Below are 53,623 nucleotides of genomic sequence, written 5' to 3'. Positions count from 1 at the left end.
TCCGACCTCGATGCGCGCTTCTCTTTCGCTTTTGCAGGCCACCCCGCCGCAAGGACCGCGTGGACGCCGCATCGCTGTTCTTGGTGATATGCTGGAGCTTGGTCGTCAGTCCGGGAAGCTTCATGCTGATCTTGCGCGTCCCATTGTCGATGCAGAAGTGAACGCGGTTTATATCGGCGGACGCGAAATGTCGGTGCTCAAAAATGCTTTGCCGGTTGAAATTCACGTCGAATACAGGCAGAGCACCGATGAATTGTTGCCGCTGGTGACGAAGGCTGTGCGTCCCGGCGATGTTGTCATGGTGAAATCATCCAAGGGGATTGGCTTCTCCAAAATCGTCAAGGCGCTGACCAGCCAGTTTCCGCCAGTGGTGCCTGCCGAGTAGCAGTTTTTGAGGGATTTTTCTCCGCATGTTGATGCTTCTTTCAATCTTCGCCGAGCATGTGACACCGTTTAACGTGTTCCGCTACATCACGTTCCGCACTGGCGGCGCGATGATCACTTCGGCGTTGATCGTGTTCCTTTTTGGCCCCACGATCATCAATGCGCTGCGCGTGCGACAGGGAAAAGGTCAGCCGATCCGCGCTGACGGTCCTCAGACACATTTCAAAAAAGCCGGTACGCCTACCATGGGCGGCCTGATGATCATGACCGGTATTTTGGTCTCCTGCTTTTTGTGGGCCAACCTTTCCAGTATCTATGTCTGGGTTGTGTTGATGGTCACGGTGGGTTTTGGCGCCATCGGCTTTTATGACGATTATCTGAAAGTCACGAAGCAGTCGGACAAAGGTTTTTCCGGCAAATCACGTCTGGCTATCGAGTTCCTGATTGCAGCCGTTGCAGCCTTCATCATCATGCGGGCAGGGCAGGAGCCATTCTCCTCGTCGCTGACATTTCCGTTTGTGAAGCAGTTTGTGCTTAATCTTGGCTGGTTCTTCATTCCATTGGCAGCCTTTGTCATGGTTGGCGCTGGCAATGCGGTGAACCTGACTGACGGTCTTGATGGTCTTGCTATCGTGCCTGTGATGGTCGCGGCTGCATCTTTTGGCTTCATTGCCTATCTTTCGGGTAATGCGATCTTTGCCGATTACCTTCAGATCCATTTTGTTCCGGGTACGGGCGAGCTGGCCGTGGTGCTGGGTGCTGTTATCGGCGCAGGTCTTGGCTTTCTCTGGTTCAATGCGCCTCCGGCTGCAATCTTCATGGGTGATACCGGCTCGCTGGCATTGGGCGGTATGCTTGGTACGGTTGCTGTTGCGACCAAGCACGAAATCGTTCTTGCCATCATTGGCGGCCTCTTTGTCATGGAAGCACTTTCGGTCATTATTCAGGTTGGTTCGTTCAAGCTCACTGGCAAGCGTGTGTTCCTGATGGCCCCCATTCATCATCATTTTGAAAAGAAGGGCTGGACAGAAAGTCAGGTCGTGATCCGTTTCTGGATCGTGGCAATTATCCTTGCCATGATCGGCCTTTCCACATTGAAGCTGAGATAAGGCAAACAGAATGATCCCGATCACCGCCCTTAAAGACAAGACTATCGCCCTCTTCGGACTGGGCGGGTCGGGCATCGCCACCGCCAAGGCAATCGTTGCCGGTGGTGCGAAGATCATTGCCTGGGACGATAATCCCGACAGTGTGGCACGTGCGCAGAGCGCAGGCATTGCGACGGGGGATTTGAGGCAGGCGGACTGGTCACAGTTCGCTGCCTTTGTGCTTTCACCCGGCGTGCCGCTGACCCATCCGAAGCCACATTGGAGCGTTGATCTGGCTCGTGCAAATGCCGTTGAAATTATTGGTGATGTCGAACTCTTTGTTCGCGAGCGCAATCATATTGCACCCGATTGTCCGTTTATCGCCATCACCGGCACAAACGGCAAATCCACCACAACCGCACTGATTGCCCATATCATCAAGGCTTCAGGCCGCGACATGCAACTCGGCGGCAATATCGGTACAGCAATCCTCACATTGGAAGCGCCTGCGCCAGGCCGTTTCTATGTGGTTGAGTGCTCGTCTTATCAGATTGATCTCGCACCATCGCTGAACCCGACTGCCGGTATTCTGCTGAACCTGACGCCGGATCATCTTGATCGCCACGGCTCGATGGAAAACTATGCCGCTATCAAAGAACGGCTGGTTGCGAATAGCGGCGTGGCAATCATCGGCGTGGATGATGCATATTGTGCGGGTATCGCAGATCGTCTTGAAAGCAGCAGCGTAAACGTTGCAAGGATCTCCAAGGATAAGCGGCTTGAAAACGGAAGCTTCGCCGAAGGCGCAAAGCTTTATTGTGCCACAAATGGCAAAGCCGAAGAACTGGCTTCCCTTGAAGGCATTGGCTCTTTGCGCGGTGCGCATAATGCGCAGAACGCGTTGGCTGCAATTGCGGCCTGTTTGTCGGTGGGCCTATCGATTGAAGAAATTCGTGCGGGTTTGAAAACTTTTCCGGGTCTTGCGCATCGCATGGAACAGATTGGCCATCGCGGCAAGGTTCTGTTCGTCAATGATTCAAAGGCGACCAATGCGGAGGCGACAGCTCCGGCGTTGTCGTCTTTTGCTGATCATATTTACTGGATCGCCGGCGGTGTACCCAAGGCTGGCGGCATCAGCGCTTTGTCGGAATTCTTTCCGCGTATAACAAAAGCCTATCTGATTGGTGAAGCGGCAGCACAGTTTGCTGCGACGCTGGGCGACGCCGTGCCATTTGAGATTTCCGACACGCTGGCTGTTGCGGTTGAGCACGCCGCGCGCGATGCAGGCAATGATGCGGCAAGCGAACCCGTGGTTCTGCTTTCACCGGCTTGTGCAAGCTTTGATCAGTTTCAGAATTTTGAAAAACGTGGTGATGCATTCCGCACCACCGTTCTCACGCTCCCCGGTATTGAACCAATTGGAAGGGAAAGCCGATGGTAAGTCGCGTTGACCGTGGTCCTGTCGCCAACTGGTGGTGGACAATCGACCGTTACTTTCTGGCTGCATGTCTGGCTCTGATGGGGCTTGGTGTGCTGTTGTCCTTTGCGGCAAGTCCTGCCGTTGCACAGCGCATTGGCCTTAACAGCTTCCATTTTGTTGAGCGGCAGATCTTCTTCATGATCCCGGCTCTGATTGTGATGATTGGCGTGTCGTTTTTGACACCACGCCAGATCCGGCGCTTTGCGCTGGTGCTGCTTTGTGTGTCGCTGTTTTTGATGGCGGCCGCACTTTTTGTGGGTATCGAGATCAAGGGTGCGCGTCGATGGGTGAGCCTTGCAGGCTTGTCTATTCAGCCGTCTGAATTCATGAAGCCAGCCTTTGTGGTCATCTGCGCCTGGCTTTTCTCCGAGCGTGAACGCGGTGGTGAGATGCCGGGCTATTTTCTGGCGATGATGCTGTTTTGTGTGACGGCCGGATTGTTGATGTTGCAGCCCGACTTTGGTCAGACCATGCTTACCACCGGCACATGGGGTGCAATGTTCTTCCTCGCCGGTCTGCCGATGCTGTGGATTCTGGTCCTTGGCGGTATTGCAGCGGTCGGTGCTTTCGGTGCCTATATGACACTGGATCACGTTGCGGGCCGTGTTAATCGCTTTATGACGGGTGAAGGTGATACGTTTCAGGTGGATATGGGGCGTGAGGCTCTTTTGCGCGGTGGCTGGTTCGGCCAGGGGCCGGGTGAAGGCATCGTCAAGCGCAGTATTCCAGACAGTCACACCGACTTTATCTTTTCAGTTGCCGCAGAAGAATATGGCATCATTCTCTGCATGATCATCATGGCGCTTTTCGCTTTTATCGTGATCCGCGGGCTTTCGATTGCGCTTCGCGAGCGTGACGCATTCACACGTCTGGCTGTGTCGGGCATCGTGATTCTGTTCGGCTTCCAGTCGATTATTAACATGGCCGTTAATCTGCATCTGATGCCTGCCAAGGGCATGACGCTTCCATTCATTTCTTATGGTGGTTCCTCGCTGGTCGCTATTGCAATCACGATGGGCATTTTGCTGGCGCTGACCCGTCGTCGCCCGGAAGCGCGCATGACGCATACGGTTGGTATGGGTGAGCGCATTCCGGCTTTGTGAGGGGATTATGGGAAAAGGCGTAATCGTATTGGCCGCCGGGGGAACGGGCGGTCATCTGTTTCCAGCTGAAGCGCTGGCGCATGAATTGAAGTCTCGCGGATGGGACGTGCATCTGGCGACCGATGCACGGGCGCAGCGTTTTGCCGGTGCCTTTGCAGAGGACCATGTGCACGTGATCCGCTCTGCCACCATCGCCGGACGCAATCCAATTGCGCTGGCACGCACATTGTGGTCGTTGTGGCAGGGTAATCTCGACAGCCGCAAATTGTTTCGTCGCCTCAAGCCGAAGCTTGTCGCAGGCTTTGGTGGCTATCCGACATTGCCGCCGCTTTATGCAGCAGGCAATATGGGCATTCCGACGCTTGTCCATGAGCAGAACGCTGTCATGGGCCGTGCCAATAAGGGATTGGCTTCACGCGTGAAAGCGATTGCTGGTGGGTTTCTGCCAGAAACAAGCGGTGCTTTTTCTGACAAGATCGTTGCGACCGGCAATCCGGTTCGCCCGCCTGTGCTTGCGGCTGCCAACACGTCTTATAAGCCAGCCAAAGAGGGGCAGCGTTTTCGCCTTCTGGTATTCGGTGGTAGTCAGGGTGCGCAGTTTTTCTCAAATGCTATTCCCGAAGCAATTGCGCTTATGCCGGAGAGCGAACGCGCACGGCTGCTGATTACACAACAGGCGCGTAAAGAGGACGAGGCATCCGTCCGTGCTGCCTATCAGAGGCTGAAAATTCCAGCCGATGTGGCACCCTTTTTCAACGACATGCCCGCGCGCATTGCAGATGCGCATTTTGTGATTTCGCGCTCAGGCGCATCCACCGTTTCAGAAATTGCGGCGATTGGCCGTCCGGCCATGCTGGTGCCGTTTCCGCATGCGCTTGATCATGATCAGGCTGCGAATGCGGCGGCCCTTGCTGCGGCAGGAGGTTGCGATGTCGTGCGTCAGGCAGAGCTTACACCGCAGCGGCTCGCCGAAATCATCTGTTCAGCCATGAATGCGCCTGAAAGGCTCGAACAGCAGGCAAAAGCGGCAAAAAGCGTTGGTAAGCCGGATGCCACGCAGTTGCTTGCCGATCTTGCAGAGGCTATTGCAGCAGGTAAATCTGTTCAGGAATTCAAAGAAGGAACTCGGCCATGAAAATGCCGCTGAATATCGGGCTTGTCCATTTTATCGGGATCGGCGGCATTGGCATGAGCGGCATTGCGGAAGTGCTGCACAATCTCGGCTATAAGGTTCAGGGTTCGGATCAGTCGGACAGCGCCAATGTGCAGCGTCTGCGCGAGAAGGGCATTGAAGTCTTTGTCGGTCACAAGGCCGAAAATATTGGCGATGCCGAAGTCATCGTTGTCTCGACGGCGATCCGCAAAAACAATCCTGAACTTGTGAGTGCGCGCGAAAAGCTTTTGCCGATCGTTCGCCGTGCGGAAATGCTGGCCGAGCTGATGCGCTTTCGTCGTGCGGTTGCCATTGGCGGCACGCACGGCAAGACCACGACCACGTCGATGGTGGCAGCGCTGCTTGATGCTGGTCATCTTGATCCGACGGTTATCAATGGCGGCATCATCAATGCTTACGGCACCAATGCACGCATGGGGGACGGCGACTGGATGGTTGTTGAAGCCGATGAAAGCGATGGCACCTTCCTTAAGCTTCCCGCCGATATTGCGGTTGTGACCAATATCGATCCGGAACATCTGGATCACTATGGCAATTTCGACAATGTGCGCGCGGCTTTTGCGCAGTTCGTTGAGAATGTGCCGTTTTATGGGTTTGGCGTGATGTGCCTTGATCATCCTGAAGTGCAGGCTCTGGTCAGCCGCATCGAAGATCGTCGCATTGTGACTTATGGGCAGAACCCGCAGGCTGATGTGCGTTTTGTCAATCATCGCATGGACGGCGCTGTCAGCCTGTTTGACGTCCTGATCCGTTCGCGCAAGGGCGAAACAACCGAGATCAAGGATCTGCGCTTGCCAATGCCGGGTCTGCACAATGTTTCCAATGCGACGGCGGCGATTGCTGTCGCACATGAGTTGGGTATTTCGGCAGACGATATTCGTCGTGGACTTGGGGCATTTGGTGGCGTCAAGCGTCGCTTCACCCATACGGGATCGTGGAATGGCGTTGAGATTTTCGACGACTATGGCCATCATCCGGTTGAAATCCGCGCGGTGTTGAAGGCTGCGCGTGAAGCAACCAAGGGTCGTGTGATCGGCATTGTTCAGCCGCATCGTTACACGCGCCTGCATAGCCTGTTTGATGAGTTTGCAGCGTGCTTTAATGACGCTGACACTGTTATCGTAATGCCGGTTTATACAGCAGGTGAGGACCCGATTGAGGGTGTGAATTCGGAAATGCTGGTTTCTCGTATCAAAACGGCAGGTCATCGCGATGCGCGTTTTGCAAGTGGGCCGGAAACCTTGGCGCCACTGGTCGCATCTATTGCTGAACCTGGGGATTTCGTGGTCTGTCTGGGTGCAGGCAGTATCACGCAATGGGCTTATGCATTGCCGAAAGAGCTGGCTGAACAGGGTAAAAAGTAATGGAAAGCGGCGAGGCGCTTCTCAAGAAGCTTGATGGAAGGCTGTCGGGACTGCGTGGCAAGCTGACGCCGGATGCTGGTATGGATAAGATTACATGGTTCCGTGCCGGCGGTCCTGCACAGGTTCTGTTTCAGCCTGCTGATGAAGAAGATTTGTCTGAATTTTTGAAGGCTGTGCCGGAAGAGATTCCCCTTCTGGTTGTGGGTATCGGTTCCAATCTCTTGGTGCGTGACGGTGGAATCCCGGGCTTTGTGGTGCGTCTGTCTGCCAAGGGGTTTGGTCATGTCGAGCAGGTTTCGCAAACCCAGTTGAGAGCAGGGACCGCGACGCCGGATAAACGTGTGGCAGCGGCAGCACTTGAAGCGGGGCTCAGCGGCTTTCACTTCTACCATGGCATTCCCGGTGGCATTGGTGGTGCTCTGCGCATGAATGCCGGTGCCAATGGGGTTGAAACGCGCGAGCGTGTGGTTGAAGTACGTGCGCTGGATCGCAAGGGTGAACTGCATATCCTGTCCAACGCCGATATGGGCTACGCCTATCGCCATTCCTCGGCATCGCCTGAGCTGATTTTCACTTCGGCTCTGTTTGAAGGTATTCCGGGCGACCGCGACGAAATTCAGAAGGCTATGGATGCGGTGCAGAATCACCGCGAAACGGTGCAGCCTGTGCGCGAAAAAACGGGCGGTTCAACTTTCAAGAATCCTGAAGGCACGTCTGCGTGGAAGGAAATTGATAAAGCTGGTTGCCGTGGCTTGCGCGTGGGTGGCGCGCAGATGTCAGAGATGCATTGCAACTTCATGATCAATGCCGGCGACGCCACCGGATATGACCTTGAAACGCTTGGCGAGACAGTTCGCGCTAAAGTTTATGAGAATTCAGGCATTCGCCTTCATTGGGAGATTAAGCGGCTCGGCTTGTTCCGCGAAGGGCGGGAAGTGAAAGAATTCTTATAAAAAGTCCATTCTTAAGAAGCCCGGATTTCCCACTGAAATTCCGGGCTTTTTTGTGCTTATTGAGTGATTCGAAACGTGCTCCCCTTTTGATAGGGGCTTGCCACGGAATCAACTCTCTGATTCTTTATGGTTAACCGTACAGTGATTTGATTCGTCAGGGTTTTTCCTGACTTGGGTGTCCGCTGCATAATGTGGGTGGGCTATCCTGATTCTATTTTTGATTCGAGCGCAGGGAATGCGCAGAGGGGATGACTGACATGGCTGGACAGAAGGCTGTAAAGCATGTTGCCGTTTTGATGGGCGGTTTCTCATCAGAGCGTCCGGTCAGTCTTTCGTCGGGTACTGCCTGTGCTGCGACCCTCGAAGAATGCGGCTATCGCGTCACGCGCATTGATGTTGATCGTAATGTTGCAAGCGTTCTTGCTGAATTGAAGCCTGATGTGGTGTTTAATGCGCTGCATGGTCCGTTTGGTGAAGACGGTACTATTCAGGGGATTCTTGAATATCTTCAAATTCCTTACACGCATTCTGGCGTGTTGGCTTCAGCGCTTGCCATGGACAAGGATCGCGCCAAAAAGGTTGCTGCTGCGGCCGGCGTCACGGTTGCGCCTTCGCGTCTCATGAACCGTTTTGATATTGGTTCCGAGCACCCTATGCAGCCTCCTTACGTCGTCAAGCCTGTGCGTGAAGGCTCCAGCTTCGGTGTTGTTATCGTCAAGGAAGACCAGACGCATGCGCCGCAGATCATCGGCTCTGCCGAATGGAATTATGGTGCCGAAGTTCTGGTTGAAAAATACATCCCCGGCCGTGAGTTGACCTGCGCGGTGATGGGTGATCGCGTGATGGATGTCTGCGAGATCATTCCGGTGGGGCATCAGTTCTACGATTTTGATTCAAAATACGTGCCTGGCGCATCAACTCACGTATGTCCGGCAAAAATTTTACCAAATATTTACCAAAAAATACAAACAATGGCCCTTACGGCGCATCGGGCAATCGGGTGTCGGGGCGTAAGCAGATCAGACTTCCGTTTCGATGATCGTTTTTCTGAAGAAGGCGAAGTTATCTGGCTGGAAGTGAATACTCAGCCGGGCATGACTCCTACCTCGCTCGTACCTGACATCGCGAAGACGGCAGGTATCTCTTTTGGTGAATTGTTGAGTTGGATGGTGGAGGACGCGTCTTGTTTGCGTTAAACGGCAGATCACATGAATACAGGCGTTCGGGCGCGATGCGGGATGCATCGGGTGCGGCCTTTGTTCTGCCGCGCTTTCTGCGCAAGCCGTTCCGCTTTGCTGTCCGTATGTTTCAGGGCAATATCAATGTTCCGCGTTATGCCGGTACGATTGGTATGCTCAGCTTTCTTGGTGCAACCGGCATCTATGGCATGGTGCTTGGTGGACATTCCGAGAATATGATCAAGGCGACGGCTTCGACTTTCGGTTTTGCTATTGAAAACGTGAAGGTCGTTGGTAACAGCGAAACGTCAGATATTGATATTCTGGGTCAGCTTGAACTGGACGGCGAGACCTCTTTGATCGGCCTGAGTGCGGAAAGTGCGCGTCAGGCGATTGCCAAGCTGCCTTGGGTTGAGAGCGCTGAAGTGCGCAAGGTTTATCCGGGCACGCTGCTGGTTTCGTTGGAAGAGCGCAAGGCCTTCGCCGTCTGGCAGAATGGTCAGGAGCTTTCGCTGATTGATTCGGCGGGCGACACAATCGTTCCATTCCGTCCGGGTCGTTACAATGCTCTCCCGCTTGTGGTGGGTGAAGGCGCTGAAAAGCGCGTTAAGGGTTTTGTGGACGAGGTTGCGGCTTATCCTGCTTTGGCTTCCAAGGTTCGGGCCTATATCCGGGTTGCGGATCGTCGGTGGGATTTGCTGCTGGAAAACGGCGTTCGCATCATGCTGCCGGAAGATGAGCCGATGAAGGCTCTTGCGGAAATTGAACGCCTTGATGGGGAAAAACATCTTCTGTCCCGCGATATCGCATCGGTCGATATGCGTCTTGATGATCGTGTTACGGTTCAGTTGACGGCAAGCGGTATGGAGCAGCGCCAGAAGTTCTTGGCTGATCGTAAGAAAGAATTAGCCCGCACGGGGAAGCGCGTATGAGTATTCTTGGCGGAAAAAGTTCAACACAGGCTGGAGGGGCAGGGCGCAAGGTGCGCCTACTGACCGTTCTGGATGTTGGTTCAAGCAAGGTCTCTTGCGTGATTGCACGCTTGCGTCCGCATGAAAGCGGTGTGCTTCTTCCGGGGCGCACGCATCGCATGGAAGTTCTTGGCATTGGTCATCAGCGTTCGCGCGGTGTGAAGTCCGGTGTCATTATCGATCTTGATGCCGCAGAACAGTCGATACGCCTTGCGGTTGATGCTGCTGAACGTATGGCCGGTTTGACCGTCGACAGTCTGATCGTCAATATTTCCGCAGGACGTCTCAAGAGCGAAACCTTTACCGCAAGCGTTAATCTTGGCGGTCATGAAGTTGAGCAGACTGACATTCGCCGCGTGCTGGCCGCTGGTGCCAAGCAGGCGCTTGCTGCCGAACGCCACCTCGTGCATTCGCTGCCCGTCGGTTACACGCTTGACGGAGAACGCGGCATTCGCGATCCGCTTGGCATGCTGGGTGACAGCCTTGGCGTTGATATGCATGTGTTGACGGCTGATGCAGCACCCTTGCGTAATCTTGAGCTTTGCGTCAATCGTTGCCATCTTTCCGTTGAAGCAATCGTTGCCACGCCTTATGCGAGCGGCCTTGCCGCTCTCGTGGGTGATGAAGCTGAAATGGGTGCGGCCTGCATCGATATGGGCGGCGGCACAACAACGATCTCCGTGTTCTCCGAAGGCAAGTTCATTCACGCTGATGCTGTCGCTATCGGTGGATCGCATGTCACGATGGACGTGGCGCGCGGCTTCTCTACGCGTATGGAAGATGCTGAACGTCTCAAGGTTATGTATGGTTCGGCGCTGCCAAGTGCAGCTGACGACCGAGACCTCATCTCGGTGCCGCCCATTGGCGATGACGAGCGTGATGTACCCAATCAATATCCGCGTTCGGTTTTGACGCGGATCATCCGTGCACGTGTGGAAGAAACGCTGGAACTGGTTCGCGACAGGCTGAACCAGTCGGGCCTCGGCCATATTGTTGGTAAGCGTGTGGTGTTGACCGGTGGCGCAAGCCAGTTGCCGGGAATGCCGGAAGCTGCCAGGCGGATTCTTGCAAGGAATGTACGCATCGGGCGTCCGCTAGGCATAGCAGGATTGCCAGAGGCGGCTAAGGGTGCGGCTTTCTCCGCGACCGTTGGGCTTCTGATTTACCCCCAGGTGGCAGGTATTGAAGAGCGGTCGGTGAAAGCAGCTTCCTCCGGTCTTATGACCGGTACGGGGGGGCGAATTCAACGTGTCAGCCAATGGCTGAAAGAGAGTTTTTGAGTACACATTGAGTGATTTGATTGCGTGATGTGGGCGTAACCATCAGCGTAATAACCAATTAGCACCGCGGCGGCGAAGCGGTGAGAGGCTTAAGAGGAACGAGAACCATGACCATTAATTTGCAAAAGCCGGACATCACCGAGCTCAAGCCTCGCATCACCGTATTTGGTGTTGGCGGCGGCGGCGGCAATGCGGTCAACAACATGATCAATGCCGGTCTGCGCGGTGTGGATTTTGTTGTGGCCAACACTGACGCGCAGGCTTTGACGATGTCGAAGTCCGAACGCATGATCCAGCTTGGTGCAGCTGTCACCGAAGGTCTGGGCGCTGGCTCGCAGCCGGAAGTTGGTCGTGCGGCTGCTGAAGAGTGCATTGACGAAATCGTCGATCACCTCAATGGCACACATATGTGCTTTGTTACTGCTGGTATGGGCGGCGGTACCGGCACGGGTGCTGCTCCTGTTGTGGCACGCGCTGCACGCGAACGCGGTATCCTCACCGTTGGCGTTGTTACCAAGCCTTTCCATTTCGAAGGTGCTCGCCGCATGAAGACGGCTGAGCTGGGCATCGAAGAACTGCAGAAGAATGTTGATACACTGATCGTCATTCCAAACCAGAACCTCTTCCGCATTGCCAATGACAAGACCACTTTCGCCGATGCGTTCGCAATGGCCGACCAGGTGCTTTATTCGGGTGTTGCCTGCATCACCGATCTGATGGTCAAGGAAGGTCTTATCAACCTCGACTTTGCTGACGTTCGCTCGGTCATGCGCGAAATGGGCAAGGCGATGATGGGTACAGGCGAAGCGTCAGGCGAAGGCCGTGCGATGGCTGCTGCTGAAGCTGCAATTGCCAATCCGCTGCTTGATGAAACCTCGATGCGCGGTGCGAAGGGTCTTCTGATCTCGATCACCGGTGGCCGCGACATGACGCTGTTTGAAGTCGATGAAGCTGCAACCCGTATCCGCGAAGAAGTTGATCCAGAAGCCAACATCATTCTCGGCGCCACCTTTGATGAAGGCCTCGAAGGCGTCATCCGTGTATCCGTTGTTGCGACTGGCATCGACAAGCAGATTGGAGATGCGGCGCCTGCGCCGCTGGAATTTCGCCAACCGGTAAAGCCTGCTGCCCAGACCAAGCCGATGGCTCCGCACGGCGCTCTGCGTCCTCCGGTTGTTGAACAGCCACGCCAGGCCGAGCCTGCGGCTCAGTCGATTGAAAACGAAATTCCGGCAACGCCTGCTGCTCCAGCAGCTTCGGCAACTCCTGAATTCCGTCCGCAGAGCCGCATTTTCCAGGCGCCAGCCGCTGACAGCTTCGAGCGCGCACCTGTTGCACGTCCAGCCGCTCCACAGCCGCAGATGATGAACAATCAGGCAACGGCTCAGGCTATGCAGCCACAGGCTTATCAGCAGCCACAGCAAATGCATTCAGAGCCTGTTCGCGAGCCACGTCCTGCTCCACGTATGCCAGCTGTTTCGGATTTCCCGCCTGTAGCACAGGCTGAAATCAATGCACGCCGTGCAGCGCCGCAGCAGCCTGTTCATGAAGAACGCGGCCCAATGGGTCTGCTTTCCCGCCTGACCCGTGGTCTGACGCGCCGTGAAGAAGAGCAGCCAGCTGCACGTTTGGAACCAGCGCATCGTGAACCTGCAATGCGCCAGCCAGAACAGCGCCGCCCAATGCAGCAGGATGCGTCGATCTATGCGCCACGTCGTGGCCAGCTTGACGATCAGGGCCGTCCGCAGCCACGTGCTGCTTCGGAAGAAGACCAGCTCGAAATTCCGGCATTCCTGCGCCGTCAGTCGAACTGATCATCTGACCCCGTGTTAAAAATCAAAGCCGCAGGATATATCCTGCGGCTTTTTTGTTGGGGGTATACGTTAAATTTTGTAAGAAAGCGTGATTTTGAATGCCAGGAGGCACTCATTATTTATAGACAATAAATTCGTATAAAGATGCGGGTTGCTTATGTGTATCTGCCACTAATTTTGCCATATCTCTTTATATTAAAGAGAGCATGACGGAAGCCAGCGGCGTCAAGATGCGAGGCTGGTGGTCTGCTGGATTGTGGTTAAGCAGACTGCACTTATGAAGAATAGATTGGACCTGTTTTGAGCGTTTATCAAAAGACAATCGGTCGTGTGCTGACTTTGTCCGGTGTGGGTGTCCATGGTGGCGCACATGCATCGGTGACATTCGTTCCAGCCGACGCCAACACAGGAATTATATTTCAGCGCTCCGACATCGAGGAAGCGCCCGCAATACGTGCGCATGCATCCGAAATCGGCGCGACGGATCTCTGTACGGCTCTTGGACCGAAAGAGGCGAGAATCAATACCGTCGAGCATTTGATGGCAGCGATAGCAGCCCTTGGCATCGACAACATGATTGTTGAAGTTGAAGGCCCGGAAGTGCCTATTCTTGATGGCACGTCGGCGCGTTTTATCGATGCATTCGATGAGGCGGGTATTGTCACGCAGGAAGCCAAGCGCCGGTTTATCCGCATTCTGAAAACCGTGCGCGTCGAAGCTGGCGGTTCGTGGGGTGAATTTCAGCCCTATTCGGGTACGCGCTACGAAGTCGAGATCGATTTTGAATGTCCGCTGATCGGGCGTCAGAAATATGCCAACGATATCAATGAAGTGATATTTAGAAAAGACATATCCACCGCACGTACGTTTGGCTTTATGAAAGATGTCGAGCGGTTGTGGGCGGCTGGTCTTGCACTTGGATCGTCGCTCGACAATTCACTTGTCATTGGCGACGACAATTCGGTTATCAATCCGGGTGGTTTGCGTTTTACGGATGAGTTCGTGCGCCATAAGACGCTGGACGCGGTGGGTGATCTGGCGCTGGCCGGTCTGCCTTTTATTGGTTGCTTCCGCTCGTATCGTGGCGGGCATCGATTGAATGCGGAGACGGTGAAGGCCCTTCTGGCCGATAAGTCAAATTACGATATTGTTGAGGCCAGTGGCGTGCGTCGCAATGCTGACAGCTCGGATATGGTTGCACTTCAGCCTAATATTGCCGCACCCTGGGCGCTTTGAAACTCATGTGGAGCAGGTCGGCGTTCATGGCCATAATTGGGCCGTGATCGACGGGTTTTCTTCTGTTGAGTCGTTAGACTCATGATGAACTGACAGCCAAGCCTCCGTATTTGGTGAGGATAAAGCCATTGGTTTGCATAGATACAGTTTCAGACCGTAGTTTAAGGCCAATTTCTGACGATTGATCAGCTAGACGATTGCCGATTTCGCCAGCATGTGGTTTATGAACTGCCAAAACAGCCTCGGCTATGTTTACCTATGTGCTGATGCTGATGTATTGGGAAGAATGGAGAAAATCGTGAACGCACATGTTTACGTTGCTCCAGACAGAAAAGACGTTGCCAGATGGCCGGAGACCGCATGACGAGTTCGAATTTCCCGGTGAAGACGAAAACCGCGCTGATTGCCAGCGCTCTTGCCGTTTTTGTTCCGCTTGCGGGATGTGCCAGCAAAAACGACGATATTGATCTGACCAAATATGTGGAAACGATCGATCCGGCGGATAAGCTTTATAATGAAGGCCTCGCAAACCTTGATGCAGGACGACTTGGCGAAGCTGCAAAGAAGTTTGCGGCGGTTGATCGTCAGCACCCTTATACTGAATGGGCGCGTAAATCGCTCGTTATGGCTGCCTTCACCAATTACCGTCAGGGTAATTATGAAGAAGCGATCAGCATGGCCAAGCGTTACAACACGCTTTACCCGACATCGCCTGAATCGGCTTATGCCTATTACATTATTGGTTTGAGCTATTTCCGTCAGATCCCTGACGTGACACGCGATCAGGCTGCAAGCCGCCGTGCCATTGCTGCGATGCAGGAAGTGGTCGATCGTTTTCCGAATTCCGAATATGTTGATGATGCGAAGACCAAGATCCGCGTTGCCCGCGATCAGCTTGCTGGCAAGGAAATGCAGGTCGGTCGTTATTATCTTGAGCGCAAGGAATATCTTGCTGCAATCAAGCGCTTCCGTCTGGTGGTTGAGGAATATTCCAACACTCGTCAGGTCGAAGAAGCACTGGCTCGTCTGGTCGAAGCCTATTATGCGCTTGGTCTGACGTCGGAAGCGCAGATGGCAGCGTCGGTGCTTGGCAAGAACTTCCCGGACAGCCGTTGGTATAAGGATAGCTACAAGCTTCTACAGAGCGGCGGTCTTGAGCCGCGCGAAAACGGTGGTTCGTGGCTGGCCAAGGCTTCGTCGCTGATCACAGGCGGCAATTAAGCCGATACCTGCATGCTGTCGCACCTGTCGATCCGCGATATTGTTCTGATTGAAAGGCTCGACATCGAGTTCAAGACCGGCTTGTCCGTGCTTACGGGCGAGACCGGCGCTGGTAAATCGATTCTGCTTGATTCGTTGTCGCTTGCCCTTGGTGCACGCGGCGACGCTTCTCTGGTGCGTCACGGCGCAGATCAGGGGCAGGTAACTGCCGTATTCGATGTGCCGGTTGGGCATCCCGCCCGCAAGTTCCTTAGCGAAAATGGTTTTGATGATGACGGTGACGTCATCCTGCGCCGTCTTCAGATGGGGGACGGCCGCACACGCGTTTTCATCAATGATCAGGCGGCAAGCGTTGCACTGTTGCGCGAGCTTGGCAAACGGCTGGTGGAAATCCATGGTCAGCATGACGACCGTGCGCTGATCGATACCGATCTTCATCGTACATTGCTGGATGCTTTTGGTGGTCTTGATGCTGAGGCTGCTGCTGTTCGCGAGCGCTACAAAGCGTGGCGCGATGCCGAAAATGCTTTGTCGAAGCATCGCGCGCGTGTTGAGCAGGCCGAGCGCGAAGGCGATTATCTGCGTTCATCGGTTGAAGAACTGACCAAGCTCGATCCGCAGCCGGGCGAGGAAGATGACCTTGCCGAGCGCCGCGCGATCATGATGAAGTCGGAAAAGATTGCAGGCGACGTGAACGAAGCAGGCGAGCTTCTGTCGGGTAACGGTTCGCCAGTCCCGACACTGGCAAGTCTTGTTCGTCGTCTGGAGCGTAAAATTCCGGAAGCGCCGCATCTGCTTGAGCCAGTCTGCAAGGCGATAGACGAAGCACTCAACAGCCTGGCGCTTGCGCAGGACGGCATCGATCACGCTATGCGCGAAATTGATTTTGATCCGCGCGTGCTGGAACAAGTTGAAGAACGTCTTTTCGCGCTCAGAGCTGCCGCCCGCAAATATTCGGTGTCTGTTGAGGGTTTACCCGTACTGCGCGATAAGATGGATGCTGATCTTGCTGATCTTGATGCCGGTGCAGAAAAGCTGACCCAGCTGGAAGCGCAGGCCACAGAAACATGTGCAGCCTATGATGCTGCTGCGAAGGTCTTGTCAGAGCGTCGCAAGGACACTGCTGAACATCTCAAAGCGGCAGTCATGGCCGAACTTCCGGCATTGAAGCTGGAACGTGCCGAGTTTATCGTTGAAATGACAACCGACACCAATGCACGGGCGGCGGAAGGTACTGATACGGTCGAATACTGGGTTCGCACCAATCCGGGCACACGTGCAGGCCCGATGATGAAGGTTGCATCGGGTGGTGAGCTTTCGCGCTTCCTGCTGGCGCTCAAAGTGGCATTGGCTGATCGCGGTTCGGCTCCGACGCTTGTGTTTGACGAAATTGATACGGGTGTGGGCGGTGCGGTTGCCGATGCAATTGGGCAGCGTCTGGCGCGGTTATCATCGCGCGTGCAGGTGCTTTCCGTGACCCATGCACCACAGGTGGCCGCGCGTGCATCGACCCATTTCCTCATTGCGAAATCAGCGACCAATGAAGATCGCATGTCCACATCAATCCGTTCGATTGGTGTTGATGAGCGGCAGGAAGAAATTGCGCGTATGCTGGCCGGTGCCAGCATTACCGATGAAGCGCGTGCCGCAGCCGAGCGTTTGTTGGCTGAAAACAATGCGCTTGTCTCCTGACAGAACGCTGTCAGGGGGAGCACATGTTCGTAACCACGCGTGGCTGTAGGCGCGGCGCAATTTCTTGGTTATGTTGGGCAAAATTGATTCAGCAGGTTTTGCCACGCATATGTCCGATATCTCCGTCGAAAAACTGACCGACCTTGAAGCAGCAGCAGAGCTGGAGCGGCTGGCGCGTGAAATTGCTCATCATGATGAGCTTTATCATGCCAATGACCGACCGGAGATTTCGGACGCGGATTATGATGCACTGAAGCGTCTTAACGATGCTATTGAAGCGCGCTTTCCACATCTGGTACGCCCTGATAGCCCTTCTTTGCGCGTTGGGTCAGCACCTGTTTCCAAATTCGCACAAATCGTTCATGCACGTCCGATGCTGTCACTTGGCAATGCGTTTTCTGATGAAGACGTGCGCGATTTTGTCGGCAGCGTTTATCGTTTTCTCGGGCAATTGCCGGATAATTCCATTGCCTTCACCGCAGAGCCGAAGATTGACGGGCTTTCCATGTCGATTCGCTATGAAAATGGCGTTCTTGTCAGTGCCGCGACTCGTGGTGATGGCACGACTGGCGAAAATGTAACCGCCAATATCCGCACCATCAGCGAGATTCCCAATAAGCTTCCGGCAGGTGTGCCGGCGGTCGTTGAAGTGCGCGGCGAGGTCTATATGGCCAAGAGCGACTTCCTTGCGCTCAATGAGCAGATGGTTGCCGAGGGCAAACAAACATACGTCAATCCGCGCAACACAGCCGCTGGGTCGTTGAGACAGTTGGATGCGAAAGTGACGGCCAGCCGCAAGCTCAGGTTCTTTGCCTATGCCTGGGGCGAAATGTCGGAGATGCCGGCGGATACGCAACACGGCATGGTCGAGGTTTTTCGTGAGTGGGGTTTTCCGGTCAATCCGTTAACGAAACGAATGCACAGTGCCGATGAGCTGATCGCGCATTATCGGGCGATTGGCCTTGAACGCGCCAAGCTTGATTACGACATCGACGGTGTTGTCTACAAGGTGGATCGGCTGGATCTGCAAACGCGGCTTGGCTTTCGCTCGCGCAGTCCGCGCTGGGCGATAGCGCACAAATTCCCGGCAGAACAGGCAACCACCATTCTGCGCGACATTGATGTTCAGGTCGGGCGGACGGGTGCAATGACACCCGTTGCACGCCTTGAGCCGATTACTGTTGGTGGCGTGGTTGTGACCAACGCCACGCTGCATAATGAAGATTATATCAAGGGCATTGGTCTCAAGGGTGAACGTATTCGCGAGGATGGTCACGACATTCGCATCGGCGATACGGTGATCGTACAGCGTGCTGGCGATGTTATTCCGCAGATTGTCGATGTGGTGCTGGAAAAGCGTCCCGCCGATGCTGAGGAGTTCCATTTCCCGCATGTTTGTCCTGTCTGTGGCAGTCATGCCGTGCGCGAGGAGGGTGAGGCGGTTTATCGTTGCACAGGTGGTCTGACCTGTGCTGCGCAAGTGGTGGAGCGCATTCGCCATTTCGTATCGCGCAATGCTTTCGATATTGAGGGCCTTGGCGAGAAGCAGGTCGAGTTCTTCTTCCATGCGGACGATGACAGTCTGAAAATCAAATCCCCTGTTGATATTTTCACGCTACAGGCTCGTCAGTCTAAGGCGCTCAAGAAACTCGAAAATATTGAGGGCTTTGGTGCGGTTTCCGTGAAGAAGCTCTATGACGCAATCAATGGCCGACGTGAGATTGCCTTGCATCGCTTCCTGTTTGGTCTTGGTATCCGGCATGTCGGCGAAGTGAACGCCAAGCGCTTTGCCAAGGCTTATCTCAGCTATGACAAGTTTGCTGAGGCAGCCAAAACCGCAGTCCCGCCAAAAGAGGGGGACCGAAGCGATAAAGGCAATGAAGCCTGGCAGGATCTCATTTCAGTTGAAGGCATTGGTTCGATTGTGGCGGAAGCGGTGGTCGATTTTTATGCCGAGCCGCATAACGTGCAGGTCTTGAAAGCGTTGCTTGATGAAGTCACGCCTCTTGATGAAGTTGCCCGCGTGGCAACCGGATCGCCGGTTGAGGGCAAGACAGTGGTGTTTACGGGTAGCCTTGAGCGCATGTCACGTGATGAAGCAAAAGCCATGGCCGAGCGTCACGGTGCCAAGACGGCAGGGTCTGTTTCCAAGAAGACGGATCTTGTTGTGGCAGGGCCGGGGGCTGGCTCAAAGCTTGCAAAAGCATCGGAACTTGGCATCGAAGTCATTGATGAAGATGCGTGGCTTCAACTGGTTGGAGAAGGCTGATGGCTCCGTTCAAGGGCTTTGGCGACAAGGCTATTCCGTTCTTGAAGGCGCTCGATTTTCATCAAAACCGCGAATGGTTTGTTGAAAACAAGGACCTGTTTGAAGAGCATCTGAAAGGGCCGCTTGGTGATCTGGTTGAAGAACTGACGGCGCGTTTTGAAAAGGCCGGATTGCCGTTCAAGGGTGATCGTGTGAAGTCACAGTTCCGCATCAAGCGGGACACGCGCTTCTCTCATGACAAGGCTCCGTATAACCGGCATCTGTCGGCCCTTCTGTCCAATTCGGGCACAAAATGGGATGAAAGCGGCTGCTTTTATGTCTGTATCGGTTTGCCGGGTGTGCGCGATTGCTATGCAGGTGTTGCATGGTGGGGGCCGAAGAAAGAGCTTTTGCAAGCCATCCGCAAAGCGATTGCCGAAAAGCCGGATGCGTATCGTGCGGTCGTGGCAAAGCTTAAGAAGCATAGCCTGCAAATCAGCGATCATGATCGGTTGAAGCGCACGCCGCGTGGTTTTGAAACTGTAGCGGATGCAGATCTTCTTGAAGCCATTCGCAACCGGCATTTTGCTGTTCGCCTCGAAATCGATCCCGATAGCATTACCCGCGCCGACCTTGCCGATCGGTTGGTCAAATTTGCCGAGCAGGCACGCCCACTGATCGACTGGATCAAGAAGATCGAAGGCACTGTTCCGCAAGCATCCGAATAATGCATCGATTCATCACGCATTCTGATAGGTGATGCTGAAATGTTGCTGCTTTCGCTGCGCGTCAGTATGATGACGCTGTTTTTTTGTGGGCGCAGCGCTGTTAATCACGCTGCGCCATTTCTTTCCGGCTTAAAGCGGCGCAGTCGCTTTTTCCAGCCATTCGACCTGAGCGCCTTCGAGATGGCCGATCAGCTTCTCACGCACGCTTACATGGTAGGCGTTGAGCCAATCAAGCTCTTCCGGCGTGAGCAGTGATTTGTCGATCAGGCGACGGTCGATGGGGCAGAAGGTGAGCGTCTCAAAGCTCATCATTGGCAGTTCGCCGCCTGCGGGCACTTCCGCTTCCTTTACAATGATCAGGTTTTCAATGCGGATGCCATAAGCGCCCGGCTTGTAATAGCCCGGTTCATTGGAAAGGATCATACCGGGCAGAAGCTCGTGTGCGCCTTTTTTTGAAATGCTCTGCGGGCCTTCATGGACAGAGAGATAACTGCCGACGCCATGACCGGTGCCGTGTGCGTAGTCGAAGCCCTGCTTCCAGAGTGCGATACGCGCCAGCACATCAATGTCCTGTCCGCGCGTCCCTTTTGGAAAACGGGCGGTGGTGATCGCAATCATGCCTTTGAGAACGAGTGTGAAAGAGCGGATCGTTTCTGGCGTCACTGTCCCGATTGCAACTGTGCGCGTGATGTCTGTCGTGCCATCGCGATATTGTGCGCCGGAATCGATCAGATACAACTCGCCATCGTTGAGCTTGCGATTGGTGTTCGTGTTAACGCGGTAATGGATGATCGCGCCGTCGGGACCTGCGCCGGAAATCGAATCAAATGAAATATCTTCGAGCGGCATCTGGAAATCGCGACCAGCCTTGTCGCGGCTTTGCTCCAGCTTTTGCGCCGCCGAGATTTCATCAACCGTGCCGGGGTTTTGTTCATCGAGCCAGGACAGAAAGTTGACCATAGCCACGCCGTCACGTTCATGCGCTGCGCGAGAACCGTCAAGCTCGGCCTTGTTCTTGATTGCGCGGGGCAGGCGGGCCGGGTCTTTACCATGAATGACATGACCGCCAGCAGCATCCACCGCGAGGCGGAGCTTTTCAGCGGCAAGTGCCGGATCAAGCAGAATGGTTTCACCCTTTGCTGCACGTGCGCTCAGGTGGCCTTCCAACTTGGCGGGTTCACAGAGTTTGGCGAGCTGTGTGAGATAGGCGCGCGGTTCAATGGCAAGCTTGCGCTCGTCAATGAAGAGTTCAGGCTCACCCTCTGCCGGGATGATTGCAAAGCTTAATGGCAGAGGTGTGTTGGAGACATCCTTGCCGCGAATGTTGAACACCCAGGCAACCGATGAAGGGTCGGTTAGAACGGTTGCGCTTGCTCCCGCCGCTGTTACCGCTTTTTGCATCTCCTTGATCTTGTCTTGCGCTTCACGTCCGGCAAAGCGGGCCGGCTGGATGGTAACGGGCGCAAGAGGGGCTTCTGGCTGATTATCCCAGATGAGATCAACCAGATTATGCGCAACCGGCACAAGTTTGCCGCCTTGATTTTCGAGTGCTTCACGCAAAGCTGTTGCTTCGGAAATCGTGTGCAACCATGGATCAAAGCCAATCGTCAGACCTTTGCCGTGCTCAAGAAGCCAGCTTGCAGGCGGATTGGTGACAAGGCTTTCATAAGAAAACACGTTGCCATCTGTCTGATTGCGAACCTGCAACTCATAACGCCCATCGATGAAAATATAGGCGGCATCTTTCAGGATAAGGGCTGCCCCTGCCGAACCGGTAAAGCCTGTGAGCCAGCCGAGACGCTGCGCACGGGGCGGCACATATTCGCCCTGATGCTCATCGGCACGCGGAACGAGAAAGCCGTCGAGACCTTGTTCGGCAAGTTTTTCACGCAGCATAGCCACGCGTGGCGCGCCATTGGCCGGATCGGTCGTTACATCAAAAGTCTGAAAAGCCATGAGCGTAACTCGTAAAAAATAAGGAAACTGCGTTATTTCAGATGAATTGTGACCCAGCCTGAACGATGCAGCGTTTTGATATGTGTGAGGCCCTGCGCCTGATAGGCGGCGAGCACCATATCGTGCTGGCTGTCGAGAATGCCTGACAGGATGATAGAGCCGCTTGGAGCCAGATGCGATTTCAACGACGGTGCAAGTTCAATCAGCGGATTGGCCAGAATATTGGCGACGATCAGATCAAACGGCGTGTAGGAGCGGAAGATCGGGTGGTCGAAACCTTCAGCAGTCGCGGTGATGACATGTTCGCTTACGTTATTGAGAACTGTATTTTCAGCGGCGACAGTGACGGCAATGGGATCAATATCGGTGGCAAGAACCGGGATCGGTGCAAGCTTGGCGATCGCAATTGCCAGCACAGCGCTGCCAGTGCCCAGATCAAGCGCGTTGGTTGGATGCTCCCGCTCAACCACTTCTTCGATCATTTCAAGGCAACCGGATGTGGTGCCGTGGTGGCCCGTACCAAAAGCCAAGCCCGCGTCAATCAAAATCGGGATGTCAGCGGATTGCAGTTTGTCGCGATCATGCGAGCCATGAACGAAAAAACGACCTGCGCGAACAGGCTTGAGGCCTTCGAGTGAATGGGTGACCCAATCAATGTCCGGGAGTTCTTCTGTTTCGAACTTGTCGTTTCCTACGAGTGAACCGATGCGGGCTGCAAGCTCATCCGCTTCATCTTCGGTATAGACGGAAACTTCGAATATCTGGCGGTCCTCATCAATCTCGGTGATTGCGACCGGAAAGCCGTCATCCTCGAATGCGACTTCGAGGATGTTGTAGATTCGTTCGGCTTCCGTCTTGTCGGCCGAGAAGAAGAGTCGTGACTGGGGCATGGATAATAAGCTCTGAAATCGAATTGGAAGCCCTGTTTACTCGTTTGTGCGGCCTTTGGCCAGATTCTTCAATTTTTCCAGAGCCGTATCCGGGTTTTCCTGATAAGCGATGGTTCCGCGGAAGCGTCCACCCTTGTCGAGAAGGAACACCGATGCCGTGTGATCGACAGTATATTCGCCGTCTTCGGTCGGAACTTTCTTGGCATAGATGTGGAAGGACTTGACCACATCAGCAACATTTTCAGGTGTGCCGGTGATGCCGATAATACGGTCAGACACGTTGCTCACATAGGTTTTCATGATTTCTTGTGTGTCGCGCTCCGGGTCAACTGAAATGAAATAGGCTTTTATGTCTGCGGCTTCCGGGCCAAGCTGTTTCAAATAGCCATCCAGCTCGTAAAGCGTTGTCGGACAGACATCCGGGCAATGGGTGAAGCCAAAGAAAATGGCGGACGGCGTCGCGCGCAGGTCTTTTTCGGTAAAAGGCTTCCCGTCCATGGTGACGAGGTTGAACGGGCCACCAAATGGCTCGTTTGCTGCATTTCTGTCACGGATCATGTTGAAGCCAGCAGCGCCGACGATCACGACGATGAAGGCAACAATGAAGATGGGCAGGAATTTTTGCATATTCAGTCAGCCTTGAATTTTGTTTTGCATTTATCGCACATAGGCGCGCTATTTGTAGATCTTCGCCGATCTCCAACAAGACAGCGCTTCTTTAACGGATGCACCTTATGTTGGAATGATCGTGTCAGTCTAGCAGAGTACAAAGATTTCAGAAAGTTTTGAAATGACGCAGGGTGAAGACCTTCGCTTCCAGAATAGCGAACCACGTATTCATTCGACCGCCCAGTTGAAATCGTCAAAACTCGGTCGTTATGCCGATATTGGTGAGCGGGTGATTTTGCGTGAAGTGACGGTTGGCGACTTCACCTATTTCGAGCGAAACGGTGAGGGCATTTACGCCGAGATCGGCAAGTTCTGCTCTATTGCTGCCAATGTGCGGATTAACGCGCTTGAGCATCCTATGGAACGATTGACCACGCATAAGGTGAGCTATCGGCCCAATGAATATTTTCGCTATCTGGGCGTCGATGGTGAATTCCGCGCCAGACGGCAGGCAAAGCGCGTCACCATTGGCAATGATGTGTGGATTGGCCATGGTGCCGTCATTACGCCGGGCGTGCGCATCGGCCATGGCGCGGTGATTGGCGCGAATGCCGTGGTGACAAAAGATGTGGCACCATATCACGTTGTGGGTGGTGTTCCAGCCCGCGTCATTCGCAAGCGTTTTGATGATAAGATTATTGAAAGATTGCTCGCGCTTTGCTGGTGGGACTGGCCGGTGGAAAAGCTTTATGAGGCAGTCCCTGATATTCAGACGCTTGACATCGAAGCTTTTCTTGAAAAATGGAGCGTTTAGGCATTGCTCTCTTGCAATGACTCGTCCGCTTCTCCACTTTCCAGGTTGAAGTTGCTGGAGATTTCTCATGTCTAAATTGAATAAGCTTGCCGGGTTGTTTGTTGCTCCAATGCTGCTGCTTGGCGCTTCTGCTGCCGTATCGGCGGAGGAAGTTGGTCAGGTCGGCGTTGACTGGCTGGGCAATGATGTTGTGATTGATGCGGTTCAGGACCCGAAAGTAAAGGGCGTAACCTGTTATCTGGCGTCGTTTTCACGCGGCGTTATCGACCGTTTGCAGAAGGGCAACTGGTTTGAAAACCCATCCAATGCCTCGATTTCCTGCGAGCAGTCTGGCCCGATTACGATTGGTGACATCAAGCTTGGTAAAGGCGGAGAGCGCGTCTTTTCGGAGCGCACCAGCCTGATCTGGAAAAAGCTGGTCATCACCCGCATTTATGACCAGAAAAACAACACACTGCTCTATCTCGCGCATGCGACACAGGTTCAGGATGGTTCGGCCAAGACTGCACTCTCAACCGTTCCGCTGTTCAAGGGGGATGTGACCTGGGAAAAAGGAAAGCCGGAGTAATCTCCGGCTCCCTGTCTATTCAAACTTAAGCGCGCTGAACAAAGCTGTCGAGAACGCGCTTTTGTCCGGCTTTGTCAAAGTCGATGGTCAGCTTATTGCCATCGATTGTCGCGACTGTTCCGTTGCCAAATTTGATATGAAACACGCGGTCGCCGACGAAGAAGGCTGACGGCTTGTCAGCCACCGACTTTGCAACCAGTTCACCGTCAATCATACGGCCTTTGACAGAACCACGCCCCGCACCGAAACCTGAATCCGTTTCGCCATAGCCAATGCGTTCAACATTGGCACCGGAGCGCGAGCCCCAGTTGTTGCGTGTCGCTTCCGAGCGGTTCTGCTGCGCGCGCTGCCAGCCGGGTGTCGAATAGGAGTTCTGGAACGGATCGGCCTTGTCGAAGCGCGATTGCCCGTAACCGCTATTGCCATAACCGCCGTAATTGCCTTCCATTTCAGCCACTTCGACATGTGCTTCAGGAAGCTCTTCCAGAAAGCGTGACGGGATGGTCGATTGCCACATGCCATGAATACGGCGGTTGGAAACAAACCAGATATGCAGGTTTTTCTTGGCACGCGTGACGCCAACATAAGCGAGGCGGCGCTCTTCTTCGAGACCTGAGCGCCCCCCTTCGTCCAGTGCGCGCTGATGTGGAAACAGCCCTTCTTCCCAGCCGGGCAGGAAGACGGTTTCAAATTCCAGACCCTTAGCCGAATGCAGCGTCATGATGTTGACGGCATCCATGTCCTCATTTTTCTCGGCATCCATGACGAGCGCAACGTGTTCAAGAAAGCCGCGCAGGCTCTCGTAGTCTTCCATGGAACGGATCAGTTCCTTGAGGTTTTCGAGGCGTCCCGGCGCTTCTGCTGACTTATCGTTCTGCCACATGGCGGTGTAGCCGGACTCGTCGAGAATGGTTTCGGCAAGTTCTGTATGGGGTGTATTGTCGAGAAGCGACTGCCAGCGGCGGAAATTATCGACCACTTCGCGCAGCGCTGAACGTGGCTTTGGCTTTAACTCTTCGGTTTCAACCAGATCACAAGCAGCGGCAAACATCGAGATGTCGCGCGCACGGGCATAATCGTGAATCTGGCGGATTGCCGCTTCACCAAGGCCACGCTTTGGTGTGTTGATGATGCGCTCAAGTGCCAGATCGTCGGCAGGCTGCGCAACCACGCGCATATAGGCCATGGCGTCACGGATTTCGAGGCGCTCATAGAAGCGCGGACCGCCGATAACCCGGTAATTGAGGCCAAGCGTGACGAAGCGATCTTCGAACTCGCGCATCTGGAAAGATGCACGCACGAGGATTGCCATATTGTTGAGCAGATGGCCCTGACGCTGCGCCTGTTCGATGGCCTCGCCAACGGCGCGGGCTTCTTCTTCGGAATCCCATGCCGCGTGCACTTTTACCCGAGGATCGTCTGGATTGGGCGCTTCCGTGAAAAGCGTCTTGCCGAGGCGGCCTTCATTGTGTGCAATCAGATGTGCTGCGGCGCCCAGAATATGGGCCGTCGAGCGATAGTTACGTTCAAGCTTGATAACGACCGCACCCGGAAAATCCTTGTCAAAGCGGAGGATGTTGTCCACTTCCGCACCGCGCCAGCCATAGATCGACTGATCGTCATCGCCCACGCAACACAGATTCACTTTGTTTTCGCTCGCGCCTGATGGCGCTTGTGGGCCGTCTGCCGCAAATGGCACAGGTGCTGCGTTTCGCGATTGCGGTCGCTGGGCGAGAAGCCGCAGCCACATATATTGCGCGGTGTTGGTATCCTGATATTCGTCGACCAGAATATAACGGAATTTCGCGTGGTATTCGCGCAGGATATCCGGGTGATTGCGGAAGATGCGGATCGGATGCAGCAGCAGATCACCAAAGTCACAGGCGTTCAGCGTGCGTAGCCGTTCCTGATAGGCTTGATAAAGTTCACGGCCTTTTCCGTTGCCAAACGAACGCGCATCGCCTTCCGGAATATCGGCAGGACCAAAGCCCTTGTTTTTCCAGCCATCGATCATATTGGCGAAGGTGCGGGCAGGCCAGCGCTTGTCATCCAGACCTTCAGCCTGAATGAGCTGTTTGATCAGGCGGATCACATCATCCGTATCAAGAATGGTAAAATCAGATGTGAGATTGACCAGTTCAGCGTGGCGGCGCAGCAGTTTTACGCCGATGGAGTGGAACGTGCCAAGCCACGGCATACCTTCCACAGCGCCGCCAACCAGATGGCCGATACGCTCTTTCATCTCGCGTGCAGCCTTGTTGGTGAAGGTCACGGCGAGAATCTGGCTCGGATAGGCGAGGCCGGTTGTCAGAATATGCGCAATGCGGGTGGTGAGAACGCGGGTTTTGCCAGTGCCTGCACCCGCGAGAACCAGAACCGGACCCTCTGTGGTCAAGACGGCCTGACGCTGTTCAGGGTTGAGACCCTTTAAATAATCAGGTTCGCCACGTTGCTGGTTGCGCGCTGCCATGGCGCGTGCGGCAATGCTGCCTGTCGCGGGGGCGCGGTCAGTTGGTGTTTCATCGCCGAAGAACGGCATATCATCAGGGAAATCGGACATTGCTACCGAATGTAGTTCTATAAAACTACAGCCTTGTTTTTGTTGACTTTTACGCCACTCAACCCCGCACCTAAATCACTGGTGCGGGAATAGCTTGTTCGCGGCGCGTTCCGCTAGGCGCTGTTTATCTGCCTTCCTCGTATAGACCTCAGCCATCTTTGTCGATGCCCATCCATACATTGCAGCAAGCTCATGTGGCGTTGCCCCGTTCTCTGCTGCCAATGTCGCGCCAGCTTTTCTAAGCCCGTGCGCAGTACCCTTTATATTGGCATCCACACACTGCTTTACAAACCATGCGCTGGCGTTTTGCCTATCCCAAGCTTTCCCCTTACGGTTCGTTAAAAACAGCAGGCTCGATATATTCGCCGCTGCAATGCTTCTGGCTAACGGCGGCAGCACCGGGATTGAAACATCAATCTTTGTCTTTTGAGCTTTGATGTTTATCCGGCCATCTTTGATATGCTGTGGACCTAGGCGGATTGCGTCTGAAATCCTCAACCCCGTATACAGCATTATATCAAACGCAAGCCGTGCCTGAGTGCCTAACGGGTGATGGGCGGCGAACTGATCCACTTCTTCCATCGTCCACGTGTGATGACCTTCGCTTTTCGGAAGTATGACGGTGAGGCCATCCGTGGGATCGATTTCTATCAAGCCGCGTTCCAGAGCATACCGAAACAATATTTTCATGCAGTTGAGATAAGCCTTCGCTGCATAGAGATTGCCTTCACGACGAACTATCCCGGCGCTTACCGCCTGTTTATCGATAGCGCGATAATTCAGATCGCCGCCTGTCTCACATACTTTTTCATATAATTGCTTCTGATTGCGCTGCGTGCCGTCAGCAAGCCTCATAAATCGCCCACTGGCGTAATATTCATCGACAAGCCAGCGAAGACTATTTTGCTTCGCCATTGCCTTCTGTGGGGCAGATTTACCAGAAACAGCCGCATCGTACGCCGCATTGAACTCTGGAGATCCAAACACTCCCGGCAAACGGATGCGCTTTTCTTTCCCACGACGAAAATACCAGACCGTTTTACCGTGTCTGGTTATTTCTTTCTGAATATATGGTTTGCGCGGTCTTGGCATGGCGCGCATTAAAGATAGCCTTTTCCTTTATCGTCAACTTGTTTATTGTCGGCATAGTCCTTTGGCACCAAACGGATGAATGCGTTGCCAATTTGGATTTCAGGGATATGTGCAGCTTTCTCAGCGCCTTTGCAGATCGCCGTTACTTGTCTTTCGGTCACATCAAGACGCTTTGTCATCTCTCCCCCTTTCTTGCAGTGCGGTGTGGCGTCTTTGGTGCTGGATGAGCGCTGAGTGCCCGCCTTTTACCCAGACAGACATTGACCATTCACAACCAGAAGCCAGTCCGACACCATTGCACATGCCGATGTGCGTCTCTCGTCCATTGCATCCACAATGACATTTGCGGCGGGATTTACGCGGCTCCATATATCGGGTCTGCGTTTCCGAATTTCCGTACTGGCCCCATGATTGGGTGCCTTCCGTCATCGCGACCTTCAATGCCTGTGGTGAGAGTTTTGACAGATCAGCCATGATCACTCACCGCCTTTCAGGGCTTGGCGACCGGCAATGTCGCAGCGACGAATTTCTGCTGCTTTCAGGTGATGCTTGAGATGCCGCACATCAGTATCGTGCCAATCGCTGACTATTACCTCACCATCTGCAACGTACAGGTATCCCGCATAGACTGGATAATCGTCTGGCAAAACGGGTTCATTAAGCTTCATTCGCTCTGCTCCCCTAGTGCGGATGCGGCGAGCATGGCGCGCCAAGATGACCGAGCAACTAATCTATCAACCTGATAAGCAGACCGTTGCATGGGTGAAGCCTTGTCGTAGTCACCCCAATGATCAGGCCATGGAGCTTTAGCATCCAGCATCCCCTCTGTCGGCTCCTGTAGAGCGGCGAAGAATGATTTACGTGCCGCCTCTGCATCATCCAGATAAGGAGCCTGATGCGATTGAGGCAATTGCGACCACGGCTTGCATCGTGCTCCGTTACGGCTTTCATAAATGGCTTTCGCGGCGTTCGTCAGTTCCTTACTCGCCATGGCTGGCCTCCTTTGCGCGCAAGACATCGGCGTGAGCCGCATAAACCTTCTGTATTGTCGCTAACGGTATCTCGCCCTCAAACTTTTCGTCATGCTTTTGCATTAGTGTGACAGCATCAAAAAGGGCTTCCAGCTTTGATAGTCTGTCAATGAGGGTCATGGCTTCCTCCCGGCTTACCAAGGCAAATCTCTACCCATCGAAGGACGGGAAGAAAATTGTGGTGTTCATCTGAGACCCGATTTGGTTCGCGCGCTAGAAGCCCGTTAAGGCTCGCACGAACCTCTCCATGCTCGCACCAAATAGATCCGCCAGCTTTGAGGAATGCACTGACAATTTCCTTGCGAAATGGAATAGCACGATCTGACCATTCCATTATTCGTTCATCGTCACGCTTCCTGTAGACACTGACCATTTCAGTCAGAGATGAAACAATGTTCATGCATTTTGAAAAGTCGAAAGACATCTGACAGGTCATGGCTTGCCCTCCAAGGCGGCGCGGGCAATTGCTCCGCGATCTTTATGCGCGGAGGAAGGGTGGTGCCGAAGGACTGCTCCACCTTCCACCTGTTCAAAGCGACCATTTTTCCAGTTGTCTAAGTTGCTATAGAATTCCAACGCCTTCTTTGCCGCCGCGAGTTGGGTTTCTAGGGCCTTAACCCGCTCAGTCAGCGCCGCGTTGTCGTTGACCAGTTCCGTCTCATGATCTTTAATCCGGTTTAGGTCATGAATAAGCGCCGCATTGTCGGCATCCTTCGCCGCAATGATGGCCTCGGCCTGTGAGCGGGTGACGAGAGCTTCCTGCTCATATTTGTCAGGGTCAAAACTCACATCAGCAGAAGGGTAGTGATCCCATGCTCCATTACCGTCTGCGATATATTTTCCGCGATAGGTGACCGTCTTCAACCCATCGACCGGCGCGGCGGGGCGGGTGTTCCAAGCTGTGGCGGCGCCTGCCTCTGTTTCGCCCCATCCGCCAGATGATCCGCAGCCTCGTTCTGTGCCTTCATACCCAGCTGCGCTACAGACGACAGTAAACCCATGATATTCTTCAAATGAAGGATCAAGGTACATCTCAATCTTGAGGTAAGATGTCTTGTGACAAAACGGGCAAGGCTTCAATTCATTCGCCATGGTTGCTGCCTCCTGTCGGGCGGGTGAGTACCTTTGCACACTTCGGACAAGTCGCTGTGCCATCGCGATGAAAAATCCAACCATACGAACGAAGTTGATTACGAGCGTCACCGCCCGTTTCGCACGGCCCATTCATGTGCGGAAACTCATCCCATTCGTGATCGGGGTTGTCGTATTTGCAGTATGCGTGGAGGTCGTAAGAACCTTTCCACGTCTCCGGGTTTTCTTTCAGCGTTGGCTTACTCATTCCGACACTCCCGGTGAGGCTGGGAGGGGACGGCGATACGTGCGAGCCTCTATGATTTCAACTGGCCCGTCCTGCGCATATACAGCGGCGTAATGCTTGGCGTCAGCAAGGTCTGATGATCCTGCCACAAAGTCACCATTGCAGATAACTTCATAATCAGCCTCACACTCCCAATCCTCTACAGGCTGAGACGAGAGGGCGCGGATTTCAGCACCAAGTTTGATGTCGTTATCTGCGATGATCTCAGCAACTTCCCAAGCCTTCCGGTTGGAAAGGCTCTCAATGAATTCGCTGTTAACCGCCGTGCTTCGTCCTTCAATTATCAGAGCTGCGCGTTTCAAGAGGTCGCCTTCCTCCAACGCCTGCGCACGCGGGGATGGTTCATGATCCGGTCCGTTTTCGTTCTTCGAATGAGCCGCTAAATTAGCGCCTTGTGGATAACTATTAGCAAAGGGCTCAAGCGCGGAGAGGATGCGAGCCTCATAATCGGCCTGTGCTGCGGCTTTGGCGGCTTCTTCGGACGAGAAGACGTCGCGAGTTTCGGGCGCATTATCGAGCCACCATGCCCACGATCCCTTCGGAGTTGTGCTGCAAGCGACATATTTCATGCCGGGGTGCGGATGTGCTATGTCAACCACTCCTTTCGTCCACTTCAACGCCTTCACCTTCACCCCTTGCAGGAAAGGCAGGGAGGCTGTGAGAGCGTTTCTCATTCTCGTCCAATTAAGTGTTCCATCAAATTCATGGTCCAGCCACGTATCAAGCGCCGCCTGTACTGCTGCTTCTGGTATGGTCGGGGTCATGGGCGAATCCTCGCAATCCCAGCCTGCATAAGCCGGGACAATGGCAATTTCGGAAGGGCGGATTTGTCGATGCGTGGAGACTTTTCAGTCTTTTGGAAGCCTTGACTTCTCAAATTACCTTTTGCGCGAACTATGCCGTTCGCCTTGTCACTCATGCGCTTTGTTTTTGCCGCTCTTGGCGTATCGACAGTACGGGTTTTGTATCCGTGGCAAGGTATGCAGACAGCCGCGCAGTTTTCCAGCGTGGGTTCTCCACCAATGCTATCAGCTATGATGTGATCATATTGAACGCCTGCGCTCAGACTGACGCAACAACGCTGTCCGGCTTCAAAGCCGTACATTTCGCCAACAGCCTCGCATTTCATGCCAGATCGCTTTAGAGCAGTTCGTTTAACTTCCTTCGAGAATTCACGCCGCGCCATGGTTCACCTCCGAGAAATCGGTGAGAGACAGGACGATATCCAGTTCAAGAACACATTCACGGTCGAACTTGCCGCGCACTTCGCGCTCAAGCTGCTCGTGTGTGGCGATGTAAAGCTTCGCCTTCTCACGGCTGCGGCGAACATCGGACGGGGCTTGGAGGGACATGGTTTTCATGCTGCATCCTCTAAGAAGGCGAGCGGGTCATAGCCGATGGCTTCGGAAAGCTTCGCCATTGCCAGTTCCATGTACGTGCAAAACTCTTCATGGTTCATGGCGTCAAAGGACGTACTGTCCGTTGCGATGTAGGACGATCCGTCGAGGTTGTAACGAATTTCGACATATCCACAGGCACGCTTGAGAGCGTCGTGAAGCTTCTCGGCGGTCGGCCATTTGCCAGTTGCCTTGACGACTTCGCTTAGCGCTTTCCAATAGGTGCGCTGCTGAGGAAGGGAACGCTTGGTGAGCGATGCCAGGTTAAACTCTGTTCCAAGAGGCGCTGCGAGCAACAATTCAGCATCGAAGCCAGATACCGGCTGCAAACCGCGCGGAGTCTTGCGAACGACAATGAGCGCCTTTTCTTTTTTCGCCATTATCGCCACTCCGGTGCGAATGGGATCTCGTCGTCCAGATCATTCGAGAAATTGGCTGGCTGGCCAGCTTGGCGCGACCTTGACGGCTCGCTGCGCTCTTCACGCTTAGGAGTATCGAAGTCGACTTCATTCACGCGGATTGTCGGATATGACTTGCCTTCATGCTCGCGCAGACCAAATTCACCATTGGCAGTGACGCGAGTTCCTTTGCGCAAATACTGCTCAAGACTTTCGCCGCGCTTTCCCCAGATAGAGGCGTCAAACCACATCGTTGATTTGTTCTGTCCGTAACCGTCATCAACAGCCACAGTGAAGCCAAGAACGGAATCCCCGTTTTGAGTGCGACGAAGAACAGCGTCTTTGCCAATGCGTCCGGAAATTGTGATGTTCTTCATGGTCAGGCCGCTTTCTGTTCTTCGGGAAGGGTATTGCCGTAATCGGTCAGGGCTTGTTTCAATGTGCCTTGCCAATCAGCCGGAAGTTTCTTGCGGAGGGTTTCGCACTCCTGATCGCGCCACCAACGGCCAAGGTCAGAGCGGCTTGTGTTGAGGCGCATGTCTTTTTCGAGTGCTGTATAGAGCGCACGCGCTTCATCATTCTTTGGTGCGGACTTATTTGCCTGCTCATCCTGCCGATACTCTTTATCGACCTCGGCCACATATTTCTGATCGTCCCACCGGCCAAGAAAGATGTTGGCGGCGATGCCAAGTTGCGAAGCGGCCTTAATAATGGCGTCGGTGAGGCTCTTTTTTGGAGCATCTTCATCAGACATTAGGCCCTTATCGCGGGTCTTCATGAGCGCTTTGGTCTGTCCGTAAGCCTCGTAATAATGCTCTCGCTTCGTGTGCCAGAAGCGAATGCGGCACCAATGCAGAACTTCATCACCGAGAGGCGTAAAATCCTCTGCCAGCACTTCCCAGCCAAATCCCTGACCGACAGGGCCAAACATTTCCGTTAGACACTTGATGACATATTGCGGGTTTGGAGACGTGCCCTTGTACGCCTTGCCAGTGATGGCTTTTGTGTACTGAGGATCGATATCGGCGTGGGCTTCCCACAGATCGAGTTTGGCTGACATTACGCAACCTTCCGTTCTTCTTTGACGGTAACGCCGTCGATGTTGTGATTGCCGCGAGCAACGATCTGGCGAGCCAGATCATCAAGGAAGTCGCAAAGATCGACCTTGTGATGAGCCCAGACAAAACGAGCGAACGCCGTGTAATTGGTCACTTCCGAGACGTAAGACGTGCGGAGAGACGCGGCGCGGCCAAAGCCCTTTGCAGATGCTTTCTCATTACCGATGCGGCGCGCTTGCGAATCCGCTGCCTTGGCTTCCTTCACAAGCTGTTCAGCCTGCTCGTTCTGCTCAAGATTGTCACCGGTGCGCTGGCGCATGGCCTCCATAGCAAGGCGGTTCTTTTCTTCGGCTTCTTTTAGAGCTGCAGCCTCTCTCTCAAGGCGTGCTGTTTCCAGCTTTTGAAGCCATGGCGCGAGAGCCTTCTTGCATGCTTCGACTGCCTTCACGGTCTTTCCTGTGACAGACTTTGTCTTGCCAATCAGGAGGTTGAAACGCTCCTGAATTTCGGCCTTCGCATCGTCGTGAGGTTTGGCCTCCTCTTTGCGGGCTTCGTCGGCTTCTTTCTCTGATGCCTGAATAAGGCGCATGAGTTTCTGGATCTCGTCTGCCTGATCCTGGCTGGTTATTTCTGCGCCATCTAGCCAAAGCTTGGCTTCATCATAAAGATCATCGATCTTCGCTTTGACAGTTTCGAATGGGGTGGGCTCAGGTGCGCCGTTATGGCCTATGCCAATTTCCTTGACTGAATTTTCCATTTAAAAAATCCTATCAATGATTTCGGCCAAGTATGCCGAGTTTACTTTTTCAGGATCTTTGTCCCGAAGTTTGCTCATTAATTCGATGAAATAAGCGCTATCAACGCCGGTAAGCTGGTCTTCAAGGACGGCGGGATTCGTGAGGTCTAACTCACTAATTTGCATGATCATTTTGAGAATTTGACCTGCGTTTATGGTCCAGCCGCGCTTGATAAACTTTCGCAGTCGAATAACTGAGCAAACCGGATATTTGCTGCCGACATACCTTAGTTCACGGCTTAAAAGAGCTTCCAGCGCCGCTTGACGCAGAACCGTCTTTTCATCCCAGCTAGTCCAATAGTTGGTGCAATGAACAAAATCATAATTCTCATGTATTTGATCTGGATCGCCAGCGAAGCGGACAATTATCTGGATTTTGTTCGACAGCGTAATTGCATTGCTGGATAAGAATACTGGCCGGTAGGGCGCACCATCATCATTGCGCTCAACGGACTCGGCTCCGGATGCCTCTCCAAAACCTTCATCGCTCTCGTCGTCAGACAACGAAGGAACCACACCCGCCGTTTCTCCCCGGCGACCTGACTCAGTCGTGAGTTTAATTCGTCCGTCGCTCTCGGTTGTAACGGCCATCGTGAAGCCGGTATTTTTTGCGAAGGCGCTGACGTAGTAGTTAGCTACTTTTAACGCCGCGTCTGTCGTTCTAAAATAGAGGTCGAAATCGTTGACCGGCTCATTGAGCAGCATAGAAGCAATGGCCCCACCGGTGACGATTGTGTTTTTGCGAGCAATATCGCGGACCTCCTCATCCTCAATGCTTTCGAGCCATTGGTTTATTTTGGCTGACAGTACTTTATTTATTGTCTTCGTTTTCATGCCATCACCTTGCTAAACTGAGATTGCGGAATGCGGAGTTCCAGAGGCGTTCTGACTTCTGCCAGTATTCGGCAGCGCGGAGGCCCTTGCCTTTGATCTCGGCGTACTTGGCCCAATCGCGATATTCCTTCGCCAAACGGCGCTGTGTCTGCGAAAGGGAGAAGAACTGCTTCTTGGCTTCTTCGCTCATGCGGCTAACACTCCTTCCTCAGTCAAAAGCTCATGGTCTGTGAGGGTGAGATAGATTGACCGGATTTCCTTGCGTGCATCGTAAGGGAGAGGGCGGGCGAGAAGGTCGCCAGCTGCTTCAATGCGGTCTTCGATAGATTTGTCTGTGCTGATTGCGGTCAGATACAATTCGACCTGTTCAGCGCTGAGGTGATCGGCATGATTGGTCATGATGCACCTCTGGCTTTCGCTCTCAGATCATCGACACGGTGCAAAACACGAGGGTCAATGTCGAGGGCAGAAACGATATCCAACACCTCAAGCATTTCAGGAGCTACGGCGAATGTGTGCGGCGAGAACTTCCCAAAGAAGCCAGAGAAGTCGACATAGATGTCGTCCCACTCTCCTGCGGCATCGCGGTAGTTGCTTCTGATCGCGAACTGTCGAGTTGAAGTCGACGGCATCACGGAAATTTTCAGCGGGACTTTTTCTTTAGAGCGCATCTGTTTCACTCCGAGCGATTTCCGCCATTGTTTCTGCGTGGCAGAGCATGAGAAACGTTGCTGCTGTTCCAGCAATGGCGAGGATAAAAAGGATTGTTACGAGGAGAGCCATCACAGAAACTCCTCAAGCATTCCTGCGAAGCGCTTCATGCTTGGAGCACGGCTTGCGGTGTAATGAGCGCCTTCAACGGTCGAGTTCAGACGGTTGGCGTAGTAGCGAGCGTTAAGCTCGAAATAGGCGCAATCCTCGTCGCCACGCTCTTTCTTGATGGCGAGAACGTCACGCAAAAAGCGCGGCTTGTTTACCGTCTGCGCAATGCCTGCAAAGGCTCTCGCAAGGTCGTTTCCGGTAATCTGGTATGTGGAGTGCATTTCGTTGCTCCCAACTCGTTTGCTGAGATCAATGTACGATAATCATACATTACGCGCAATAGGAAATGTACGAAAATCATAATTATTTTTGACGCCGCCGCGAACCGTGCTAGAATCAGTGTGCACAAGTCGCAGCCCGACTGCTGCGCATTACGATGATCGTAATTCTGTTCTGGATAGGGGAGGTTATTATGTGAACCGCAGCGTGTGGCGCGCTTAGAAGGCAATCAGTTAGATAAAATGTACTAATTCGACAAAAACTTGCTGAATTTCTGGAATTCTGAATTTCTAGATGTTATATGTATTGCAAATGGAATGGGGATTCTCGTTCGGCGTCTGGCTCTCGGTATGAACCGAGGGCCTTTCGCTTTTTAAGGAAATACTTTTATTCCAGCGTGGGCAAATGGGTAATTGTGGCCACCCATGTACTTAGTCCTGATTATATCGTGGGCTCTGTTTTCTTGCTCGGGTCGCATACATCTAAGACCGATAGGTCTTGCTACTAGATCGGCCAATTGTAGCCCAATGGAATTAGTCGCTTTTGATACAATCTGTATCTCCATATCCGAAAATCCATTGCGAGCTAAGTAATGCTGACCGTCCATTATACGGCGAAACTCTAGCTCAAGTGTCTTATCCTCCTCTCCTCCACCCTTCTTGCCGCCACGTTGTTCGAATATAATATGTGTTGTTCCTTCAACTCGGCGATTGTGGCCAAGAAAACTGTGCAACCTCTCAAGACAAAATAAAAGCGCCAAGTGGTAAGGGTTATCTGGATCGTTGTATCGCTGCCGCAGCCTATCCTTATGAATAACGGTTGGAATTATTGTCATAGGTGTATCCAAAATTATCTGGGATAGATCACTCTGGAACTGACCCTTTAATTCTCTGGATCTCAGAAAATCAAAGGGAGACATGTCTTTCCGTATCTCTCGTTCATGCAGTATTACGTTGTCATGCCCAAACCATTGCAGCTTAAAATTCTGTACGCGTGGGCATACGATATTGACGTAATCTTCTTTTTTGAAGACGCAGAAAGCTAGGACAAATACGGGATACTCTGGATTTATTATCTCCAGATTGTGATCGCCGCTTTCGTCCACAAAAACAATGTAGTCGCTGAAGCTCAATAGATATCTCCGAATCTTTGAGTTTCATCATTTCGTGGAGAGGTTGCCAATTGCAAGCCACCGCGCATCTATAAGTGGAGTTGATGCTGGGTTTACCGCAGAAAAGATAATTTTGGTGGGTCTGCGGAGGCTCGGTACCACATCTAGCGGCGACAAAACGCCGTTAACCTTTCATCAAGAATGTTCTTGTTCTGTTCTCATTTATGAGTCATCCTGTCGCACATACAGCGGAACATGGAGTAACAGTATGAGCATGGAAACGAACTATATTGTGCAGAGCTACAGCAAGGGTTATCGGGGCAAGCTGAACCCTGACACGCCTTTCATCGCAAAGGATGCGGCACACGCAAAGCGCACAGCTGAACGAATGGCTAAGAGTAGCCCGATGGTGATTGCGTTCACAAATACCGGCGATGCTGAGACAGGTGATTTCGAGCCGCCAAAATTGATTTACGCGCACGGCGACCCGCTACCGCCAGAAGTCGATGAGATGGAAAAAATCTAACACCGGGGGGTGTGAATGATTAGATTCGCCCCGAAAGCTCCGGTGGCAGAAAAAAGCGCCGCTGATAAGATGATGGACGACGCTTTAGAAAGCGATGAAATGCGATTGATGAACAAGATCGAACGCGAGAGCGTTTCAATCGCAAATCTTATGACTTCAATTCACGGTGGGGCTTGGAAATCTCGGGTTGATCATCAGAGGAAGATGGTCCTGATTTGGCAGGCTGACGCTGAATAACGGTGTCGATAACCGAGAATACGACTTCCACGCCACGTTGGTCTAAACCTTCTATGCGTTGAAGTGCTTCAATTATAGCCTGGTCGCCCCGAATTACGTCCGAAGCCGTATTGGGCCAGTTCGGGGGCGGGGCGTTCAGGTATTCAGCAATGACCGGCACTTCCCGGACCTTTAAGTCACGCTTGCCTTTCAACAGCTGAGTTACCTGCGGGTGCGCGACATGCATATGCTCGGCAAGGCCAGACTGAGTTTTCCCAGCCTTCTTGTCGAGGTTGTTGGCGATCCAATCAATGAACAGTTGAGACACATTATCCGTCATTGTTCGATTTTCGCACAACGGGATAAATCCAGCACGTAGGATTATCGTACATTATTGCTTGCGTTGATTGTACGAATATCATACATTCGTGGTTATGAGACACGAGCCAGCAAACACAATCATCACTGAATTTGGCGGTTTGACCGCCGTTGCAACCATTGTCGGCGTTTCTCCACATTCGGTGATGCGCTGGCGCATGCCCAAAGACGCGGGCGGGACTGGAGGGGCAATTCCTCATTGGCATGTCCCGGTACTTATTGAAGCTGCGCAAGACCGAAAGATTAAGCTCAAGCCAGAGGACTTCATAGCGAAGTCAGCACCAAAGCGCTCCCGCACGAGGGCAAGCGCATGAACAGTCCAAACCCCAACCTTAATCAGGATAACCCAATGAGCGACGATATTACATCGCAAGCCCAGACAATTGCTGTCGGCCAATTGCGGGCCTTCATCGAGCGTATTGAACGCCTCGAAGAAGAAAAGAAGACCATCGGCGACGACATCAAGGAAGTCTATGCGGAACTGAAGGGCTCTGGATTCCAAGCGCCCGTCGTTCGCGAAATCATCCGTCTCCGTAAGAAAGAAGATCATGAGCGCCAAGAGGCCGAAGCAATGCTTCAGCTTTATATGGACGCATTGGGCATGAGCTGAGCCATGAGCGCGACCGTATATCCCACACAAGACGGTAATTTCATTGCGACTTGCCAGATTACTGGCCGAGGCGCGAGCGGTCGCACTCGTCAACATGCTTTACGCAATCTCCTTTCGTCTGCGTCTCCCGCCTCCCAAGCAGCAGACGAGAAAAGCCTCACCGCCTTCAATAAGCGCGGTGAGGCTCTCCTTTCTGGACAGGAATAGGCGGCGATGATGAGGAACATCCTGTCCAATTCAAATTCAAAAATCAGCCGAGCGTTAAGTGCGCGATCTTTCGGGCGCGAATGCCTGTCCGCCAAGTTCTTCGGCTGTAGCGGGTGCATCTTGGCGGCGCGTGACCGGGGCTTTCCCCTCAACCTTGAACAAAGCAGGCTCACGCATTTCTGCATCCGCGTCATTTCTTCGGGCCATCGCTGCCTTTCGTGCGTTCTGCAAAACGCGCCACGCCGCGTGCCCGATGTGTTCCAAACAATCTCTCCAGCGAATGTTTCGTTTCAGTTCCTTGCTGTCCTGAAACGTAACTGGAGAGCTTTGCAATGTCCGACAAAGGTTTTGAAGGATCTGACAAAATGAGTGTCGAGTTTGTCAGCAGCGCTAAGGGAATGAGCGATTTCATTCTCCAGAGTTCCTACCGGGGTCCGGGTGACACGGTAGATGCTGCCATGCACCGAGCAGAGCGCATGTATGGCGCGCCTGCCTCTTGGATGCACCGTCTTCGCTATCGATCCATCAAAGACATGCCTGTGTCCGCTTATGCGGCCATTGCTCGTGCGTACAAGGCCGCGCTCGAAGCATCAGAAAAAGCCTACCAGTCTGAGAGGGAACTGGCCAATGCACGTAATTCGAAAATACTTGGCTTGGCTGATGCTCTTGCTGGCACGCCTTTCCGTGGAGCTGTGGCAGAAATTGCGCCGGTATTGGTTGCGCAAGGTTCGCCGGCAAAAGGATCAGGAAACCTATCCGACGAGAATAGAGAAGGGCGATAAATGATTGAGTTCCGCTCCATTCTCATTGCTGCCGCCTGCGCGCTTATCCCGCTCATTGTCGTGCTGTTTTACATGAAGTGGAACTTCTAATGACAGCAAGCGCACGCGGTCTTTTCAGAGCTACAGGTAATAAGCCAAAGCCGGTTCACATCATGCTCGATGGCGAGATTGTGAAGACCGATTCCCTTGAGCGTGAACCGAACGAGTTTTACCCAACCCCGCCAGAGCCTACACGGGCCTTTCTCCATGCTGAAATAGAGCGTCTGCGCGACTTCCCTTGCATTTGGGAGCCTGCAGCAGGTGACGGCGCAATGGTTCGCGAAATGGAATCGCTTGGCCTTATCGTTCGTTCGTCTGATCTGATTGATCGAGGCTGTGATGCGGATATCCGGTCTTTCTATGATTTCCCCGTATCGCCAGCCCCTGCTATCGTCACCAATCCTCCTTTCGATCAGTGCAGTTGGGGCGACGGCAAAGCACGCTGGCTTTATCACGCTCTAGATACGCTCAGCGTAGATTACATGGCGCTGCTGCTCAACTGGTCCTGGCCTGGTGCCGTTGGACTTGCATCATTCTGGGGCCGATTCCCACCTGCACGCGTGTATCTCATGCGCTGGAAGATCGACTTTACCGGTCAGGGTTCTCCTCCTGCGCTTCATGCCTGGTTTGTCTGGGATAAAGAGCATCACGGCGAAACCGTTCTGCGCATGCTCGACCGCAAAGACGCCAGACAAGGCGAACTCTTTGGAGGCGAAGCATGAACAAGCTCCGCGTTCTCGATCTTTTCAGCGGCATTGGCGGTTTCTCTCTCGGCTTGGAACGCACGGGCGGATTTGAAACCGTGGCGTTCTGCGAGATTGAAGAATTTCCGCGCCGCGTCCTCGCGAAACATTGGCCAGAGGTGCCGTGCTATCATGACGTTAGAGAACTCACAGCAGATAAGCTTGCTGCCGATGGAATTGAAGTCGACGTCATCTGTGGCGGATTTCCATGCCAAGATATTAGTTACGCCGGTGATGGAGCGGGTCTCGAAGGTGAGCGCTCCGGCCTATGGAGCGAGATCGCTAGACTTGTTGGCGAATTACGACCGTCATACGTCATCGTGGAGAACGTCGCAGCGTTGCTTGGTAGAGGGCTGGACCGTGTTCTCGGAGACTTGGCCTCGGTCGGGTATGATGCGGAATGGCATTGCATTCCGGCTTCAGCCATTGGCGCCCGTCACATCAGGGACAGAATTTGGATTGTGGCCTACCCCTGCTGCCTCGGATACAGCGGAAAGGAAGCCACCTGCGCGGCCGCACATCACGAAAAATGGAACACTGCGGCATTTGAACCCAAAGGGCGTTCAAAGCCAGGTGAGATTATCGCAAGCGGTCAAATTCTGGCCAACGCCATCCTCACACGATTTCAAGGGCCAGAATTCTCTGACCTCCATCGAACGCAGTCTAAAGAGTGGCAAGAACGGTCATCTTGGACAGCTTCCCAACGCGGTTCTCTACCGATCTGGGGAGGCTGGCGCGTTGAACCCGGAATGGGTCGAGTGGCTGATGGGGTTCCCGATCGGTCACACAGACTTAAAGGATTAGGCAACGCTGTTGTCCCTCAAATCCCCGAATTGATAGGTCACGCTATCCTTGCAGCCATCGCCCGCAAGGCAGAAGGCGAGGCGGCAGCATGATTAAGCTTGCGCTCCCGTTCCCCCCGTCTGTTTGGGACATCTATGTCGGCTGGGGAAAGTCTCGCCGCCTGTCGCCTGAATATGCGAAGTGGCGCAATGACTGCGGCTTCTTTCTAAACCGCAAGAATGAATTCATCGACGGGCCTTTCAGCATCTCAGTTTCTTTGAAGCGTCCGCATAAGCGCATGGACCTCGACAACCGGATGAAAGCGCTTCTCGACGTTCTCCAGCATTACAAGGTCATCAAGAACGACAGCCTTTGTGAACGCCTCACAATGACGTGGGATGCCGGTTTGAAAGAGGAGTGTGTCGTCATCTTGCAGCGCGCCGAGGAGGCGTTAGCGACATGAGCAAAGACCGCATCCCGTATTTTGATTTCTACCCGTCTGACTTCATGCACGGCGTTCGTGGCCTGTCGGCTCAGGAAGTCGGCGTCTACACAATGATGCTTTGCCGCATCTATGAAGAAAACGGCCCTGTAGAATATCACGTCATGCGCCTCGCAACATACTGCGGCATGCGTGAATCGACATTCGTTAAGACAGTCGAAAAGCTCATCGAACTTGGGAAGCTGGAGCTTCTCGACGGCATGATTTCCAACCACCGAGCCGAAGCTGAAATTTCAAGTCGTGCGCACAAGTTGAAAATTAATTCCAAGGCAGGAAAAGCAAGTGCCGAAAAAAGACAACAAAAACAACGCATGACTTCAACGGACGTTCAACAGACGTTCAACCATACAGATACAGATACAGATAATACATCTTCACTTCGTTCAGATGTTAGCGAGCGCGCAAAAAAACAGGACCATGTTTCGGAAGCGCTCGAAGCATATTCGGCTTTGGCTTCTCGGTGCGGTCTGCCTGCCGTCCGTGTCCTGAACGAAGCGCGAAAGCGGAAACTTGCCTCCTTGCTCAAAGCTCACGGCATGCCGGTATGGCTTGAGGCTTTGGCAAAGGTCGAGGTCAGTGATTTCTGTCTGGGCCGCAAAGGCGATTTCCGAGCAGATTTAGATTTCCTCCTTCAGCAACAGTCGTTCACCCGCTTGCTCGAAGGCCGTTATGACAATCGCGCTGCGCCAGCAGCACGAGACAATTCCCCGAAATCCAACAACACCGATCTTGATGACCCGCGCGTCATGTGGCTGCGCCTTGGTCAAAAGCTGGAGCATCAAAATGCAGAAGACCCAGATAGCGACGAACGATCAGTACATGAAGCTGGCGGGAATGTCCGACATTCAGAAGGCGATGAGGCGCCTTTACGCCTTGCCTTCGCGCGGTCTTCCTGAGGGGCTAACCGAACCGGAAAAGGCTGATATTCGCCGCGCCGAAGTCGAAAATATCATGTCTGCGCTTCGCGGTGTTACAGCTTATGCGCTCTCAGAGGCAGTCGAGCGGATCATGCAGAATGCCCTTGGTCACAAGTGGATGCCTCTGCCGCCAGAGCTTCGCGGCTTGTGTGATCAGATCATGAAGCCGATCCTGAATGCGCAGCGAGCGGACTTTGATATCCATCGCCATGCAGAACGCCAGCGGCAGGAACGGGAGGCCAGCAAGAAAATTCATGACTCATGGACACCAGAAAGCCGCGCCCGCGCAACAGCAAAGTGGGAAGCCACCAAGGCGCAGCAGCGCCTCGATAACGCGGCAGAAGAAACCCGCCGCGACCAGTACGACACAAGCACAGACGCCTGCATGGCTCGCCTTAAGGCAGCAGCCGAAGCCAACAGCGCAGATTTCAATCTTGACAAGATCAAGAACGCGCCAAGCGACACATTCAAGCAAGCAGGGAGGGCAGCATGATGCAAGAAGCTGCAGAACACCCAATGGGTAAATACCACGGCTATGCCCCGTCGCTTATCAGGAGGCTGGAGGCTCAAAGGAAGTTCCTCGCTGGCAATTCATGCGCAGCCAAGGCCCATCGATTATTCCGCCAGCAATTAGACACCATGCAGATTGCTGAACGGATGAACAAGTCTGAGGCGGAAGTGGTCAAGCTTTTGGACGAAGCAAGAAACAAAATGCTCGGCATCGAGCAAGCGGCATAGGAGAGGGCGATGAGGGCAATCAAGAGGTTTGCAAACTGGCTGCGAGAGTTAGTGAGGGATTATTACCCGTTCTTTGTTTGCGTTACGGGTGGGGGCTTATTTCATGCAGGTATTCTGATGAGCGATCTGTACATGAAGATCTTTTTTTGGGCTGTGGCTTTTGCTGCATGGTTGTTCGCCCTTGATCTGATTGCCGTGCGTGCAACGGCTAAGGCAACAAATGACTGCGCTGTGAAATATTTGAATTTTCTGACTAGCGGCGAGAGTTCAGAAATCAACGTCTACATTCATAACAAGCGCGACTAACCCCAGGCGATGAGGAAACACTATGGCGGCGACAACGATCAGTAAGGACAAAGATTGGTATGTGATCCGCACGAACATCAAGTGCGAGGAAAAGGCGTGTAACAATCTCACACGTGCTGGATATGAGGCTTATTTGCCAAGGCAGCGCAAGGAATTCATCCATAAGCGCACAAAGACGCGAGTGGTAAAAGAAAGCGCCCTGATGCTGCGTTATCTATTTGTTGCGCAACCGAAGACAAATGCGGATTGGTTCAGATTGCGGCGTTGCGAGGGCGTCGAGTGTGTTTTGGAGTGTGGTGGGACGTATGTCCGTGTTTCTGCAAATGCCGTTGAGGCTATGTTTCTGGCCGAGCGCGACATGCAGTTTGATGATACACGCGAAGCCCGGATTTATCGCGAGGAAGAAGCCCGCACAAAAAAGGCAACGGCAAAGCTTAAATTCAGTAAGGGTCAGTCTGTCTCACTGGTACGCGGGCCATTCGTTGACATTACCGGCATCGTGGAGGAAGTGACCAGCTCAGGCAAGATCAAGGTTCTTCTCAATGCTCTGAATAGCTTTGTTCCGGTAGAGGTCGGGCTAGACGATCTATCCCCAGCTGCGTGAAAAAGCGCTTTGCGCTTATCACCAAATCAGATATATATGCAACTGGATGATTTGATGTTCTGATGCGGACCACATAGTGGGAATACTCGCCGGTCAAACCCAGCCATGCCACACGCGCATGGTGCAGCATGGTTTTTAATGTTTAGAGTTCAGCGGCTTTCGAGCCGCTTTTTGATTCGAGGCAACGCCTCAACGGAATGCGAGGCGGCGGATTGCAGCCGATCCCGGCGAATAGCTGCAAGTGAGCGCTGGGATAGTTGGATAACTGGCAGGAAAAGCCCCGTGTATACTGCCGCCCAAATGGGCCGACTACGGTGCGCCTCGCATATCATTCGGTGCCAGTTCATAGCAGGCTGGTTAAATGGGGGAATGCTCCAAGCCGAAAGACTTTATCCGTATGGTGGTAGGCCACCGTGTATGCAGGTGGTGCTTAAAACGTGCTGAAAACCGTGAAAGTGTAGAAAATTCAATAGCTTGAGGTGGTGTCGCGAGTCCACTGCGCGGTAATGGCATCAAATCGGGTATCAAGCTATTGTTTTAGCTTATGTTTTTCAGTGCGAGTCCACTTTAATTCCGTTTATTAAATCGTACCTGTTCACCCCCGCCTAGTGCGGGGTTTTCTGTTTGGAGGAGAGCGTTCACTTTCGTCTGATGCTTCGTCGCCGATCAGCAAGTGGATCATAATCCGCTCGTAATGATGCGCCTCTTGTCTGAGCCAGTTTTCTGCATTCTTGATGGCTTTGTGTAACGGCGATCTTAGTGGAGTAAGATATTCATCCTTATTTCTAACGCGCGCAGTGCCGTCGCTGAAAATTGTTACGATGATGTCTCGATCAGTCCAGTCTTCTCTATCTGAAGTGATGCCGTATTTCATTTAAGCCCCCCCCAAGTTTACCCATCAGTAATAAACAGTGGCTCTCACAGTAAAGCAAGAGGTACGCATGACCGCCAAGCTTCTCGCTCTCTCTGCGTTTATCCTCCTAGCCTCATGCGCATTACCTTACGAGCGTCACTGCTCATTCAACGATTACCTGACAAAGACGTGGTGTAAGTGATGGCTCTCTCACCAGAGCGTGTAAAAGAAATAGCTGACAGGGAAGAGGCAAGAGCAGGCCAGCCTGTAAAAACCGGTCGACCATCAAAGCGCACGCCTGAGATGGAAGAAGCAATCATCAACGGTTTGATGGATGGGTATAGTCTCGTGCAGATTTGCGCGTCAGACACTATGCCAAATCGTCGGACTATTCTCCGTTGGATGGAAGACGATGAGGCTTTTGCCACAAGGTGCGCGCGTGCGAGAGAAATCCAAGCCGATCTGATGGATGACAAAATCATTCAGTTGATTGATGACGTCAATGTCGAGAACGCATCTGCTATGCGGGTGAAGCTTTCAGCGCTTCAATGGCGCGCGGCTAAACTAGCTCCTAAGAAGTACGGCGACAAACAGGAAGTCGAACATACAGGGCAGGTTATCATGATTGCTCCAGAGGCTTCCGATCTATGACGATTCAGTTGACGAAGAAACAGCAAGCGTTGCTTCCTCTACTTGGTCGACAGGGTACAAAGCACACACTGATTTATGGCGGGTCGCGTTCGGGTAAGACATTCCTGACCTGCTACGCGATTGCTACACGGGCTTTGCGTGCCGAAGGTTCACGGCATGGAATATTCCGTAAGCACGCTGTCGCGGTAAAGCAATCAGTCGGGCGCGATACTTTCCCGAAGGTTATGCGGCTGGCTTATCCTGACGCTGCATATAAATGGTACGAACAGGACGGTGTTTTCGTTTACGGCAACGGGGCCGAGGTCTGGTGTGCTGGTCTGGATGACAAAGAGCGCGTCGACAAGGTTCTGGGTAAAGAATACGCCACGATTTACGAGAACGAGGCTTCAGAGCTTAGTTACGATGCGCACACTACGCTGATGACACGCCTTGCACAGAACGTGCAGGCAAATGTCGGGCATCCGGGTCCGCTGCCATTGCGCAACTATGTGGACTTAAACCCGACAACTCAAAGCCATTGGACTTACAAGCTATTCGTCCAGGGTGTTGACCCGGAAAGCAAGAGGCCAATCAATCGCGGTGACTACAGCCACTATGTGGCAAACCCGATGGATAACCATCTTAATCTGCCGCCTGACTATCTCGAAAGCCTGAAATATCTGCCAGAAGCCAAGCGCAAGCGCTTTTTTCTTGGCGAGTTCTCAGGTGATGCGGAAGATGCTCTCTGGTCGCGCGGCGTTATTGAACGCCTGTATGTTCTTGGTGACGATGAGTTGCCGGACTTCGTTAAGATCGTTGTGTCTGTCGATCCGGCTACAAGCTCTAATCCCGGCAGCGATGAAACAGGCATTGTTGTCTGTGCCATCGACAAAGAGGGTTACGGCTACGTTCTTGAGGACGCCAGCGGCGTTATGAAGCCCGAAGAATGGGCCAAGCGCGCGGTTACGCTCTACAATTACTACAAGGCTGATTGCATCGTCGCTGAAAAGAACCAAGGCGGCGAAATGGTCGAAAGCACCATTCAGGCGCAGGCTAAAGGCCGGTGGATTCCGGTTAAGCTGGTTCACGCATCGCGCGGCAAGGTTGTTCGAGCAGAGCCGATCAGTGCACTCTATGCACGTCGACGCGTTCGCCATGTGAGAGAGTTTACAGAGCTTGAAGATCAGATGTGCAGCTTCACAACTGGCTTTGACCGATCAAGCGCCGGTTATTCGCCTGACCGAGTTGACGCTCTTGTCTGGGGCTTCACAGAGCTATTCCCCGGCTTGATAGAGGAACGGCCTGAAAACATTCCGCTCGGTCAAATGCAGACTGTAGCCCCCGACGAACCGATATTGGATAGCTGGTGAAAGTCGAAATCAGAGACGGCAACCTCAGAGACATATGTTTCATTGCGGCTAACCTACGTGAACAGGACAGGCGCGAGATATTTGCCACGGCATTACTCGATAGCGGATCACAGGCAGGCGCAATGTCTTTTCTCACTTCGCCGGGGTTCTGCTGGACGGCTTGGATTGATGGCCAGCCAGTCGCCGCGTTCGGCGTATCAGAAGGCAGCCCGTATCAGCCGCATATGCGTTATGCGTGGGCTTATGGGACAGACAAGTTCAAACGTACCGCTCCTGCAATAACAAGGTTCTGCATTAAAGAATGGCCCCGGCGCTTGATTGCAGAGGGTGTGACGCGGGTCGAGATTAGATCAATCGCAGATCATGACCTCGCGCATAAGTGGTTGAAATCCATTCGAGCGAAACACGAGGCCGACATGCCAAATTACGGTGTGAACGGCGAGACATTCCAGCTTTGGAGCTGGAGACGAGAGGATTGGGAAGATGTGCTTTAAGCCGAAAACACCGGACATTCCCGAGGCGCCAGCCGTGCCAAGCGAAGATGCAGAGGCAGCAAAGACGCGCCGTGCAGCAGAACAAGATGCAAGCCGTCAGGCACAAGGCCGTGCTTCAACCATTATTACTACGCCGCTTGGTGCGCAGGATTATGGAAGTGAAGTAAATCGCCGCCGCACCACAATTAGCGGGTTTTAATCCATGGGCATTGCAGATGATATCATGCAGCAGCAGTCACAGATGGCGGCTGAACGCTATCCGTGGGAAGCGGTTTGGCGTGATGTAGTCAATCTGTGTATGCCTTATGCTTCGCACAAGTATGAAATCAACGGGCTTACGCTATCGTCGTCTCTTACTGGTACAGCGCAGCAGCCACAGGCCGCACAGCGCAGCAAAGAGATATTCGATAACACAGCTTCATGGGCGCTCACTCGCCTGTCTGCTGGCATGGAAAGCTTGATTACGCCGCGTGTTCAGAAGTGGCATTCATTCTCGCTTGATGATCCGTTTTCACCAGAGCCGACCGATCTTGAAGAAGAATGGCTTGACCATCTGCGTGATTATCATTTCGCGGCGCGGTACAATACAAAATCAAACTTCGCCCTCGCCAATCAGAAAGCCATTCGCGCCACCTGTGGGCTTGGCACTGGCATAACATACCTTGAGGAAAATCTTGGCCGCCGCGGTGTCGATCCGGTCAAGGTGCCCTTCTTCTATCGCTCGGTGCCGGTTGTTGAATGCTATCTTGGCATCAATGCTTATGATGATGTTGATAAGTGCATCCGCGTCCATGAAATGACAGCGCGTGCAGCTCGTGACTATTTCAGTCAGGAAGGCGACAAGCTTCCGGAGGTTGTGAAGCAATCGCTTGAGAAAAAGCCAGACCAGCCATTTACCTTCATTCATGCTGTCATGCCTCGTGAGGAAGCGGGGGAATACAAAGACAAACGGCGACATTCCGCCTACGCTTCATTCTGGATTGAAGTTTCCAGCCGCTCCCTGATCAGGTCGAGCGGCTTTTTTACGTTCCCATATAACGTGATGTGGTGGGATCAGACGGACGGTTCTCCTTATGGCCAGTCGCCAATCATGGAAGCGCTATCTGAAATCAAGATGCTGCAAGTGATGGGGAAAACCGTTGCTCAAGTCTCGCAGCAGATGATTAAGCCGCCAATGGCAACAGCGCGAGGTATTTACAATCGCCTGAACCTGAATAGTGGCGCAGTAAACCCCGGCTATCTGGATGAGCAGGGCCGCTTGTTGGCACAGCCGATTATTCAGGCACAGAATCCAACATTTGCAGAACGCCTGATTGAAACAAAGCGCATGGGCGTGCGTCAAAGCATGTTCGTTGACCTGTTCCAGATCCTTGCCGAAGACCCTCAGAAGACGGCAACAGAAGCCTTGCTTCGTGCGAATGAGAAGGGTGAGCAGCTTGGACCGGCAGGCGCAAAGATCGAAAGCGGCATTGCGCTTGGTGTCGAGCGTGAAGTTGACATCATCCAGCGCAAGGGAGCCTTTGAAGCCGGTTCCCCGTTGGAACCGCCAGCATCGATCGGTGGCAAGAATGTCAGCCCCGCATTCACTGGCCCGTTGGCTCGTATGCGCCGTATGGCTGAATTGCAGGGTGTAGAGCGTGTGCTTCAAATGGCAACAGCCGTCGGGCAGTATGACCAGTCAGTGCTTGCCCGGATTGATGGCGATGAAGTGCTTGAACTCAGCCGCGAAATCAGCGGCGCACCTCGCAAGATGTTCCGTACCGATGATGAAGTCGGTCAGATCAGAGAAGCCGCAGCACAGCAGCAAGAACAGGCCGCAGCACTTCAAATGGCTCAAGGTATGGCGACAGCCGCCAAGGACGCCACGCCAGCAATGCAGGCCATGGCACAGGCTAACGGGATGGCGCCGGCATGAGTTGGCGTAACACCGCATATCTTCGCCAGACCAAGCCAAAGGCCGCAGAGCTTAAGGTTGCGAACGCTTATCAGTCGTTATTCGGCAAGAGCAGTGAAGAAGCTGAAATAGTTCTTTCCGATCTGGCCGCTCATACGGGTTTCTATCAAGTGCAGGAACCCGGAGCCGACTTATCAAACTATCAGGCTGGTCATGCAGCCGGTATGCGCACGGCATTCGCGCGCATTTTCCAATTCCTATCCCTCCCTGATGATCAGTTGAGGGCGTTGGAAGAAGCCGCTCGGCAAGAGTTCGAGCACATCTAACCAAGGAAAATCTTATGACAGAGCAGGCGAATGGGCTTGCGACTGAGGCCGCAAATGCGACCGCAGCGCAAACAACCGCGACCGACTCGACCGTTATCACTGATCATGGGTCGAACGGCGATAACGCGAACTGGGTGGCTGGCCTTCGTGAAGAAGATAACCGCACTCTAGTCGAAGCGAAGCAGTGGAAATCTCCAGAGGATGCGATCAAGTCGTATCGAGAACTGGAAGCCCACGCGAGCAAGGCCTTGAAAGTGCCGGGTGCAGATGCAACGGCAGAAGAATGGAATGCGTTCTACGGAAAGTTGGGCCGACCAGAAAGCCCGGATAAGTATGAGCTTAAGCTCAATACCGAAGCCGTGCCTCAGGATTTCCCCTACGACGAAAAGAGCGCGATTGAGTTCCGTACATGGGCGCACGAAGCGGGGCTAACTCCGCAGCAGGCGCAAACCCTTCATGACAAGTTCGTCGGGCAACAGGCCGGTGTCTTTACCTCTGTGCGTGAGCAGATGGCAAAGGCGGAAGGCGATGCTCACCGTGCTATCACGTCACAATGGGGCGATCCTGACACCGATGGCTATAAGCACAATCTCGAATATACGAGCCGTGCAATCAGCCAGCTTGGTTTGAAGGATAGTCTTGTGAAGGGCGGCATTCTTTCCCCTCAGGGGGCGGTGCTTGATCCAAATGTCGCGTTCGCTTTGGCGAAGGTCGGCAAGGAAATGTACGGCGAGGATTCCACGGCAACCAATGCCTCTGGATCGCTCAACAATCCATTCTCTGACGAGCATGAAAACCTGACACTACAGGGCAGGATCGTTCGCGACGACCCGGGAAAAGCTGCATCACTTATCAGAGCCGCAGGCAAGAAGCCTGTCGATTACGGCCTGTAAGTAGCAGAGCCATTCAGGAAAGGTTTTAGCAATGGCTACTACTCGCATTACGGACGTTATAGTCCCGGAAGTATTCTATCCATATATGATCAAGCGCACCAAGGAGCGCGGGGCCATCTTCCAGTCTGGCATTCTTCGCACTGATGCGAATATGTCCAGCTTCCTCTCAGGCGGCGGCAAGACTGCAAACGTCCCTTTCTGGCGTGATCTGACCGATGTTGACAGTGATATCGGTTCTGACGATCCGGCACAGTTGAGCGTCCCAGGCAAAATCGAATCCGGCAAAGACGTTGCTGCCCGTCAGGTTCGCACGAAGTCTTGGTCTTCGATGCGTCTGTCTGGCGTTCTCGCTGGCGACGATCCAATGAAGGCTATTGGCAATCTCGTTTCTGATTGGTGGATTCGAAATTTCAATACGTTGCTTGTTGCATCACTGCATGGCGTGTATCTGGACAATGTTGCTAATAACGGCGGTGACATGGTCAAGAACATCGCTGTTACCACTGGCACGCCAGCGGCAGGCAATCTTATCTCTGCTGAATCGATCCTCGATACAAAGCAGACGATGGGCGATGCAGCCGAAGACCTGTCAACGCTGATCATGCACTCAGTTGTTTACACCCGCCTGCAGAAGCAGAACCTCATTGACTTTATCCCAGATGCACGTGGCGAAGTTCGCTTCCCAACATATCTTGGTTATCGCGTGGTGGTGTCTGACACTGCAAAGGTAATCAGCAATGGTGCTGGCAACCCATCGAGCTATGTCACTTACCTGCTCGGCAATGAAGCCATCTGCTTCAATGAACAGCCAATGTCGACAAGCCCGAACGTCGAAGTTGAGCGCAAACCTGATCAGGGTAACGGTGTGGGTGGCGACATTCTCTATACCCGCCGGCAGTTCGTGCTCCATCCTTACGGCATTAAGTGGACCGATGCGAGTGTTGCGGGAGAGTTTCCTACAACTGCTGAACTCGGAACGGCTGCCAATTGGGACCGCGTTTACGCTGAGCGTAAGCAGATTCCAATCAGCTACCTTGTCACCAACGGCTAAGGGGAGGGCTTCGGCCCTCTTTTCCTTTTCAGGAGAGAACAATGAGCACCGAAAAAGAAACACCTGAAGTTGAACAGGAAGCCGTTGAGGCTCCGAAGTCACTCCATGAACTCAACATGGAGCAGCAGGCGATTGAACAGCGGATGCGTGAAGTAAACGAAAAGGCAGCTGATGCTGCCAACAAAGCTGTTCTTGGCGTGTTGAACAAATATCGTCCAGACGGCAAGCGCACGCAAAAGCCGCTTCGCGGTCAGACAGGCGAGTAAGAACGATGGCGGCGTATAGTCCTCCGAAGGCTTGGTATTACCTGAAAAAGCAGCGTCAGCGCCGCGAGCAGCAGGAAGAAACGCCGCCGCCAGCGCCTGAACCGGAAGAAGGTGAGGGCGAATGACGCCGACTGACATCGCTAATATCAGCCTCGATATCATGAAAGAGGCCGAGATTACCAATTTCGAGCAGGATAATCGGCCTATCGTGCGATGGATGAAGCGTAACTTCGGTCTGTCGCGGGATAGCTTGCTTGCTCGTTATGATTGGAATTTCGCGCTCAAGCGTGCGTTGCTGGCAAAGGATAGCATTGCGCCAGACTTTGGCTGGAACAACCGTTTCACGATACCAGCTGACAGTTTGCGCGTACTGCCTTTGACGGCGTGTGGCAACTTCGAAGGCACTCCAATACAGCATGAGGTTGAAGGGCCTTATATCCTCACCAATGCGCAGGGACCGATCCGCTGCCGGTATATTTTCCGCAATGAAGATTACGACCGCTACCCTCCGTATTTCTGTGAGGCTCTTGCGGGCTATCTCGCAATGAAATGCGGACATTGGGTCACTGGCAAGGTTTCATACGTGCAGATTGCTAAGGGTCTTTACGACGAAGCAATGGCGACAGCTTGGCGTGTCGATGCCATTGAAGGTACTGCGCCACGCGCAGCTGATAGCGAATGGATTGAACAACGGTGACCTATTACCCGCTTCAGGCAACATTCGACAAAGGCGAGATAAGCCCACTTCTTGGCGCTCGCTCTGATGTTGATTTTTGGCGTTCTTCGCTGGCGTATTGCCGGAATTTCAATGTTTTGACGCATGGCGGATTGCGCCGTCGCTCTGGGACTGTGTTCCTTTCTGAGGTTGCAGACAGCAGCCAGTTTACGAGATTGTTGCCATTCAAATTCTCCGAAGAACAAGCTTACGTGCTGGCGCTTAATGGCAACGGTGTTGGTTTTCACGCGGAACTGAGCCGGTTTTTTCACCGAGAATTGAGCCACCTTCGAGTATGTTTTTCAGATCATGGTTTGGTCAAGGGATTGGGTT

General features: G+C 53.3%; 67 protein-coding genes and 1 pseudogene (1 of these 68 cut by a window edge). 40 read left to right on the top strand and 28 right to left on the bottom strand.

The features are described 5' to 3' along the window. The 16 genes from VBH83_RS10365 to VBH83_RS10290 form a co-directional block, all read left to right on the top strand. Positions 1-385, top strand: partial view of a UDP-N-acetylmuramoylalanyl-D-glutamyl-2,6-diaminopimelate--D-alanyl-D-alanine ligase gene (locus tag VBH83_RS10365; protein ID WP_396997570.1) — the 3' end only. It extends 1,049 nt beyond the left edge of the window; only the last 385 of its 1,434 coding nucleotides appear in the window; the start codon falls outside the window, past its left edge; the stop codon is at positions 383-385. Between the two features lie 25 nt (positions 386-410). After that, positions 411-1,493 carry a phospho-N-acetylmuramoyl-pentapeptide-transferase gene (gene mraY, locus VBH83_RS10360; RefSeq protein WP_265985426.1) on the top strand — a complete coding sequence of 361 codons (1,083 nt, stop codon included), beginning with the start codon at positions 411-413 and terminating at the stop codon, positions 1,491-1,493. Between the two features lie 10 nt (positions 1,494-1,503). Further along, positions 1,504-2,913: a UDP-N-acetylmuramoyl-L-alanine--D-glutamate ligase gene (gene murD / locus VBH83_RS10355; protein ID WP_396997567.1), complete on the top strand. Its 1,410-nt coding sequence runs from the start codon at positions 1,504-1,506 to the stop codon at positions 2,911-2,913. Further along, positions 2,907-4,055, top strand: a complete 1,149-nt coding sequence (gene ftsW / locus VBH83_RS10350; protein WP_265985424.1) for a putative lipid II flippase FtsW — start codon at positions 2,907-2,909, stop codon at positions 4,053-4,055. The genes murD and ftsW overlap by 7 nt, the downstream gene beginning before the upstream one ends. Before the next feature lie 7 nt (positions 4,056-4,062). Continuing rightward, on the top strand, positions 4,063-5,190 hold the full coding sequence (gene murG / locus VBH83_RS10345) for an undecaprenyldiphospho-muramoylpentapeptide beta-N-acetylglucosaminyltransferase (protein ID WP_396997565.1): 1,128 nt from the start codon (positions 4,063-4,065) through the stop codon (positions 5,188-5,190). Then, a complete protein-coding gene (gene murC / locus VBH83_RS10340) occupies positions 5,187-6,593 on the top strand; it encodes a UDP-N-acetylmuramate--L-alanine ligase (protein ID WP_396997563.1) in 1,407 nt (468 codons plus the stop codon). The genes murG and murC overlap by 4 nt, the downstream gene beginning before the upstream one ends. Next, a complete protein-coding gene (gene murB / locus VBH83_RS10335) occupies positions 6,593-7,546 on the top strand; it encodes a UDP-N-acetylmuramate dehydrogenase (RefSeq protein ID WP_396997561.1) in 954 nt (317 codons plus the stop codon). Before murC ends, murB begins: the two co-directional genes overlap by 1 nt. 257 nt (positions 7,547-7,803) lie before the next feature. Then, positions 7,804-8,742 (top strand): D-alanine--D-alanine ligase, encoded by a 939-nt coding sequence (locus tag VBH83_RS10330; RefSeq protein ID WP_396997559.1) that lies wholly within the window; start codon positions 7,804-7,806, stop codon positions 8,740-8,742. Beyond that, on the top strand, positions 8,730-9,656 hold the full coding sequence (locus VBH83_RS10325; RefSeq protein WP_396997557.1) for a cell division protein FtsQ/DivIB: 927 nt from the start codon (positions 8,730-8,732) through the stop codon (positions 9,654-9,656). The genes VBH83_RS10330 and VBH83_RS10325 overlap by 13 nt, the downstream gene beginning before the upstream one ends. Continuing rightward, on the top strand, positions 9,653-10,975 hold the full coding sequence (ftsA, locus tag VBH83_RS10320; protein ID WP_265985417.1) for a cell division protein FtsA: 1,323 nt from the start codon (positions 9,653-9,655) through the stop codon (positions 10,973-10,975). Before VBH83_RS10325 ends, ftsA begins: the two co-directional genes overlap by 4 nt. Before the next feature lie 107 nt (positions 10,976-11,082). Beyond that, on the top strand, positions 11,083-12,789 hold the full coding sequence (gene ftsZ, locus VBH83_RS10315; RefSeq protein WP_396997555.1) for a cell division protein FtsZ: 1,707 nt from the start codon (positions 11,083-11,085) through the stop codon (positions 12,787-12,789). 300 nt (positions 12,790-13,089) lie between these two features. Then, positions 13,090-14,025, top strand: a complete 936-nt coding sequence (gene lpxC, locus VBH83_RS10310; protein WP_265985415.1) for a UDP-3-O-acyl-N-acetylglucosamine deacetylase — start codon at positions 13,090-13,092, stop codon at positions 14,023-14,025. Between the two features lie 360 nt (positions 14,026-14,385). Continuing rightward, positions 14,386-15,246, top strand: coding sequence for an outer membrane protein assembly factor BamD (locus tag VBH83_RS10305; protein ID WP_265985413.1), 861 nt, complete (start codon positions 14,386-14,388; stop codon positions 15,244-15,246). 12 nt (positions 15,247-15,258) lie between these two features. Beyond that, complete coding sequence (gene recN, locus VBH83_RS10300; RefSeq protein WP_396997552.1) at positions 15,259-16,938, top strand: DNA repair protein RecN; 1,680 nt, start codon at positions 15,259-15,261, stop codon at positions 16,936-16,938. Positions 16,939-17,047: 109 nt separating this feature from the next. After that, positions 17,048-19,207, top strand: coding sequence for an NAD-dependent DNA ligase LigA (ligA, locus tag VBH83_RS10295; RefSeq protein WP_396997550.1), 2,160 nt, complete (start codon positions 17,048-17,050; stop codon positions 19,205-19,207). Further along, complete coding sequence (locus tag VBH83_RS10290) at positions 19,207-19,914, top strand: DUF2461 domain-containing protein (protein ID WP_396997548.1); 708 nt, start codon at positions 19,207-19,209, stop codon at positions 19,912-19,914. Before ligA ends, VBH83_RS10290 begins: the two co-directional genes overlap by 1 nt. 129 nt (positions 19,915-20,043) lie before the next feature. Here VBH83_RS10290 and VBH83_RS10285 read toward each other — a convergent pair whose 3' ends face one another. From VBH83_RS10285 to VBH83_RS10275, 3 genes are read right to left on the bottom strand one after another with little or no spacing between them, the layout of a single operon-like run. Further along, on the bottom strand, positions 20,044-21,870 hold the full coding sequence (locus VBH83_RS10285; RefSeq protein ID WP_396997546.1) for an aminopeptidase P family protein: 1,827 nt from the start codon (positions 21,868-21,870) through the stop codon (positions 20,044-20,046). A 32-nt stretch (positions 21,871-21,902) separates the two neighbouring features. After that, positions 21,903-22,760, bottom strand: coding sequence for a 50S ribosomal protein L11 methyltransferase (locus VBH83_RS10280; RefSeq protein ID WP_265985408.1), 858 nt, complete (start codon positions 22,758-22,760; stop codon positions 21,903-21,905). 36 nt (positions 22,761-22,796) lie between these two features. Beyond that, positions 22,797-23,387 (bottom strand): SCO family protein, encoded by a 591-nt coding sequence (locus VBH83_RS10275; protein WP_265985407.1) that lies wholly within the window; start codon positions 23,385-23,387, stop codon positions 22,797-22,799. Positions 23,388-23,550: 163 nt separating this feature from the next. On the opposite strand from VBH83_RS10275, the gene VBH83_RS10270 reads away from it, so the two are divergent. Both VBH83_RS10270 and VBH83_RS10265 read left to right on the top strand, forming a co-directional pair. Continuing rightward, a complete protein-coding gene (locus VBH83_RS10270; protein ID WP_396997543.1) occupies positions 23,551-24,183 on the top strand; it encodes a DapH/DapD/GlmU-related protein in 633 nt (210 codons plus the stop codon). Positions 24,184-24,250: 67 nt separating this feature from the next. Further along, entirely contained in the window at positions 24,251-24,751 is a 501-nt protein-coding gene (locus VBH83_RS10265) for a CreA family protein (protein WP_396997541.1), read from the top strand. Between the two features lie 25 nt (positions 24,752-24,776). Here VBH83_RS10265 and VBH83_RS10260 read toward each other — a convergent pair whose 3' ends face one another. The 22 genes from VBH83_RS10260 to VBH83_RS10155 all read right to left on the bottom strand — a co-directional run bounded on the left by VBH83_RS10260 (position 24,777) and on the right by VBH83_RS10155 (position 37,468). Then, positions 24,777-27,311, bottom strand: a complete 2,535-nt coding sequence (locus VBH83_RS10260; RefSeq protein ID WP_265985404.1) for an ATP-dependent helicase — start codon at positions 27,309-27,311, stop codon at positions 24,777-24,779. Between the two features lie 75 nt (positions 27,312-27,386). Further along, the gene (locus VBH83_RS10255) at positions 27,387-28,412 is read right to left on the bottom strand and encodes a tyrosine-type recombinase/integrase (protein ID WP_396997539.1); all 1,026 of its coding nucleotides are present in this window, start codon (positions 28,410-28,412) and stop codon (positions 27,387-27,389) included. Next, positions 28,412-28,582 carry a hypothetical protein gene (locus tag VBH83_RS10250; protein ID WP_396997537.1) on the bottom strand — a complete coding sequence of 57 codons (171 nt, stop codon included), beginning with the start codon at positions 28,580-28,582 and terminating at the stop codon, positions 28,412-28,414. Before VBH83_RS10250 ends, VBH83_RS10255 begins: the two co-directional genes overlap by 1 nt. 297 nt (positions 28,583-28,879) lie before the next feature. Continuing rightward, a complete protein-coding gene (locus VBH83_RS10245; RefSeq protein ID WP_396997535.1) occupies positions 28,880-29,071 on the bottom strand; it encodes a hypothetical protein in 192 nt (63 codons plus the stop codon). Beyond that, positions 29,068-29,394, bottom strand: a complete 327-nt coding sequence (locus VBH83_RS10240; protein ID WP_396997533.1) for a hypothetical protein — start codon at positions 29,392-29,394, stop codon at positions 29,068-29,070. The genes VBH83_RS10245 and VBH83_RS10240 overlap by 4 nt, the downstream gene beginning before the upstream one ends. Next, positions 29,384-29,554, bottom strand: coding sequence for a hypothetical protein (locus tag VBH83_RS10235; RefSeq protein ID WP_396997531.1), 171 nt, complete (start codon positions 29,552-29,554; stop codon positions 29,384-29,386). Before VBH83_RS10235 ends, VBH83_RS10240 begins: the two co-directional genes overlap by 11 nt. Before the next feature lie 312 nt (positions 29,555-29,866). Next, the gene (locus VBH83_RS10230) at positions 29,867-30,526 is read right to left on the bottom strand and encodes a Lar family restriction alleviation protein (protein WP_396997529.1); all 660 of its coding nucleotides are present in this window, start codon (positions 30,524-30,526) and stop codon (positions 29,867-29,869) included. Beyond that, on the bottom strand, positions 30,516-30,773 hold the full coding sequence (locus VBH83_RS10225; protein ID WP_396997527.1) for a hypothetical protein: 258 nt from the start codon (positions 30,771-30,773) through the stop codon (positions 30,516-30,518). Before VBH83_RS10225 ends, VBH83_RS10230 begins: the two co-directional genes overlap by 11 nt. Beyond that, positions 30,770-31,576 (bottom strand): hypothetical protein, encoded by an 807-nt coding sequence (locus VBH83_RS10220; RefSeq protein ID WP_396997525.1) that lies wholly within the window; start codon positions 31,574-31,576, stop codon positions 30,770-30,772. Before VBH83_RS10220 ends, VBH83_RS10225 begins: the two co-directional genes overlap by 4 nt. Then, positions 31,573-31,998, bottom strand: coding sequence for an HNH endonuclease (locus VBH83_RS10215; RefSeq protein ID WP_396997523.1), 426 nt, complete (start codon positions 31,996-31,998; stop codon positions 31,573-31,575). The genes VBH83_RS10220 and VBH83_RS10215 overlap by 4 nt, the downstream gene beginning before the upstream one ends. Continuing rightward, positions 31,985-32,173: a hypothetical protein gene (locus VBH83_RS10210; protein WP_396997521.1), complete on the bottom strand. Its 189-nt coding sequence runs from the start codon at positions 32,171-32,173 to the stop codon at positions 31,985-31,987. The genes VBH83_RS10215 and VBH83_RS10210 overlap by 14 nt, the downstream gene beginning before the upstream one ends. Continuing rightward, entirely contained in the window at positions 32,170-32,589 is a 420-nt protein-coding gene (locus tag VBH83_RS10205; RefSeq protein WP_396997519.1) for a hypothetical protein, read from the bottom strand. The genes VBH83_RS10210 and VBH83_RS10205 overlap by 4 nt, the downstream gene beginning before the upstream one ends. Next, a complete protein-coding gene (locus VBH83_RS10200; RefSeq protein WP_396997517.1) occupies positions 32,589-32,984 on the bottom strand; it encodes a single-stranded DNA-binding protein in 396 nt (131 codons plus the stop codon). Before VBH83_RS10200 ends, VBH83_RS10205 begins: the two co-directional genes overlap by 1 nt. 2 nt (positions 32,985-32,986) lie before the next feature. After that, positions 32,987-33,667, bottom strand: coding sequence for an exodeoxyribonuclease VIII (locus VBH83_RS10195; protein ID WP_396997515.1), 681 nt, complete (start codon positions 33,665-33,667; stop codon positions 32,987-32,989). Beyond that, the gene (locus VBH83_RS10190; RefSeq protein WP_396997513.1) at positions 33,667-34,422 is read right to left on the bottom strand and encodes a hypothetical protein; all 756 of its coding nucleotides are present in this window, start codon (positions 34,420-34,422) and stop codon (positions 33,667-33,669) included. Before VBH83_RS10190 ends, VBH83_RS10195 begins: the two co-directional genes overlap by 1 nt. Then, entirely contained in the window at positions 34,423-35,295 is an 873-nt protein-coding gene (locus tag VBH83_RS10185; protein ID WP_396997511.1) for a hypothetical protein, read from the bottom strand. It abuts the gene before it with no gap. Between the two features lie 4 nt (positions 35,296-35,299). Then, positions 35,300-35,485, bottom strand: coding sequence for a hypothetical protein (locus VBH83_RS10180; RefSeq protein WP_396997509.1), 186 nt, complete (start codon positions 35,483-35,485; stop codon positions 35,300-35,302). After that, positions 35,482-35,694 carry a hypothetical protein gene (locus VBH83_RS10175; protein WP_396997507.1) on the bottom strand — a complete coding sequence of 71 codons (213 nt, stop codon included), beginning with the start codon at positions 35,692-35,694 and terminating at the stop codon, positions 35,482-35,484. The genes VBH83_RS10180 and VBH83_RS10175 overlap by 4 nt, the downstream gene beginning before the upstream one ends. Next, positions 35,691-35,966, bottom strand: coding sequence for a hypothetical protein (locus VBH83_RS10170; RefSeq protein ID WP_396997505.1), 276 nt, complete (start codon positions 35,964-35,966; stop codon positions 35,691-35,693). The genes VBH83_RS10175 and VBH83_RS10170 overlap by 4 nt, the downstream gene beginning before the upstream one ends. Continuing rightward, on the bottom strand, positions 35,956-36,078 hold the full coding sequence (locus VBH83_RS10165) for a hypothetical protein (protein WP_396997503.1): 123 nt from the start codon (positions 36,076-36,078) through the stop codon (positions 35,956-35,958). Before VBH83_RS10165 ends, VBH83_RS10170 begins: the two co-directional genes overlap by 11 nt. Then, entirely contained in the window at positions 36,078-36,338 is a 261-nt protein-coding gene (locus VBH83_RS10160) for a hypothetical protein (RefSeq protein ID WP_113486832.1), read from the bottom strand. The genes VBH83_RS10165 and VBH83_RS10160 overlap by 1 nt, the downstream gene beginning before the upstream one ends. A gap of 371 nt (positions 36,339-36,709) precedes the next feature. Next, positions 36,710-37,468 carry a DUF3800 domain-containing protein gene (locus VBH83_RS10155; RefSeq protein WP_396997500.1) on the bottom strand — a complete coding sequence of 253 codons (759 nt, stop codon included), beginning with the start codon at positions 37,466-37,468 and terminating at the stop codon, positions 36,710-36,712. A 247-nt stretch (positions 37,469-37,715) separates the two neighbouring features. Here VBH83_RS10155 and VBH83_RS10150 point away from each other — a divergent pair, with 247 nt between their 5' ends. Continuing rightward, on the top strand, positions 37,716-37,973 hold the full coding sequence (locus tag VBH83_RS10150; RefSeq protein ID WP_396997498.1) for a hypothetical protein: 258 nt from the start codon (positions 37,716-37,718) through the stop codon (positions 37,971-37,973). A 148-nt stretch (positions 37,974-38,121) separates the two neighbouring features. Here VBH83_RS10150 and VBH83_RS10145 read toward each other — a convergent pair whose 3' ends face one another. Beyond that, positions 38,122-38,529 (bottom strand): helix-turn-helix domain-containing protein, encoded by a 408-nt coding sequence (locus VBH83_RS10145; protein ID WP_396997496.1) that lies wholly within the window; start codon positions 38,527-38,529, stop codon positions 38,122-38,124. Between the two features lie 387 nt (positions 38,530-38,916). On the opposite strand from VBH83_RS10145, the gene VBH83_RS10140 reads away from it, so the two are divergent. Further along, positions 38,917-39,177, top strand: a complete 261-nt coding sequence (locus VBH83_RS10140) for a DUF2312 domain-containing protein (RefSeq protein ID WP_396997494.1) — start codon at positions 38,917-38,919, stop codon at positions 39,175-39,177. A 261-nt stretch (positions 39,178-39,438) separates the two neighbouring features. Here the strand turns inward: VBH83_RS10140 and VBH83_RS10135 are convergent, their stop codons facing one another. Further along, on the bottom strand, positions 39,439-39,561 hold the full coding sequence (locus VBH83_RS10135; RefSeq protein WP_396997492.1) for a hypothetical protein: 123 nt from the start codon (positions 39,559-39,561) through the stop codon (positions 39,439-39,441). Positions 39,562-39,716: 155 nt separating this feature from the next. Here VBH83_RS10135 and VBH83_RS10130 point away from each other — a divergent pair, with 155 nt between their 5' ends. The 9 genes from VBH83_RS10130 (at position 39,717) to VBH83_RS10090 (ending at position 44,798) form a co-directional block, all read left to right on the top strand. Beyond that, on the top strand, positions 39,717-40,166 hold the full coding sequence (locus VBH83_RS10130) for a hypothetical protein (protein WP_396997490.1): 450 nt from the start codon (positions 39,717-39,719) through the stop codon (positions 40,164-40,166). Between the two features lie 89 nt (positions 40,167-40,255). Further along, positions 40,256-40,927, top strand: a complete 672-nt coding sequence (locus VBH83_RS10125; RefSeq protein ID WP_396997489.1) for a hypothetical protein — start codon at positions 40,256-40,258, stop codon at positions 40,925-40,927. Further along, a complete protein-coding gene (locus VBH83_RS10120) occupies positions 40,924-41,844 on the top strand; it encodes a DNA cytosine methyltransferase (RefSeq protein WP_396997487.1) in 921 nt (306 codons plus the stop codon). Before VBH83_RS10125 ends, VBH83_RS10120 begins: the two co-directional genes overlap by 4 nt. Further along, complete coding sequence (locus VBH83_RS10115; RefSeq protein WP_396997485.1) at positions 41,841-42,194, top strand: RusA family crossover junction endodeoxyribonuclease; 354 nt, start codon at positions 41,841-41,843, stop codon at positions 42,192-42,194. Before VBH83_RS10120 ends, VBH83_RS10115 begins: the two co-directional genes overlap by 4 nt. Continuing rightward, the gene (locus VBH83_RS10110; protein ID WP_396997483.1) at positions 42,191-43,129 is read left to right on the top strand and encodes a DUF1376 domain-containing protein; all 939 of its coding nucleotides are present in this window, start codon (positions 42,191-42,193) and stop codon (positions 43,127-43,129) included. The genes VBH83_RS10115 and VBH83_RS10110 overlap by 4 nt, the downstream gene beginning before the upstream one ends. Further along, a complete protein-coding gene (locus tag VBH83_RS10105) occupies positions 43,068-43,643 on the top strand; it encodes a hypothetical protein (RefSeq protein WP_396997481.1) in 576 nt (191 codons plus the stop codon). The genes VBH83_RS10110 and VBH83_RS10105 overlap by 62 nt, the downstream gene beginning before the upstream one ends. Next, positions 43,640-43,888, top strand: a complete 249-nt coding sequence (locus VBH83_RS10100; RefSeq protein ID WP_396997479.1) for a hypothetical protein — start codon at positions 43,640-43,642, stop codon at positions 43,886-43,888. Before VBH83_RS10105 ends, VBH83_RS10100 begins: the two co-directional genes overlap by 4 nt. A 9-nt stretch (positions 43,889-43,897) precedes the next feature. Then, complete coding sequence (locus VBH83_RS10095) at positions 43,898-44,194, top strand: hypothetical protein (RefSeq protein ID WP_396997477.1); 297 nt, start codon at positions 43,898-43,900, stop codon at positions 44,192-44,194. A 22-nt stretch (positions 44,195-44,216) separates the two neighbouring features. After that, positions 44,217-44,798: a transcription termination/antitermination protein NusG gene (locus VBH83_RS10090; RefSeq protein WP_396997475.1), complete on the top strand. Its 582-nt coding sequence runs from the start codon at positions 44,217-44,219 to the stop codon at positions 44,796-44,798. A gap of 595 nt (positions 44,799-45,393) precedes the next feature. On the opposite strand, the gene VBH83_RS10085 is transcribed toward VBH83_RS10090, so the two are convergent. Continuing rightward, on the bottom strand, positions 45,394-45,672 hold the full coding sequence (locus tag VBH83_RS10085) for a hypothetical protein (RefSeq protein WP_396997473.1): 279 nt from the start codon (positions 45,670-45,672) through the stop codon (positions 45,394-45,396). 180 nt (positions 45,673-45,852) lie between these two features. Here VBH83_RS10085 and VBH83_RS10080 point away from each other — a divergent pair, with 180 nt between their 5' ends. The 11 genes and pseudogenes from VBH83_RS10080 to VBH83_RS10030 all read left to right on the top strand — a co-directional run. Next, positions 45,853-46,302 (top strand): terminase small subunit protein, encoded by a 450-nt coding sequence (locus tag VBH83_RS10080; RefSeq protein WP_396997471.1) that lies wholly within the window; start codon positions 45,853-45,855, stop codon positions 46,300-46,302. Next, complete coding sequence (locus tag VBH83_RS10075; RefSeq protein WP_396997469.1) at positions 46,299-47,651, top strand: phage terminase large subunit; 1,353 nt, start codon at positions 46,299-46,301, stop codon at positions 47,649-47,651. Before VBH83_RS10080 ends, VBH83_RS10075 begins: the two co-directional genes overlap by 4 nt. Then, on the top strand, positions 47,648-48,145 hold the full coding sequence (locus VBH83_RS10070; protein ID WP_396997467.1) for a hypothetical protein: 498 nt from the start codon (positions 47,648-47,650) through the stop codon (positions 48,143-48,145). The genes VBH83_RS10075 and VBH83_RS10070 overlap by 4 nt, the downstream gene beginning before the upstream one ends. Beyond that, entirely contained in the window at positions 48,135-48,344 is a 210-nt protein-coding gene (locus VBH83_RS10065; protein WP_396997465.1) for a hypothetical protein, read from the top strand. The genes VBH83_RS10070 and VBH83_RS10065 overlap by 11 nt, the downstream gene beginning before the upstream one ends. 3 nt (positions 48,345-48,347) lie before the next feature. Further along, on the top strand, positions 48,348-50,060 hold the full coding sequence (locus VBH83_RS10060; RefSeq protein WP_396997464.1) for a portal protein: 1,713 nt from the start codon (positions 48,348-48,350) through the stop codon (positions 50,058-50,060). After that, positions 50,057-50,365 (top strand): hypothetical protein, encoded by a 309-nt coding sequence (locus tag VBH83_RS10055; RefSeq protein WP_396997462.1) that lies wholly within the window; start codon positions 50,057-50,059, stop codon positions 50,363-50,365. Before VBH83_RS10060 ends, VBH83_RS10055 begins: the two co-directional genes overlap by 4 nt. A 14-nt stretch (positions 50,366-50,379) precedes the next feature. Further along, positions 50,380-51,258, top strand: a complete 879-nt coding sequence (locus VBH83_RS10050) for a hypothetical protein (RefSeq protein ID WP_396997460.1) — start codon at positions 50,380-50,382, stop codon at positions 51,256-51,258. 31 nt (positions 51,259-51,289) lie between these two features. Beyond that, on the top strand, positions 51,290-52,309 hold the full coding sequence (locus VBH83_RS10045) for a major capsid protein (RefSeq protein WP_396997458.1): 1,020 nt from the start codon (positions 51,290-51,292) through the stop codon (positions 52,307-52,309). Positions 52,310-52,350: 41 nt separating this feature from the next. Continuing rightward, positions 52,351-52,575 (top strand): hypothetical protein, encoded by a 225-nt coding sequence (locus VBH83_RS10040; protein ID WP_396997456.1) that lies wholly within the window; start codon positions 52,351-52,353, stop codon positions 52,573-52,575. Positions 52,576-52,696: 121 nt separating this feature from the next. Then, positions 52,697-53,272, top strand: coding sequence for a hypothetical protein (locus tag VBH83_RS10035; protein ID WP_396997454.1), 576 nt, complete (start codon positions 52,697-52,699; stop codon positions 53,270-53,272). Next, positions 53,269-53,623, top strand: a pseudogene (locus VBH83_RS10030) (hypothetical protein); the annotation flags it as partial. The gene VBH83_RS10035 and the pseudogene VBH83_RS10030, both read left to right, overlap by 4 nt.

It is taken from the genome of Ochrobactrum sp. S1502_03 (assembly GCF_044435015.1).
GTDB lineage: Bacteria > Pseudomonadota > Alphaproteobacteria > Rhizobiales > Rhizobiaceae > Brucella > Brucella chromiisoli.
The sequence above is the reverse complement of the archived record's forward strand: the minus strand, read 5'-3'. Positions and strand labels throughout refer to the sequence as shown.

Bases quoted from the DNA above. Each gene is read 5' to 3' on its own strand.
- ftsW (WP_265985424.1), top strand. From the start codon at position 2,907: ATGGTAAGTCGCGTTGACCGTGGTCCTGTCGCCAACTGGTGGTGGACA.
- VBH83_RS10270 (WP_396997543.1), top strand. From the start codon at position 23,551: ATGACGCAGGGTGAAGACCTTCGCTTCCAGAATAGCGAACCACGTATT.
- VBH83_RS10065 (WP_396997465.1), top strand. From the start codon at position 48,135: ATGTGCTTTAAGCCGAAAACACCGGACATTCCCGAGGCGCCAGCCGTG.
- VBH83_RS10120 (WP_396997487.1), top strand. From the start codon at position 40,924: ATGAACAAGCTCCGCGTTCTCGATCTTTTCAGCGGCATTGGCGGTTTC.
- VBH83_RS10265 (WP_396997541.1), top strand. From the start codon at position 24,251: ATGTCTAAATTGAATAAGCTTGCCGGGTTGTTTGTTGCTCCAATGCTG.
- VBH83_RS10305 (WP_265985413.1), top strand. From the start codon at position 14,386: ATGACGAGTTCGAATTTCCCGGTGAAGACGAAAACCGCGCTGATTGCC.
- VBH83_RS10205 (WP_396997519.1), bottom strand. From the start codon at position 32,589: ATGGCGAAAAAAGAAAAGGCGCTCATTGTCGTTCGCAAGACTCCGCGC.
- VBH83_RS10200 (WP_396997517.1), bottom strand. From the start codon at position 32,984: ATGAAGAACATCACAATTTCCGGACGCATTGGCAAAGACGCTGTTCTT.
- VBH83_RS10055 (WP_396997462.1), top strand. From the start codon at position 50,057: ATGAGTTGGCGTAACACCGCATATCTTCGCCAGACCAAGCCAAAGGCC.
- VBH83_RS10330 (WP_396997559.1), top strand. From the start codon at position 7,804: ATGGCTGGACAGAAGGCTGTAAAGCATGTTGCCGTTTTGATGGGCGGT.
- VBH83_RS10280 (WP_265985408.1), bottom strand. From the start codon at position 22,760: ATGCCCCAGTCACGACTCTTCTTCTCGGCCGACAAGACGGAAGCCGAA.
- VBH83_RS10195 (WP_396997515.1), bottom strand. From the start codon at position 33,667: ATGTCAGCCAAACTCGATCTGTGGGAAGCCCACGCCGATATCGATCCT.
- recN (WP_396997552.1), top strand. From the start codon at position 15,259: ATGCTGTCGCACCTGTCGATCCGCGATATTGTTCTGATTGAAAGGCTC.
- VBH83_RS10135 (WP_396997492.1), bottom strand. From the start codon at position 39,561: ATGCGTGAGCCTGCTTTGTTCAAGGTTGAGGGGAAAGCCCCGGTCACG.
- VBH83_RS10230 (WP_396997529.1), bottom strand. From the start codon at position 30,526: ATGGCGAATGAATTGAAGCCTTGCCCGTTTTGTCACAAGACATCTTAC.
- mraY (WP_265985426.1), top strand. From the start codon at position 411: ATGTTGATGCTTCTTTCAATCTTCGCCGAGCATGTGACACCGTTTAAC.
- murD (WP_396997567.1), top strand. From the start codon at position 1,504: ATGATCCCGATCACCGCCCTTAAAGACAAGACTATCGCCCTCTTCGGA.
- VBH83_RS10110 (WP_396997483.1), top strand. From the start codon at position 42,191: ATGAGCAAAGACCGCATCCCGTATTTTGATTTCTACCCGTCTGACTTC.
- VBH83_RS10260 (WP_265985404.1), bottom strand. From the start codon at position 27,311: ATGTCCGATTTCCCTGATGATATGCCGTTCTTCGGCGATGAAACACCA.
- VBH83_RS10245 (WP_396997535.1), bottom strand. From the start codon at position 29,071: ATGAAGCTTAATGAACCCGTTTTGCCAGACGATTATCCAGTCTATGCG.
- VBH83_RS10250 (WP_396997537.1), bottom strand. From the start codon at position 28,582: ATGACAAAGCGTCTTGATGTGACCGAAAGACAAGTAACGGCGATCTGC.
- VBH83_RS10125 (WP_396997489.1), top strand. From the start codon at position 40,256: ATGACAGCAAGCGCACGCGGTCTTTTCAGAGCTACAGGTAATAAGCCA.
- VBH83_RS10185 (WP_396997511.1), bottom strand. From the start codon at position 35,295: ATGAAAACGAAGACAATAAATAAAGTACTGTCAGCCAAAATAAACCAA.
- VBH83_RS10175 (WP_396997507.1), bottom strand. From the start codon at position 35,694: ATGACCAATCATGCCGATCACCTCAGCGCTGAACAGGTCGAATTGTAT.
- ftsA (WP_265985417.1), top strand. From the start codon at position 9,653: ATGAGTATTCTTGGCGGAAAAAGTTCAACACAGGCTGGAGGGGCAGGG.
- VBH83_RS10170 (WP_396997505.1), bottom strand. From the start codon at position 35,966: ATGCGCTCTAAAGAAAAAGTCCCGCTGAAAATTTCCGTGATGCCGTCG.
- VBH83_RS10080 (WP_396997471.1), top strand. From the start codon at position 45,853: ATGGCTCTCTCACCAGAGCGTGTAAAAGAAATAGCTGACAGGGAAGAG.
- VBH83_RS10085 (WP_396997473.1), bottom strand. From the start codon at position 45,672: ATGAAATACGGCATCACTTCAGATAGAGAAGACTGGACTGATCGAGAC.
- VBH83_RS10040 (WP_396997456.1), top strand. From the start codon at position 52,351: ATGAGCACCGAAAAAGAAACACCTGAAGTTGAACAGGAAGCCGTTGAG.
- murB (WP_396997561.1), top strand. From the start codon at position 6,593: ATGGAAAGCGGCGAGGCGCTTCTCAAGAAGCTTGATGGAAGGCTGTCG.
- VBH83_RS10140 (WP_396997494.1), top strand. From the start codon at position 38,917: ATGAGCGACGATATTACATCGCAAGCCCAGACAATTGCTGTCGGCCAA.
- VBH83_RS10145 (WP_396997496.1), bottom strand. From the start codon at position 38,529: ATGACGGATAATGTGTCTCAACTGTTCATTGATTGGATCGCCAACAAC.
- VBH83_RS10210 (WP_396997521.1), bottom strand. From the start codon at position 32,173: ATGAAAACCATGTCCCTCCAAGCCCCGTCCGATGTTCGCCGCAGCCGT.
- murC (WP_396997563.1), top strand. From the start codon at position 5,187: ATGAAAATGCCGCTGAATATCGGGCTTGTCCATTTTATCGGGATCGGC.
- VBH83_RS10290 (WP_396997548.1), top strand. From the start codon at position 19,207: ATGGCTCCGTTCAAGGGCTTTGGCGACAAGGCTATTCCGTTCTTGAAG.
- VBH83_RS10220 (WP_396997525.1), bottom strand. From the start codon at position 31,576: ATGACCCCGACCATACCAGAAGCAGCAGTACAGGCGGCGCTTGATACG.
- VBH83_RS10075 (WP_396997469.1), top strand. From the start codon at position 46,299: ATGACGATTCAGTTGACGAAGAAACAGCAAGCGTTGCTTCCTCTACTT.
- VBH83_RS10130 (WP_396997490.1), top strand. From the start codon at position 39,717: ATGTCCGACAAAGGTTTTGAAGGATCTGACAAAATGAGTGTCGAGTTT.
- VBH83_RS10275 (WP_265985407.1), bottom strand. From the start codon at position 23,387: ATGCAAAAATTCCTGCCCATCTTCATTGTTGCCTTCATCGTCGTGATC.
- VBH83_RS10150 (WP_396997498.1), top strand. From the start codon at position 37,716: ATGAGCATGGAAACGAACTATATTGTGCAGAGCTACAGCAAGGGTTAT.
- VBH83_RS10225 (WP_396997527.1), bottom strand. From the start codon at position 30,773: ATGAGTAAGCCAACGCTGAAAGAAAACCCGGAGACGTGGAAAGGTTCT.
- VBH83_RS10255 (WP_396997539.1), bottom strand. From the start codon at position 28,412: ATGCGCGCCATGCCAAGACCGCGCAAACCATATATTCAGAAAGAAATA.
- ftsZ (WP_396997555.1), top strand. From the start codon at position 11,083: ATGACCATTAATTTGCAAAAGCCGGACATCACCGAGCTCAAGCCTCGC.
- VBH83_RS10100 (WP_396997479.1), top strand. From the start codon at position 43,640: ATGATGCAAGAAGCTGCAGAACACCCAATGGGTAAATACCACGGCTAT.
- VBH83_RS10215 (WP_396997523.1), bottom strand. From the start codon at position 31,998: ATGGCGCGGCGTGAATTCTCGAAGGAAGTTAAACGAACTGCTCTAAAG.
- VBH83_RS10115 (WP_396997485.1), top strand. From the start codon at position 41,841: ATGATTAAGCTTGCGCTCCCGTTCCCCCCGTCTGTTTGGGACATCTAT.
- VBH83_RS10180 (WP_396997509.1), bottom strand. From the start codon at position 35,485: ATGAGCGAAGAAGCCAAGAAGCAGTTCTTCTCCCTTTCGCAGACACAG.
- VBH83_RS10050 (WP_396997460.1), top strand. From the start codon at position 50,380: ATGACAGAGCAGGCGAATGGGCTTGCGACTGAGGCCGCAAATGCGACC.
- VBH83_RS10160 (WP_113486832.1), bottom strand. From the start codon at position 36,338: ATGCACTCCACATACCAGATTACCGGAAACGACCTTGCGAGAGCCTTT.
- VBH83_RS10190 (WP_396997513.1), bottom strand. From the start codon at position 34,422: ATGGAAAATTCAGTCAAGGAAATTGGCATAGGCCATAACGGCGCACCT.
- VBH83_RS10240 (WP_396997533.1), bottom strand. From the start codon at position 29,394: ATGGCGAGTAAGGAACTGACGAACGCCGCGAAAGCCATTTATGAAAGC.
- VBH83_RS10105 (WP_396997481.1), top strand. From the start codon at position 43,068: ATGTCCGACATTCAGAAGGCGATGAGGCGCCTTTACGCCTTGCCTTCG.
- VBH83_RS10095 (WP_396997477.1), top strand. From the start codon at position 43,898: ATGAGGGCAATCAAGAGGTTTGCAAACTGGCTGCGAGAGTTAGTGAGG.
- VBH83_RS10035 (WP_396997454.1), top strand. From the start codon at position 52,697: ATGACGCCGACTGACATCGCTAATATCAGCCTCGATATCATGAAAGAG.
- murG (WP_396997565.1), top strand. From the start codon at position 4,063: ATGGGAAAAGGCGTAATCGTATTGGCCGCCGGGGGAACGGGCGGTCAT.
- VBH83_RS10285 (WP_396997546.1), bottom strand. From the start codon at position 21,870: ATGGCTTTTCAGACTTTTGATGTAACGACCGATCCGGCCAATGGCGCG.
- ligA (WP_396997550.1), top strand. From the start codon at position 17,048: ATGTCCGATATCTCCGTCGAAAAACTGACCGACCTTGAAGCAGCAGCA.
- VBH83_RS10045 (WP_396997458.1), top strand. From the start codon at position 51,290: ATGGCTACTACTCGCATTACGGACGTTATAGTCCCGGAAGTATTCTAT.
- VBH83_RS10235 (WP_396997531.1), bottom strand. From the start codon at position 29,554: ATGACCCTCATTGACAGACTATCAAAGCTGGAAGCCCTTTTTGATGCT.
- VBH83_RS10165 (WP_396997503.1), bottom strand. From the start codon at position 36,078: ATGGCTCTCCTCGTAACAATCCTTTTTATCCTCGCCATTGCTGGAACA.
- VBH83_RS10090 (WP_396997475.1), top strand. From the start codon at position 44,217: ATGGCGGCGACAACGATCAGTAAGGACAAAGATTGGTATGTGATCCGC.
- VBH83_RS10060 (WP_396997464.1), top strand. From the start codon at position 48,348: ATGGGCATTGCAGATGATATCATGCAGCAGCAGTCACAGATGGCGGCT.